This is a genomic window from Paraburkholderia sp. BR10141 (assembly GCF_056155635.1).
This window is the reverse complement of the sequence record NZ_JBMIQH010000031.1, coordinates 57,672-103,557: the sequence shown is the minus strand read 5'-3', so window position 1 is coordinate 103,557 and position 45,886 is coordinate 57,672. Positions and strand designations below refer to the sequence as shown.

Annotated in this window: 45 protein-coding genes (1 of these 45 running past the window's edge); 34 read left to right on the top strand and 11 right to left on the bottom strand. The window is 65.2% G+C overall.

Annotated elements, in window-relative coordinates; all coding sequences use genetic code 11:
* Nucleotides 1-326: 326 nt before the first annotated feature.
* Entirely contained in the window at nucleotides 327-905 is a 579-nt protein-coding gene (locus tag ACOJB8_RS31975; protein WP_069265519.1) for a phasin family protein, read from the bottom strand.
* 714 nt (nucleotides 906-1,619) lie between these two features.
* Here ACOJB8_RS31975 and pbpG point away from each other — a divergent pair.
* Nucleotides 1,620-2,804 (top strand): D-alanyl-D-alanine endopeptidase, encoded by a 1,185-nt coding sequence (gene pbpG, locus ACOJB8_RS31970; RefSeq protein ID WP_069265520.1) that lies wholly within the window; start codon nucleotides 1,620-1,622, stop codon nucleotides 2,802-2,804.
* A gap of 163 nt (nucleotides 2,805-2,967) precedes the next feature.
* On the opposite strand, the gene ACOJB8_RS31965 is transcribed toward pbpG, so the two are convergent.
* Nucleotides 2,968-3,768, bottom strand: coding sequence for an IclR family transcriptional regulator (locus tag ACOJB8_RS31965; RefSeq protein ID WP_028210073.1), 801 nt, complete (start codon nucleotides 3,766-3,768; stop codon nucleotides 2,968-2,970).
* A gap of 190 nt (nucleotides 3,769-3,958) precedes the next feature.
* Between ACOJB8_RS31965 and ACOJB8_RS31960 the strand changes: the two genes are divergently transcribed.
* The 12 genes from ACOJB8_RS31960 to iscX all read left to right on the top strand — a co-directional run bounded on the left by ACOJB8_RS31960 (nucleotide 3,959) and on the right by iscX (nucleotide 13,524).
* A complete protein-coding gene (locus tag ACOJB8_RS31960) occupies nucleotides 3,959-4,681 on the top strand; it encodes a (Fe-S)-binding protein (RefSeq protein ID WP_368617684.1) in 723 nt (240 codons plus the stop codon).
* A gap of 102 nt (nucleotides 4,682-4,783) precedes the next feature.
* On the top strand, nucleotides 4,784-6,220 hold the full coding sequence (locus tag ACOJB8_RS31955) for a lactate utilization protein B (RefSeq protein ID WP_475016142.1): 1,437 nt from the start codon (nucleotides 4,784-4,786) through the stop codon (nucleotides 6,218-6,220).
* A 159-nt stretch (nucleotides 6,221-6,379) separates the two neighbouring features.
* Nucleotides 6,380-6,610: a hypothetical protein gene (locus ACOJB8_RS31950; RefSeq protein WP_069265523.1), complete on the top strand. Its 231-nt coding sequence runs from the start codon at nucleotides 6,380-6,382 to the stop codon at nucleotides 6,608-6,610.
* A 107-nt stretch (nucleotides 6,611-6,717) separates the two neighbouring features.
* The gene (locus ACOJB8_RS31945) at nucleotides 6,718-7,200 is read left to right on the top strand and encodes a low molecular weight protein-tyrosine-phosphatase (protein ID WP_069265524.1); all 483 of its coding nucleotides are present in this window, start codon (nucleotides 6,718-6,720) and stop codon (nucleotides 7,198-7,200) included.
* A 155-nt stretch (nucleotides 7,201-7,355) separates the two neighbouring features.
* A complete protein-coding gene (iscR, locus tag ACOJB8_RS31940; RefSeq protein ID WP_069265525.1) occupies nucleotides 7,356-7,889 on the top strand; it encodes a Fe-S cluster assembly transcriptional regulator IscR in 534 nt (177 codons plus the stop codon).
* Between the two features lie 78 nt (nucleotides 7,890-7,967).
* Nucleotides 7,968-9,191, top strand: coding sequence for an IscS subfamily cysteine desulfurase (locus tag ACOJB8_RS31935; protein ID WP_069265526.1), 1,224 nt, complete (start codon nucleotides 7,968-7,970; stop codon nucleotides 9,189-9,191).
* Nucleotides 9,192-9,300: 109 nt separating this feature from the next.
* Nucleotides 9,301-9,705 carry a Fe-S cluster assembly scaffold IscU gene (iscU, locus tag ACOJB8_RS31930; protein ID WP_028216879.1) on the top strand — a complete coding sequence of 135 codons (405 nt, stop codon included), beginning with the start codon at nucleotides 9,301-9,303 and terminating at the stop codon, nucleotides 9,703-9,705.
* A gap of 150 nt (nucleotides 9,706-9,855) precedes the next feature.
* Nucleotides 9,856-10,179: an iron-sulfur cluster assembly protein IscA gene (gene iscA, locus ACOJB8_RS31925; RefSeq protein WP_028210067.1), complete on the top strand. Its 324-nt coding sequence runs from the start codon at nucleotides 9,856-9,858 to the stop codon at nucleotides 10,177-10,179.
* Between the two features lie 106 nt (nucleotides 10,180-10,285).
* Entirely contained in the window at nucleotides 10,286-10,834 is a 549-nt protein-coding gene (hscB, locus tag ACOJB8_RS31920) for a Fe-S protein assembly co-chaperone HscB (RefSeq protein WP_342945891.1), read from the top strand.
* 64 nt (nucleotides 10,835-10,898) lie between these two features.
* Nucleotides 10,899-12,770 carry a Fe-S protein assembly chaperone HscA gene (gene hscA / locus ACOJB8_RS31915; RefSeq protein WP_475016139.1) on the top strand — a complete coding sequence of 624 codons (1,872 nt, stop codon included), beginning with the start codon at nucleotides 10,899-10,901 and terminating at the stop codon, nucleotides 12,768-12,770.
* Nucleotides 12,771-12,954: 184 nt separating this feature from the next.
* A complete protein-coding gene (gene fdx / locus ACOJB8_RS31910) occupies nucleotides 12,955-13,296 on the top strand; it encodes an ISC system 2Fe-2S type ferredoxin (protein ID WP_069265529.1) in 342 nt (113 codons plus the stop codon).
* A 30-nt stretch (nucleotides 13,297-13,326) separates the two neighbouring features.
* Entirely contained in the window at nucleotides 13,327-13,524 is a 198-nt protein-coding gene (gene iscX, locus ACOJB8_RS31905; protein WP_028204168.1) for a Fe-S cluster assembly protein IscX, read from the top strand.
* Nucleotides 13,525-13,614: 90 nt separating this feature from the next.
* On the opposite strand, the gene ACOJB8_RS31900 is transcribed toward iscX, so the two are convergent.
* From ACOJB8_RS31900 to ACOJB8_RS31880, 5 genes are all read right to left on the bottom strand, one after another.
* A complete protein-coding gene (locus tag ACOJB8_RS31900; protein ID WP_475016137.1) occupies nucleotides 13,615-14,355 on the bottom strand; it encodes a glycine zipper 2TM domain-containing protein in 741 nt (246 codons plus the stop codon).
* A 305-nt stretch (nucleotides 14,356-14,660) separates the two neighbouring features.
* Entirely contained in the window at nucleotides 14,661-16,196 is a 1,536-nt protein-coding gene (gene lysS / locus ACOJB8_RS31895) for a lysine--tRNA ligase (protein ID WP_069265728.1), read from the bottom strand.
* Between the two features lie 211 nt (nucleotides 16,197-16,407).
* A protein-coding gene (gene prfB / locus ACOJB8_RS31890) for a peptide chain release factor 2 (RefSeq protein WP_133181445.1) occupies nucleotides 16,408-17,512 on the bottom strand; the annotation gives its coding sequence in 2 pieces (ribosomal slippage) (nucleotides 16,408-17,430 and nucleotides 17,432-17,512; 1,104 coding nt in all).
* 119 nt (nucleotides 17,513-17,631) lie between these two features.
* On the bottom strand, nucleotides 17,632-19,338 hold the full coding sequence (recJ, locus tag ACOJB8_RS31885; RefSeq protein WP_475016135.1) for a single-stranded-DNA-specific exonuclease RecJ: 1,707 nt from the start codon (nucleotides 19,336-19,338) through the stop codon (nucleotides 17,632-17,634).
* 33 nt (nucleotides 19,339-19,371) lie between these two features.
* Nucleotides 19,372-20,499: a regulator gene (locus ACOJB8_RS31880; RefSeq protein WP_368610261.1), complete on the bottom strand. Its 1,128-nt coding sequence runs from the start codon at nucleotides 20,497-20,499 to the stop codon at nucleotides 19,372-19,374.
* Nucleotides 20,500-20,818: 319 nt separating this feature from the next.
* Here ACOJB8_RS31880 and ACOJB8_RS31875 point away from each other — a divergent pair, with 319 nt between their 5' ends.
* The 9 genes from ACOJB8_RS31875 (at nucleotide 20,819) to ftsB (ending at nucleotide 31,931) form a co-directional block, all read left to right on the top strand.
* Nucleotides 20,819-22,072, top strand: a complete 1,254-nt coding sequence (locus ACOJB8_RS31875; RefSeq protein ID WP_069265533.1) for a lipoprotein-releasing ABC transporter permease subunit — start codon at nucleotides 20,819-20,821, stop codon at nucleotides 22,070-22,072.
* Nucleotides 22,065-22,796, top strand: coding sequence for a lipoprotein-releasing ABC transporter ATP-binding protein LolD (gene lolD / locus ACOJB8_RS31870; protein WP_069265534.1), 732 nt, complete (start codon nucleotides 22,065-22,067; stop codon nucleotides 22,794-22,796). The genes ACOJB8_RS31875 and lolD overlap by 8 nt, the downstream gene beginning before the upstream one ends.
* Before the next feature lie 21 nt (nucleotides 22,797-22,817).
* Nucleotides 22,818-23,606 carry a TatD family hydrolase gene (locus ACOJB8_RS31865; RefSeq protein ID WP_475016133.1) on the top strand — a complete coding sequence of 263 codons (789 nt, stop codon included), beginning with the start codon at nucleotides 22,818-22,820 and terminating at the stop codon, nucleotides 23,604-23,606.
* Nucleotides 23,607-23,696: 90 nt separating this feature from the next.
* Entirely contained in the window at nucleotides 23,697-26,315 is a 2,619-nt protein-coding gene (locus tag ACOJB8_RS31860) for a ComEC/Rec2 family competence protein (RefSeq protein WP_475016131.1), read from the top strand.
* 71 nt (nucleotides 26,316-26,386) lie between these two features.
* The gene (locus tag ACOJB8_RS31855; RefSeq protein ID WP_069265537.1) at nucleotides 26,387-27,190 is read left to right on the top strand and encodes an alpha/beta fold hydrolase; all 804 of its coding nucleotides are present in this window, start codon (nucleotides 26,387-26,389) and stop codon (nucleotides 27,188-27,190) included.
* Nucleotides 27,191-27,329: 139 nt separating this feature from the next.
* A complete protein-coding gene (locus tag ACOJB8_RS31850) occupies nucleotides 27,330-28,991 on the top strand; it encodes a CTP synthase (RefSeq protein ID WP_069265538.1) in 1,662 nt (553 codons plus the stop codon).
* Nucleotides 28,988-29,842, top strand: coding sequence for a 3-deoxy-8-phosphooctulonate synthase (kdsA, locus tag ACOJB8_RS31845; protein WP_069265539.1), 855 nt, complete (start codon nucleotides 28,988-28,990; stop codon nucleotides 29,840-29,842). Before ACOJB8_RS31850 ends, kdsA begins: the two co-directional genes overlap by 4 nt.
* Before the next feature lie 281 nt (nucleotides 29,843-30,123).
* Nucleotides 30,124-31,407 (top strand): phosphopyruvate hydratase, encoded by a 1,284-nt coding sequence (gene eno / locus ACOJB8_RS31840; RefSeq protein WP_028216897.1) that lies wholly within the window; start codon nucleotides 30,124-30,126, stop codon nucleotides 31,405-31,407.
* Between the two features lie 101 nt (nucleotides 31,408-31,508).
* The gene (gene ftsB / locus ACOJB8_RS31835; protein ID WP_110383976.1) at nucleotides 31,509-31,931 is read left to right on the top strand and encodes a cell division protein FtsB; all 423 of its coding nucleotides are present in this window, start codon (nucleotides 31,509-31,511) and stop codon (nucleotides 31,929-31,931) included.
* Between the two features lie 96 nt (nucleotides 31,932-32,027).
* Here the strand turns inward: ftsB and ACOJB8_RS31830 are convergent, their stop codons facing one another.
* The 3 genes from ACOJB8_RS31830 to ACOJB8_RS31820 form a co-directional block, all read right to left on the bottom strand.
* Nucleotides 32,028-32,387 (bottom strand): hypothetical protein, encoded by a 360-nt coding sequence (locus ACOJB8_RS31830; protein ID WP_368605065.1) that lies wholly within the window; start codon nucleotides 32,385-32,387, stop codon nucleotides 32,028-32,030.
* A gap of 196 nt (nucleotides 32,388-32,583) precedes the next feature.
* Nucleotides 32,584-33,546, bottom strand: coding sequence for an Hsp33 family molecular chaperone HslO (hslO, locus tag ACOJB8_RS31825; RefSeq protein ID WP_069265731.1), 963 nt, complete (start codon nucleotides 33,544-33,546; stop codon nucleotides 32,584-32,586).
* 66 nt (nucleotides 33,547-33,612) lie between these two features.
* Nucleotides 33,613-34,137, bottom strand: a complete 525-nt coding sequence (locus ACOJB8_RS31820; protein WP_069265541.1) for a gamma carbonic anhydrase family protein — start codon at nucleotides 34,135-34,137, stop codon at nucleotides 33,613-33,615.
* A 188-nt stretch (nucleotides 34,138-34,325) separates the two neighbouring features.
* On the opposite strand from ACOJB8_RS31820, the gene ACOJB8_RS31815 reads away from it, so the two are divergent.
* From ACOJB8_RS31815 to ACOJB8_RS31770, 10 genes are all read left to right on the top strand, one after another.
* Nucleotides 34,326-35,246: a ferritin-like domain-containing protein gene (locus tag ACOJB8_RS31815; protein ID WP_342945882.1), complete on the top strand. Its 921-nt coding sequence runs from the start codon at nucleotides 34,326-34,328 to the stop codon at nucleotides 35,244-35,246.
* Nucleotides 35,247-35,308: 62 nt separating this feature from the next.
* Complete coding sequence (locus ACOJB8_RS31810) at nucleotides 35,309-36,208, top strand: alpha/beta fold hydrolase (protein ID WP_342945881.1); 900 nt, start codon at nucleotides 35,309-35,311, stop codon at nucleotides 36,206-36,208.
* A gap of 103 nt (nucleotides 36,209-36,311) precedes the next feature.
* Nucleotides 36,312-37,142, top strand: a complete 831-nt coding sequence (locus ACOJB8_RS31805; RefSeq protein WP_342945880.1) for a 3',5'-nucleoside bisphosphate phosphatase — start codon at nucleotides 36,312-36,314, stop codon at nucleotides 37,140-37,142.
* A gap of 178 nt (nucleotides 37,143-37,320) precedes the next feature.
* Entirely contained in the window at nucleotides 37,321-37,959 is a 639-nt protein-coding gene (locus ACOJB8_RS31800) for an L-threonylcarbamoyladenylate synthase (RefSeq protein ID WP_254315176.1), read from the top strand.
* A 71-nt stretch (nucleotides 37,960-38,030) separates the two neighbouring features.
* Nucleotides 38,031-38,696, top strand: a complete 666-nt coding sequence (locus tag ACOJB8_RS31795; protein ID WP_069265545.1) for a site-2 protease family protein — start codon at nucleotides 38,031-38,033, stop codon at nucleotides 38,694-38,696.
* Between the two features lie 4 nt (nucleotides 38,697-38,700).
* Nucleotides 38,701-39,903, top strand: coding sequence for a tryptophan--tRNA ligase (locus ACOJB8_RS31790; RefSeq protein ID WP_069265546.1), 1,203 nt, complete (start codon nucleotides 38,701-38,703; stop codon nucleotides 39,901-39,903).
* 8 nt (nucleotides 39,904-39,911) lie between these two features.
* Nucleotides 39,912-40,544, top strand: a complete 633-nt coding sequence (locus tag ACOJB8_RS31785; RefSeq protein WP_368728405.1) for a class I SAM-dependent methyltransferase — start codon at nucleotides 39,912-39,914, stop codon at nucleotides 40,542-40,544.
* A 44-nt stretch (nucleotides 40,545-40,588) separates the two neighbouring features.
* On the top strand, nucleotides 40,589-41,494 hold the full coding sequence (gene dapA / locus ACOJB8_RS31780) for a 4-hydroxy-tetrahydrodipicolinate synthase (protein WP_368728406.1): 906 nt from the start codon (nucleotides 40,589-40,591) through the stop codon (nucleotides 41,492-41,494).
* 136 nt (nucleotides 41,495-41,630) lie between these two features.
* Nucleotides 41,631-42,770, top strand: coding sequence for an outer membrane protein assembly factor BamC (gene bamC / locus ACOJB8_RS31775; RefSeq protein ID WP_475016127.1), 1,140 nt, complete (start codon nucleotides 41,631-41,633; stop codon nucleotides 42,768-42,770).
* Between the two features lie 11 nt (nucleotides 42,771-42,781).
* The gene (locus ACOJB8_RS31770) at nucleotides 42,782-43,558 is read left to right on the top strand and encodes an MBL fold metallo-hydrolase (RefSeq protein WP_069265549.1); all 777 of its coding nucleotides are present in this window, start codon (nucleotides 42,782-42,784) and stop codon (nucleotides 43,556-43,558) included.
* 121 nt (nucleotides 43,559-43,679) lie between these two features.
* On the opposite strand, the gene ACOJB8_RS31765 is transcribed toward ACOJB8_RS31770, so the two are convergent.
* Nucleotides 43,680-44,378, bottom strand: a complete 699-nt coding sequence (locus ACOJB8_RS31765; RefSeq protein WP_475016125.1) for a Bax inhibitor-1/YccA family protein — start codon at nucleotides 44,376-44,378, stop codon at nucleotides 43,680-43,682.
* A 303-nt stretch (nucleotides 44,379-44,681) separates the two neighbouring features.
* Between ACOJB8_RS31765 and ndk the strand changes: the two genes are divergently transcribed.
* Together ndk and rlmN are read left to right on the top strand one after the other, a co-directional pair.
* Nucleotides 44,682-45,107, top strand: coding sequence for a nucleoside-diphosphate kinase (ndk, locus tag ACOJB8_RS31760; protein ID WP_069265550.1), 426 nt, complete (start codon nucleotides 44,682-44,684; stop codon nucleotides 45,105-45,107).
* A gap of 147 nt (nucleotides 45,108-45,254) precedes the next feature.
* Nucleotides 45,255-45,886, top strand: the 5' portion of a protein-coding gene (gene rlmN, locus ACOJB8_RS31755; protein ID WP_069265734.1) for a dual-specificity RNA methyltransferase RlmN. 532 nt of this gene lie beyond the right edge of the window; only the first 632 of its 1,164 coding nucleotides appear in the window; it begins with the start codon at nucleotides 45,255-45,257; its stop codon lies off the right edge, out of view.

Genomic DNA, 45,886 nt, shown 5'->3' with positions numbered 1-45,886 from the left:
TTCACCCGCACCCGACGCTGGGCGAGTCGATCGGCATGGCCGCCGAGCTGTACGAAGGCGTTTGTACCGACCTGCCGCCGCAGAAGAAGAAGTAAGTTCGTGCCGCGCCGCTCGTTGCGGCGCGCATGAAGAAACGGCGCACTCCGTGAGGGGTGCGCCGTTTGCTTTTGGGTCCTGCGGTATGTGCTACGAGAGGCGCCGGAGCGTAAAAAAGATTCCCGGTCGGCGACCGGGTAAGTGACATGCCGGGCGGCATGCCGGAGCGTTCAGGCCCGGCGCCCGGTGCGCCGCTGCTTCAGCGCACGCACCGGATCAAGCTACGACCTTCAGACCGTCTTCTTGGCCGAGGCCGAAGCGGCAGCCGAGCGCGACGCCTGGGCCGCAGCCTTGCTCGCAGCAGCGGTGGCGGCGTTGAAGTTGCTTTCCGCCATTTCCACGGCTTGCTTCGTCGCCTTGTGGACCGTTTCGTAGGTCGTGTTGGCGGCGTTGATGGCCGACTTGATCACGGCGACTGCGGTTTCCGAGCCGGCCGGCGCATTCTTCGCGACGTTGTCGACGAGCGATTGAACCTTGCGGTTCTGCTCTTCGTAGTGGGCTTCGGCGACCTTCGCGAACTCAGCCTGGGTGGCCGAGGCGATTTCATACACATGACGGCCGTACGACAGCAGCTTTTCGGTCAGCGGCTGGGCATAGCTCGTTTGCAGGGCCAGGAATTCCTGCGCGTCCTTCACCGACAGTGCGCGCTGGGCCTGTTCCTGCGATTCCGCCAGATTCGAGCGGACGGCCTGAAGATTCAATTCGACGAGCTTTTCCACGCCTTCGAATGCCTTGCCGGTGAGGCCGAACAGCGTTTCGAGGTTGGCTTTCTGGGCAGCGGCGAATTGCTCAGGGGTCAGCAGACTCATGTTTACGCTCCTGTATGTCGGCGGCCTTCGTGGGTCGCCTGAAGTAAGTGGCACGGCGCTGGTGCTCTGTCACTCGCTTTGTGCGTCGCAACATTGATTCGATTTTAGGATGCCCCAGAAGAAAGTCAAGGCTTTTTGGTGCGTCGCACAATGTCGATAATTTATTATTAAACAATCACTTATGCCCGACGCATGGCGCAACCGCGACAACGCGCCAATGCCCCGTTGCGCGGGGTTCGCCGCGAGTTGGAGGAGGCTGCGCGAAGGGTGGGGCAAGCGCGCAAAGGCGGGTTCTGGCAAGATGCGGCATGGATCGCGTGAGAGCGCCTATAGGATTTCACCTGGGTGCGTCCACCGAATTCCTGGATGGAACGTTAATGATCCATTGCGGTCGAACGCGCGTCGCGCGGCACGGCGGCACTGGTAGTCAGACAAATCTCACCTGTTTTTTCCTCAGTTCAAGTTCCTACGACGAACGCCGTTAACGCAGCAAGCGCATTTTGCGTGTGCCGCAAACGTTTTCAGCAAGCGGCGTCGCGGCGAGAGGAGTGGCTTGGCAATTGTCTGACTCCATCGAATGCGGGAAGTGCATTGGCCTGCTCAATCGAAGGTCATACTTCGGTTTAATGAGCGCCTATAAGTGCTTCAATTTGCGAATTTTTCGTGGTTTTACTACACTTGGCGAACGATCCCGCCGCTCCATCAAGAACACCAATGAAATCCGACAAGCTCCTGTCGTTCTCACTGATGCCGTCGTCGGTTATCAGCACCGCATTGTCGGTTGCTGTATCCGTCGCGATCGGTGCGACGCTCGTGGCGCCTGAGGGCGCCTTTGCTGCGTCGCAAGACGCTGCACCGGCCAAAACGGCCAAGGTGAATAAAGCCAGCAAGAAGGTTGCGAAGGCCGAGCCGGAAACGGCCAGGGCCAGCAAGAAGGCGGGCGCAACCCGTACCGTCGCCGCCAAGGAAGACGATGCGCGTCCGGTGGCCAGGAAACGCCGCGTCACTTATACGATGAACGGTCGCCACCACTCGGCGGTGCGCCGTGTCGCGTTCGAACCGCGCCAGCCGAGCGTCGGTCAGGCGTTCGGTTTGCACGATTCGCCCGACTCGCTGATGCTGCGCTCGGGCGTGGGGTACGTGGTCGACCAGAACACCCTCGAGCCGCTGTTCGACAAGAACTCGCACGCCGTCGTGCCGATCGCCTCGATCTCGAAGCTCATGACCGCGATGGTCGTGCTCGACTCGAAGGCGTCGCTCTCGGAACCGATCGAAGTCACGGACGAAGACCGCGACTACGAGAAGAACACGGGCTCGCGTCTTTCGGTGGGCTCGGTGCTCTCGCGCGAGGACATGCTGCATATCGCGCTGATGGCGTCGGAAAACCGCGCGGCAGCGGCTCTCTCGCGCTATTACCCGGGCGGTCGTCCGGCATTCATCGCGGCAATGAACGCGAAGGCGAAGCAACTCGGCATGACCGATACGCACTTCGAGAATTCGACGGGGCTTACGAGCCGCAACGTCTCGACCGCGCGTGACCTCGTGAAGATGGTGAACGCGGCGTACCAGTACCCGATGATTCGCCAGTTCTCGACCGATCGCAGCTACGACGTGTTCACGGGCAAGCGCAATCTTGCCTACAACAGCACGAATGCGCTGGTGCGCAATGCATCGTGGGACATCGGCCTGCAGAAGACGGGCTTCATCAACGAAGCGGGTGAGTGCCTCGTCATGCAGACGACGATTCACAACCGTCCGGTGATCATGGTCCTGCTCGATTCGAGCGGCAAGTACTCGCGCTTCGCGGATGCAACGCGCGTGCGCACGTGGCTCGACAATGGCGGCGCCGACCAGCAGCCGCGCATTACGAGCGCCGACGCAGGCGGCGCTGGGACCTAGATCTCAGGTTTTTCGGAATTACCCGACAAACGCCCCGCAACTGCGGGGCGTTTTGCTTTCTGGTGCGTGCCGTTCGTCCGATGTCGATACGTGAGGCACGCGGCAAGCCAAAAAAAAGCGGAGGGCACGCCTCCGCTCTTCCCGATTCTGCTGCGCCCTGCCTTCAGGCGGGCTGCGCGTTGCCTTCAGCAGGCTCCGGGTGATAGCCGAGCGACTCTGAAATCGTCAGCGCCGTCTTGCTCAACTGGCCGAGCCACGAATCCTGCAGGCGATCCGCGGGCGCCGAGAGCGAAAGACCTGCCACCAGCTTGCCGGTGTCGTCGTAGATGCCGGCAGCGATGCAGCGCACGCCCAGTTCGAGCTCTTCGTTATCACGTGCGCAGAATTGCTGGCGTACGTGAGCGAGTTCGCGCTCGAGGCGTCCGAGGTCGGTAATGCTGTTGCGCGTGTGGCCCGACAGGCCGGTGCGTGTGGCGTACGCGCGCACGCGGTTCGCTTCGTCGGCGGCAAGAAAGAGCTTGCCGACCGAAGTGAGGTGCAGCGGAGCCCGGCCGCCAATGGCGCGTACCACCTGCATGCCTGAACGCTCCGAATAGGCGCGTTCGATATAGACGATCTCGTCGCCCTGACGCACGGAGAGGTTGACGGTCTGGCCCGTGAGACGGTGCAGTTCGCGCATCGGCGTAAGCGCCGCGTCGCGTACCGAAAGCCGCGCTTTCACGAGGTTGCCGAGTTCGAGCAACCGCATGCCGAGCCGGTAAGTGCCGGGATCGGAGCGGTCGACGAGACGGCAACTCACCATATCGTTCAGGATGCGGTGCGCAGTCGAAGGATGCAGTTCGGTGCGCTGCGCAAGCTCCTTCAGGCTGACAGGGTCGCTGTGCGCGGCCAGCGCGTCCAGCAGGCGCATCATGCGCTCGATCACCTGAATCGAGGTCTTCGGATCTGGATGGGTGTCGCTCATGAGTTCAGATTCGTTTGACGCGTGAGGCGGAAAATGCATTGTATCTCGTATTGTGAAAAAAGTAAGCGCCAGGACCAAGGCTCGCGCTGCACTGCGGCATCGCGGGCGGCCGGCGAGGGCGATGCCGACCGGCGTTGGTCCCGGCGGCGAAACAGCGGATAATCGGGGACGGTTTTCACGAGGAGTCCCCATGCGAGTCGGCTTGTTCGTCACCTGCCTCATCGACACGATGCGTCCGGAAATTGGTTTTTCGACGCTCAAATTGCTCGAAGAGGCGGGCTATGAAGTGGTCGTGCCGTCCGCACAAACCTGCTGCGGCCAGCCGGCCTACAACTCCGGCGAGCGCGCCATTGCGCGCGATCTCGCGGAAAAGACGCTGCGCGAATTCGAGCAGTTCGACTATCTCGTCGTCCCTTCGGGTTCGTGCGGCGGGATGATCCGCGTGCACTACGGCGATCTGTTTCGCGACGACCCGGAATTGATGGCGCGCTATGGCAAGTTGCGCGAGCGCGTCTACGAACTCACGGATTTCCTCGTGAACGTCGCAAAGATCACGCTGCCGCAAGGGGAGTTCAGCGGGCCGGTGACGTATCACGACTCGTGTTCGGGGCTGCGTGAACTTGGGGTCAAGGCGCAGCCGCGCGCGCTGCTCGCCCAGCGCGGCATCGAAGTGCGCGAGATGAAGGACTGCGAGCACTGCTGCGGCTTCGGCGGCACCTTTGCGGTGAAGTACGGGGACATCTCTACAGCCATTGCAGACGAGAAATGCGCGAACGTTCAGGCGAGCGGCACCGGCGCGGTGGTGCTCGGCGATCTCGGCTGCATGTTGAATATCGAGGGGCGTTTGCGCCGCACCGGCGACACCGCCACGCGCGTGCTGCACATTGCGCAAGTACTGGCCGGCGACGTGTGATGCGCCGCCGGCTGCCTCCGCTCGTTTCGCACGGCATGTGCATCTAGACGCAAAACTCAGCCCCAGACCTCGCCGAACATCGCTCAACCTCGCCCTCACGCCATGCAAGTCCAATCGATGCAGTTCAAGGCGCGCGCCGGTCAGAAGCTGGCCGATCAGCGTCTGCAGCACAACCTCAAGAAGCTCTCGACCAAGTTCGTCTCGGCGCGCGCCGAGGCGATCACCGCGATCGATTTCCCCGCCACGCGCGCGGCACTCAAGGCGCGGCGCAACCGTGCACTCGAAAATCTCGACGTCTGGCTCGAGCAGTTCGAGACCGAGGCGACGCGGCGCGGCGTGACCGTCCTGTACGCGGAAACGGCGCAAGATGCGGCGCAGCTGGTCGCGGACATCGCGCGGCGCCACGACGTGCGCAAGGTCATCAAGACCAAGTCGATGGTCTCGGAGGAGATGCGGCTCAATACGGTGCTCGCGGAGATGGGTGTGCAGTCCATCGAGACCGATCTGGGCGAGTACATCCTGCAGATCAACGACAACGAGCCGCCGAGCCACATCATTGCGCCCGTCGTCCACAAGGACAAGGACGAGATCGCCGATCTCTTCGCGAAGACGCACGACAAGCCGCGCCTGACCGAAATCCCCGACATGACCCGCGAGGCGCGCGAAGTCCTGCGCCCGCATTTTCTCTCGGCGGATATGGGCGTGACGGGCGGCAACTTCGTCATCGCGGAAACCGGCTCGGTCGTGCTGGTCACCAACGAGGGCAACGAGGGCATGTGCACCGTGATGCCGCGCGTGCATGTGGCGGTGACGGGCATCGAGAAGGTGCTGCCTACGCTCGAAGACCTCGCCACCGCGATGCGTCTGTTGCCGCGTTCGGCAACGGGGCAGGCCACGTCGAACTACTTCTCGGTTCTCACGGGCCCGCGTGGACCCGAGGACCAGGACGGCCCCGAGCACATGTACGTCGTGCTCGTGGACGGCGGCCGCACCGGCCTGATCGGCGGCGAATTTCAGGAGATGCTGCGCTGCATCCGTTGCGGGGCGTGTATGAACCACTGCCCGGTCTATCAGAAGGTGGGCGGCCACGCGTATGGCTGGGTCTACCCGGGTCCGATGGGCTCTGTGCTCACGCCAGGCTACGTCGGCATCGAAAAGACACTCGATCTGCCGCAGGCCGCTACGCTGTGTGGCGAATGCAATAGCGTCTGCCCGGTGGGCATCCCGCTTTCGGACCTGCTGCGCAAACTGCGCGAGAAGCAGACGGAGCGGCATCTGCGTCCGTGGCGCGAGCGCGCGGCGCTGGCAGCCTGGGGCTGGCTCGCGCTACACCCAACCGCGTACGCGCTGCTCACCAAACTCGGGGTGCGGATACTCGAGCGCATGGGCGGGCAGACAAGGCTCATTCGAAAGCTGCCATTCGCGCGCGGCTGGACCAACGGGCGCGACATGCCCGCACCGGTCGGGCGCACGTTTCGCGAGTTGTATGCGGCACGGCACACGCATCTGGACACGACAAAGCGCCCCGAACAGGCCTGACACTCCCAGATCGGTCAAGTCCAGGTTGCCGACTATTTAAGCTGGCGCAACAGTGTGTTCGTCCGGACCGGGTTTTTCCTGATTGCAACTCTCTATATCATCTCGACTGGCGATAGTGCGTCCGCACCTGTCGCTTCACAGTCGATAGAGAGTCGCATCATGAGAAAGAAAATAACGGTGTACTGGCCGCTGGCGCTGATCGTGCCGCTCGCGGTGATCGCATGGATCCATGCATGGAAGACCGCCGAGCAGCAAATGCCGCTCGCCGCCGATCAGGTTACGGCAGAACTCGCGCGCGCCGTGTCTTATGGTCTCGTGGGCAGCGAAGGCAAGACGCCGGTGAAGGCGATGAACGGCATCGCAACGCTGCCGCGCTCGAACGCGATCTGAGGATCGCGCTGGCGCCAACGCGCCGCGCAGCGCGTACCTCGTGCGCTTTGTATAATTTGAGATTCGCCGTCGCGCGCTGAACGCCTCTCGCTGCCCAGCCCCCACGAATGAAAAAGGTTTCCGTCTGCTTCGTTTGTCTTGGCAATATCTGCCGCTCGCCCACGGCCGAGGCCGTGATGCTGCGTCTCGTCGACGAGGCGGGGCTGGCCGGGCGCGTCGAGATCGATTCGGCAGGCACGGGTGACTGGCATATCGGCGAGGCGCCGGACGAGCGCGCCCAGCGCGCGGGCGGTCTGCGCGGCTACGCGCTCGCGGCGTTGCGCGCCAGGCAGATCGCCGCCGACGATTTTCGCCGTTTCGACCTGATCGTGGCGATGGACGACGCCAACGTCACCGCGCTTCAGGGCGTCTGCCCGGCGAGCGAGCGCGACAAGATCCGCCTGCTGATGGAATTCGCGCCGCAGGCGGAAACGCGCGTGGTGGTCGATCCCTATTTCGGCGGGGACGCGGGCTTCGAAATGGTGCTCGATCAATGCGAGGCCGCCTGCGCGGGCCTGCTCGCCGCCTTGCGTCCGCAACTGGCGGATTGAGATGAGCGGCGCGAATCCGCCGAACGTGGAAATCGCGCCATTTTTTGCGATTCGCTGCGCACCTAATAACCCAGATCGCGACGTTGATACTTGACTAAACTAGTCATGTATTTATACTTGACGAAAATTGTCGAGAATTGCGGTTCCCATACATCATGAGACTCACCACCAAAGGCCGTTTCGCCGTCACGGCGATGATTGACCTGGCACTGCGCCAGGAGCAGGGCCCGGTGACGCTTGCGGGTATCAGCCAGCGGCAGCACATCTCGCTGTCGTACCTCGAACAGCTGTTCGGCAAGCTGCGCCGTCATGAAATCGTCGAATCGGTCCGTGGGCCGGGCGGCGGGTACAACCTCGCGCGCCGCGCGGAGGACGTCACGGTCGCGGACATCATCATCGCCGTGGACGAGCCGCTCGACGCCACCCAGTGCGGCGGCAAGGGCGCCTGCGAGGGCACCAAGCAGCACGACGGCCACTGCATGACGCACGAACTCTGGTCGACGCTGAACCAGAAAATGGTCGAGTACCTCGATTCGGTGTCGCTCAAGGATCTGGTGGACAAGCAGCGCGCCCGCGAAGGCGCCGCGCCCGCCGTCCTGCGCGATCGCCGCACCGAGGCGCCGGCGGTGGAGCCGGTCAGGGCGATGCCGCTGGGTCCGAACTCGATCTTCAACATGGCTGGCTCGTAAGTCCTTCGAGCGCCGCCAGAAAGCCGCAGTTGGCAATACACAGTACAGCGCAGCACACAAGATTCCCCGGAGCGATAGATGAATAACGACATTCCCCACCTGCCCATTTACATGGACTACAGCGCGACGACCCCCGTCGACCCGCGCGTGGTGGACAAGATGATTCCGTATCTGCGCGAGCAGTTCGGCAATCCGGCGTCGCGCAGCCACGCCTATGGCTGGGATGCGGAGCGCGCCGTCGAAGAGGCGCGCGAGCAGGTCGCCGCGCTCGTCAACGCCGACCCGCGCGAAATCATCTGGACCTCCGGCGCGACCGAATCGGACAACCTCGCGATCAAGGGTGCCGCGCACTTCTACAAGAGCAAGGGTAAGCACATCATCACGGTGAAGACCGAGCACAAGGCCGTGCTCGACACCTGCCGCGAACTCGAGCGCGAAGGCTACGAAGTCACGTATCTGGACGTCAAGGACGACGGCCTGATCGACCTCGAAGCGTTCAAGGCCGCACTGCGCCCCGACACGATCCTCGTTTCCGTCATGCACGTGAACAACGAGATCGGCGTGATCCAGGACATCGCGACGATCGGCGAAATCTGCCGCGAAAAGGGCATCATTTTCCACGTCGACGCTGCGCAATCGACGGGCAAGGCGCCCATCGACCTGCAAAAGCTCAAGGTCGACCTGATGTCGTTCTCGGCGCACAAGACCTACGGCCCGAAGGGCATCGGCGCGCTGTACGTGCGCCGCAAGCCGCGCGTGCGCATCGAAGCGCAGATGCACGGCGGCGGCCATGAGCGCGGCATGCGCTCGGGCACGCTGGCCACGCACCAGATCGTCGGCATGGGCGAAGCGTTCCGCATCGCGCGTGAAGAGATGGCCACGGAAAACGAGCGCGTGCGCATGCTGCGCGACAAGCTCCTGCGCGGCCTGAAGGAAATCGAAGAAACCTACGTGAACGGCGACATGGAACAGCGTGTCCCGCACAACCTGAACATCAGCTTCAACTTCGTCGAAGGCGAGTCGCTGATCATGGCGGTGAAGGACGTGGCGGTGTCGTCGGGTTCGGCGTGCACGTCCGCATCGCTCGAGCCGTCGTACGTGCTGCGCGCGCTCGGCCGCAACGACGAACTGGCGCACAGCTCGATCCGCTTCACGGTGGGCCGCTTCACGACGGAGCAGGACGTGGATTACGTGATCAACCTGCTGAAGACGAAGATCGCCAAGCTGCGCGAGCTTTCGCCGCTGTGGGAAATGCATCAGGACGGCATCGATCTGTCGACCATCCAGTGGGCAGCGCACTGAGCCAGGCGGCGAAGTCAGCAGCGAACAACGACCCGGCCGCAGCGCAAGAGCAGTCAACTATCAGTCAACTGCGTGCAGCGCGGCAAACTCGAATTGAAGGAGTGTGATCATGGCATATAGCGACAAGGTTCTGGACCACTACGAAAACCCGCGTAACGTCGGCTCGTTCGCCAAGGACGACGACGCAGTGGGCACCGGTATGGTCGGCGCGCCGGCGTGCGGCGACGTGATGAAGCTGCAGATCCGCGTGGGCGCGGACGGCGTGATCGAAGACGCGAAGTTCAAGACCTACGGCTGCGGCTCGGCGATCGCGTCGAGTTCGCTCGTGACCGAGTGGGTGAAGGGCAAGACGCTCGACCAGGCGCTCGACATCAAGAACACGCAGATCGCCGAAGAACTGGCGCTGCCGCCGGTGAAGATCCACTGCTCGATTCTCGCGGAAGACGCGATCAAGGCAGCGGTTGCCGACTATCGCCAGCGTCACACGACCGAAGCGAAGGCCGACGCGGCGTAAAGCGCAGCGCTGCGGCGTAGTAGATGCAGGACGGCGCCGGACCGGAAAGTTCGGTGCTCTGGACTAACGATTCTGGATGCAGCACGGTTGCGTCGCGACGCGAGGGAAGGCAAAAGCCCAACTGGCGGCGCGAGGCGCGGCGAAGATGCTATGGCAATTACGTTGACTGAAAAAGCGGCACAGCACGTGCAAAAGTACCTGACCCGTCGCGGCAAGGGCGTGGGCCTGCGTCTTGGCGTGCGCACCACGGGCTGCTCGGGCCTCGCGTACAAGCTCGAGTACGTCGACGAACTCGCGCCCGAGGACAACGTCTTCGAGAGCCACGGCGTGAAGGTCATCGTCGACCCGAAGAGTCTCGCCTATATCGACGGCACGCAGCTCGACTTCGTGCGTGAAGGCCTGAACGAGGGCTTCCGGTTCAACAACCCGAACGTGAAGGACGAGTGCGGCTGCGGCGAGTCCTTCCGCGTTTGAGCCCGCGTCGAGCGGTGAAAAGGCGGCCTGTGCCGCCTTTTTGATTTTGACGGCCCGCTGGTTGGCCCTCTCAGCCCTTCACAGCTCCACAAGAACGTTCCAGCCGATGAACACGCCTTCCACGCCTTCCCGGTCGCTCTCCGACAGCCACTTCGTGCTGTTCGGCCTGCCCGAGCAGTTCGCGATCGATGCGAACGCGCTCGACCATGCCTACCGCACGGTGCAGGCGCAGGTGCATCCCGACCGCTTCGCCGCGGCCGGCGAAGCGCAAAAGCGCATCGCCATGCAATGGGCCACACGTACGAACGAGGCGTATCAGACGCTGCGCGATCCGCTCAAGCGCGCGAAGTATCTGCTGCATCTGCGCGGCATCGACGTTGGCGCGGAGAACAACACGGCGATGGAGCCTGCGTTCCTCATGCAGCAGATGGAGTGGCGCGAGGCGATCGAAGACGCGGTCGGCGCGAAGAACATCGATGCGCTCGACGCACTCGCGGGCGAGCTGCGCGACGACGAACGCGTGCGCTTCACGAAGCTCGCGGCGCTGCTCGACAGCGGCTCGAATCAGCCCGCAGCCGAGGCCGTGCGCCAGCTCATGTTCATCGAGCGCGTGGCGGGCGAAATCGACTCGCAGATCGAGCGGCTCGAAGGCTGAAACCGGGCGCGCAAACGCATATCGGGCGCCTGGCGCCCATCAGGTTAAAAAGCAGATCACACAGATGGCCTTACTGCAAATCTCCGAACCCGGCATGGCGCCGGCGCCGCATCAGCGGCGACTCGCCGTCGGCATCGACCTCGGCACGACGAACTCGCTGGTCGCCGCGGTGCGCAGCGGCGTGCCCGACGTGCTGCCCGACGAAGACGGGCACGTGCTGCTGCCCTCCGTCGTGCGCTATCTCGCGAACGGCGGCCGCCGCATCGGCCGCACGGCGAAGGCGCAAGCCGCGACCGACCCGCGTAACACGATCGTGTCGGTCAAGCGCTTCATGGGCCGCGGCAAGTCCGAGGTCGAAGGCGCGGCCAACGCGCCGTACGACTTCGTCGACGCGCCGGGCATGGTGCAAATCCAGACGATCGACGGCGTGAAGAGCCCCGTCGAAGTCTCGGCGGAAATTCTCGCGACGCTGCGCCAGCGCGCCGAAGACACGCTCGGCGACGAACTCGTCGGCGCCGTCATCACGGTGCCGGCGTATTTCGACGAAGCGCAGCGCCAGGCGACCAAGGACGCCGCGCGTCTCGCCGGCCTGAACGTGCTGCGTCTGCTCAACGAGCCGACCGCGGCGGCGATCGCGTACGGGCTCGACAACGGCGCCGAAGGCCTCTACGCGGTCTACGACCTCGGCGGCGGCACCTTCGACCTGTCGATCCTCAAGCTCACGAAGGGCGTGTTCGAAGTGCTGGCGGCCGGCGGCGATTCGGCGCTCGGCGGCGACGATTTCGACCATGCGCTCTTTGTCTGGGCGCTGGAGCAGTCCGGTATCGAGCGTGCGACGCTCGCGCCCGAAGACGTGCGTCTGTTGCTCGACCGCGTGCGCGATGCGAAGGAAGCGCTCTCGTCCGCGCCCGGCGCGCGCATCGAGGCAACCCTGTCGAGCGGCCGGCAGATCGCGCTGACGATCGATGAGCCGCGCTTCGAAGCGCTCACGCAAGCGCTCGTGCAGCGCACGCTCACGCCGACGAAGAAGGCGCTGCGCGACGCGAAGGTGGCCGCGAAGGACGTGAAGGGCGTGGTGCTGGTCGGCGGCGCGACGCGCATGCCCGTGATTCGCCGCGCCGTGGAGCAGCACTTCGGCCAGGCGCCGCTCACGAATCTGGACCCCGATCAGGTCGTCGCGCTGGGCGCGGCGATCCAGGCCGACCTGCTGGCGGGCAACCGCGGCGGCGAAGACGACTGGCTGCTGCTCGACGTCATTCCGCTGTCGCTCGGCGTGGAGACGATGGGTGGCCTCGTCGAGAAGATCATCCCGCGCAATTCGACCATTCCGGTCGCGCGTGCGCAGGACTTCACGACCTTCAAGGACGGCCAGACGGCCATGGCGATTCACGTCGTGCAGGGCGAGCGCGAGCTCGTCGCCGACTGCCGCTCGCTCGCCCGTTTCGAGCTGCGCGGCATTCCGCCGATGGCGGCGGGCGCGGCGCGCATTCGCGTGACTTACCAGGTGGATGCGGACGGTCTCTTGTCCGTGTTCGCGCGCGAGCAGATCTCTGGCGTGGAAGCCTCGGTGGTGGTGAAGCCGTCGTACGGCCTTGCCGACGACGACGTGGCCCGCATGCTCGAAGACAGCTTCAAGACCGCCGAAGTCGACATGCGCGCCCGCGCGCTGCGCGAGGCACAGGTCGAGGCGCAACGCATCATCGAAGCGACGAACGCCGCTTTGGGCGCCGATGGCGAATTGCTCGACGACGCCGAGCGCGCGCAAGTCGATGCGCTGATCGCCGCGCTCGCACAAGTGGCGCAGGGCGAGGACGCGGGCGCGATCGAAGCCGCCACCAAGGCGCTGTCCGAAGGCACCGACGAGTTTGCCGCGCGCCGGATGGACAAGGGCATCAAGCGCGCGCTGGCGGGCAAGAAGCTCGACGAGATCGGCTAAAAGCTCGGCCAGGAGCGGGCCTACAGCCTCAACAGCTTAAAGGCGAATGCGTCGTTAGCAAACGGCGCACGCGTGCGTGCTTTCCCGATGTGGCTGAGCGCGCACCGACAGTAGAATGGGCACATGCCGCCGTCGGAGGCGGGGCATGCGCCCGATATGAAAGTTATTGGATACGGAAATCACAATGCCTCAAATCGTGGTGCTGCCCCATGTCGAACTGTGCCCTGAGGGCGCGGTCATCGACGCCAAACCGGGTGAGAGCGTGTGCGACGCGCTGCTCGAACACGGTATCGAAATCGAGCACGCATGCGAAAAGTCGTGCGCCTGCACGACCTGCCACGTGATCGTGCGCGAAGGTTTCGATGCGCTCGTGCCTTCCGAGGAAGACGAAGACGATCTCCTCGACAAGGCGTGGGGCCTCGAGCCGACGTCGCGGCTGTCGTGTCAGGCCATCGTGCCGGAGAACGACGACCTGGTGGTCGAGATTCCGCGTTACTCGATCAACCACGCGAAAGAAAACCACTGAGCCACTGAACACCAGGAGGAGCGCGCAGCCATGAAATGGACCGATACGCAGGACATCGCGATGGCCTTGACGGACACCCATCCCGAAGTGGATCCGCAGTACGTGCGCTTCACCGATCTGCATCGCTGGATCACCCAGCTCGACGGTTTCGACGACGACCCCGAGCGCTCGAACGAGAAGATTCTCGAAGCGATCCAGGCAGCGTGGATCGAAGACGCGGACTACTGACTTCCGGCATGCCCGGTGATCAGACGAGAAAAAGGCGATTTGCCAGCACGGCAAATCGCCTTTTTTATTGCTCGTTCAGCGTCAGGGCAATCAGCCCGCGACCAACGTGCCGTTCTCCACACGCACGCGCTCGCCTTGCTGGAACGGCGGCGCTTCGTGATACGTGAAGTAGCGCATCTTGCCGTTCTCCATGCGCACGCGCACCGAATAACTGGTCGTGCTGCGCAGGTGTTTTTCGACCGAGTTGCCGGCGAAGCCGCCACCCAGTGCGCCGAGCAGCGTCATGGCCGTACGGCCGTTACCCGAGCCGAACTGGTTGCCGACCACGCCACCGGCTACTGCGCCGCCGACTGCGCCGATACCGGTGCCGTGGCCTTCATGCTTGACCTCGGAAATCGCGACGACCGTGCCACACGTCGAACAAGCGGGGTGGGCCGGCGGCGCTTCCTGTGCGTATTGCTGCTGCACAGGTTGCGCCGGCTGGGCGGGCTGCTGACCATACTGCTGCTGCGCCGGGGCGACGGGCACGGCCGCCTGCTGTTCAGGCTGTGCCGGCGCCTCTTGCGGCTCGGCGGGCGCATTCTGCCCGTTCTGCGCATACTGCGAGGCCTGCGCCGGCTTCGTCGAGTCGAGCACCTGCGGCTGTGAAGCCGTCATGGCCGTCTGACCCGTCTGAACCTGGGCGCTCTGTTCGGCGGTGCTGGAAGCTTTCGGGAAAACGCCGGTGATGGCCGCTGTGGCCGCAAGGCTCGCGACGATGACGGCTGCCGCCGCGGTTGCGATCAGCGGATGGAGGCGGCGTTTCGGTGTGGTCGGATCGGTTGTGTTCATGACAGGCTCCGTCTTTGGCAGAGTTGGCTCTCTTGTGAGACCCAGTTTGAGCCAATCCAGGTCTGTGAGCGTTTCATTTTGTAACCCCGCGCGATGGGTCCGGGCCGACGCCGAGGGCGTGGGCGTCGGGCAGCGTTGCACAGCGCGGTTTTCCACGAGGGCGCAATCGACGTACCCATCCCGGCCGCTGCGCTCGCCGGCAGATTTTACCGATGGTTACAAACGCATGCGCTGAAAGGCCCCAAAGAAACGGGGCGCATACGGTGTCAACCGCATGCGCCCCGTCATGTCAGGCAGGGGTCTGCTTAGTCTTCGCGGCGCAGGTGCGGGAAGAGGATCACGTCGCGGATGCTTGCGCTGTCCGTGAGCAGCATGATCAGACGGTCGATGCCGATGCCGCAGCCGCCCGTCGGAGGCATGCCGTATTCGAGCGCGCGGATGTAATCGGCGTCATAGAACATCGCTTCTTCGTCGCCGGCGTCCTTTTGCTCGACCTGCTTCTTGAAGCGCGCGGCCTGGTCTTCCGGATCGTTCAGCTCCGAGAAGCCGTTGGCGATCTCGCGGCCCGTGATGAACAGTTCGAAGCGCTCGGTGATGCCCGGCAGCGTGTCCGAGGCGCGCGCGAGCGGCGAGACTTCGACGGGGTAGTCGATGATGTAGGTCGGTTCCCACAGCTGCGACTCGGCCGTCTCTTCGAAGAGCGCCAGTTGCAGCGAGCCCACGCCTGCGTTCAGGAAGGCCGGCTGGTTCGCGTCCACGCCGAACTTCTTGAGTTCCGTGCGCAGGAAGACGGCGTCGGCAAGCTGCTCGTTCGTGTATTGCGGCGCGTACTTCTGGATCGCCTGCACGATCGTCAAGCGATGGAACGGCTTCGAGAGGTCGAGTTCACGGCCCTGATACGTCAGCACGGCGGTGCCGCTCGCGTCGATGGCGGCCTGGCGGATCAGCTGCTCGGTGAAGTCCATGAGCCATGCGTAGTCGGTGTACGCAGCGTAGAACTCCATCATCGTGAATTCCGGATTGTGACGCGGCGAAACGCCTTCGTTACGGAAGTTCCGGTTGATCTCGAACACGCGTTCGAAGCCGCCCACGATCAGGCGCTTCAGATACAGCTCGGGCGCGATGCGCATGAACATCTGCATGTCGAGCGCGTTGTGGTGCGTGACGAACGGCTTGGCGGCCGCGCCGCCCGGGATCGGGTGCAGCATCGGCGTTTCGACTTCCATGAAGCCCGAGTCGGCCATGAAGCGGCGCACCGAGGAAATCGCCTTGGTGCGCGCCTGGAAGGTCTGACGCGCTTCCGGCGTGACGATCAGGTCGACATAGCGCTGGCGGTAGCGCATTTCCTGGTCGGCGAGGCCGTGGAACTTGTCGGGCAGCGGGCGCAGCGCCTTCGAGAGCAGACGCAATTCCGTGCAGCGCACCGAAAGCTCGCCCTTGTTGGTGCGGAACAGCACGCCCTTGGCCGCGACGATGTCACCGAGGTCCCACTTCTTGAACGCGTCGTAGGTGGCCTCGCCCACGTCGGCGGGCGTGATGAAGAACTGGATCTGGCCCGAGCCGTCGCGTACCGTGGCAAAGCTCGCCTTGCCCATCACGCGCTTGAGCATCATGCGGCCGGCGATCGCCACTTCGAGCGGATTGGCCTCGAGCGCGTCCTTGTCGGTGTCGGCGTAATCGCGCGCCAGGTCGGCGGCGTGATGGGTCGGGCGGAAGTCGTTCGGATAGGCGACGCCTGCCTCGCGCAGCGCGCGCAGTTTCTCGCGGCGCTCGGCGATGATCTGGTTGTCGTCGAGTTCGGGCGCGGCGCTGGGCGCGTTCTGCTGGGTCGGTTCGGTCATGATGGCTCGGAGTTCTTTGATTCGCAGGTGTTTCGGCGAGTTTTCGGGGCTGCGGCCCCGGCATGGTCCTTCGCGGGACACGGCGCGCATCGCACGCAGATAAGCGGACTTCGGTTCCTGCTGCGCGTCGCGCGCCTCGCGCTCGAAGCGGGCGGCGCAGCAGGAGAGGGCGGCATGCGGTTAACTGCTGCGCCCGTGGCGTGCGGCAAGCTTACACGCCCTGTTTCAGGCTCGCGCTAATGAAGGCGTCGAGATCGCCGTCGAGCACGGCCTTGGTGTTGCTGATTTCGACGTTGGTGCGCAGGTCCTTGATGCGGCTGTTGTCGAGCACGTAGGAGCGGATCTGGTGGCCCCAACCCACGTCCGACTTGCCCGCTTCGAGCTTGTCCTGTTCCGACTGGCGCTTGCGCATCTCGGCTTCGTACAGGCGCGACTTCAGCATGGCCATGGCTTCGGCGCGGTTGCGGTGCTGCGAGCGGTCGTTCTGGCACTGCACGACGATGCCCGACGGGACGTGCGTGATACGCACGGCGGAGTCGGTCTTGTTGATGTGCTGACCGCCCGCGCCCGAAGCGCGGTACGTGTCGATGCGCAGATCGGCCGGATTGACTTCGATCTCGAACGAGTCGTCGATCTCCGGATACACGAACACCGACGAGAACGACGTATGACGCCCGCCCGACGAGTCGAACGGCGACTTGCGCACGAGGCGGTGAATGCCGGTTTCGGTGCGCAGGAAGCCGTAGGCGTATTCGCCTTCGACCTTGATCGTCGCGCTCTTGATGCCGGCCACGTCGCCTTCGGACTCTTCGAGCACTTCGGTCTTGAAGCCCTTGCGTTCGCAGTAGCGCACGTACTGGCGCAGCAGCATGGACGCCCAGTCGCAGGCCTCGGTGCCGCCGGCGCCGGCCTGGATGTCGATGAACGCGTTGTTCGGGTCGGCCGGATTCGCGAACATGCGGCGGAATTCGACGTCGGCTACGCGCGCTTCGATCGCGTGAGCGTCGGACTCGATGGAGACGAGCGTGTCTTCATCGCCTTCTTCGCGGGCCATCTCGAAGAGATCCTGCGTGTCGCGCGTGTCGTTCTCGATGCCGTCGAGCACGTGCACCACGCCCTCGAGCAGCTTCTTTTCCTTGCCGAGACCCTGGGCGTGTTTGGAGTCGTTCCAGACGTTGGGGTCTTCGAGTTCGCTGTTGACTTCGACGAGCCGTCGGGCTTTTACGTCGTAGTCAAAGATACCCCCGTAGCTCGCCCGCGCGCGTGCGCAGGTCCGCCAAAAGGGCTTCGATCGCGTTGAGACGTTCCGCTTCCATTTGTATCGTGATCCGGCGTGTAAAACATTGAATTATAGCCGATTGGACCCGGATCAAGGGCGGCGCGGGCGCTTCCGGCGGCCCGCGCTTTTCCGTGCAACGTGCAGTTCAAGGCGCGCTTAGAGCGCAGCGTGCTCCACCACGAGCTGCACGCGCGACACGCCATTCCAGGTGTCGCGCACGAGCCGATAGGCGACCGTGGTGTGCTGCGGCAGCGATTCGGTGTGGTTGAACCAGATCGCGTTAAAGCGCTGGCGCCCGCGCAGCAGTTGCAGTTTGAGGTGCTTGTCCTTCACGAGCGCCTGCGAGGCCACCTCGAATTCCCCCGAAAACACGGGCGCCGGGAAGCCCTGGCCCCACACGGCGGCATCGAGCATCTCGACGAAATCGGGCGTGAAGTAGGCGTCTTCGAGATCGCCGTCGGTTTCGACGGTGCGCGCGAGCGCCTCTTCGGTGAGCCACTCGCGGCCCACGCGCTCGAAGGCGGCGGCAAAGCGCGGCACGTCGGCAGCGGCGATCGTCATGCCCGCGGCCATGGCGTGGCCGCCGAACTTCTGGATCAGTCCGGGCTCGCGCTTGCTGATCAGATCGACCGCGTCGCGCAGATGGAAACCGGGGATCGAACGGCCCGAACCCTTCACGAGCTCGCCGTCGTCGTCGGCAGGCGCGAAAGTGAACGAGGGGCGGTGAAAGCGCTCCTTGAGCCGTCCCGCGACGATGCCGATCACACCCTGGTGCCAGCTTTCGTTGAACAGCGTGAGCGTGGCCTTGCCTTGCGGATCGATGTCGGCGAGATCGGCGAGCGCCTGCTGCTGCATGCCGGCTTCGATCTCGCGGCGTTCGCGGTTCATGCCGTCGAGCTGCTGCGCAAGCTCCCAGGCGCGGCCCACGTCGTCGGTGGTCAGGCACTCGATGCCGAGCGACATGTCCGAGAGCCGGCCGGCCGCATTTAGGCGCGGCCCGAGCGCGAAGCCGAAGTCGAAGCCCGACGCGGTTTTCGCGTCGCGGCCCGCCGCGCGAAAGAGCGCGGCGATCCCCGGCTGCATGCGGCCGTTGCGCACGCGCTGCAAGCCTTGCGCGACGAGCACGCGGTTATTGCAGTCGAGCTTCACGACGTCGGCGACGGTGCCGAGCGCGACGAGATCGAGCAGGCCGTCGAGACGCGGCTCGGGCTTGCCGTCGCTGAACGCGCCGCGCCTGCGCAGCTCCGCACGCAGCGCGAGCAGCGTGTAGAACATCACGCCCACGCCCGCGATGCACTTGCTCGGAAACTCGCAGCCCGGCTGGTTCGGATTGACGATGGCGCGCGCGTCGGGGAGCGTCTCGCCGGGCAAGTGGTGGTCGGTGACGAGCACCTCGATGCCGAGTTCGTTCGCGGCTTCGACGCCTTCCACGCTGGCGATGCCGTTGTCCACCGTGATCAGGACGTCGGGTGGACCGCCCTTGCGTTGCGCGGCGAGTGCGACGATCTCGGGCGTGAGGCCGTAGCCATACTCGAAGCGGTTCGGCACCAGATAGTCGATCTGCGCGCCGAACATGCGCAGGCCGCGCACGGCCACGGCGCAGGCCGTCGCGCCGTCGCAATCGTAGTCGGCGACCACGAGCATGCGGCACTCGGCTTCGAGCGCGTCGGCGAGCAGTTCGGCGGCCTCGTCGAGGCCCTTCATGCCGGTGGGCGGAATGAGGCGCGCGAGGCCGGTTTCGATCTCGTCGGGCTGGCAAACGCCGCGCGAGGCGTAGAGGCGCGCGAGCACCGGATGCAGGCCGTGGCGCACGAGCGCTTCGGTGTCGGCGGGCGAGCAGGCACGGGTGACGATTCGGGTCATGCGTGAGCGCGGAAAAAAGAAGTCATTCGGGAATCATTCGATAAAAAGCGACGCGAACAGGCGGCGTCGCCAGAACTTGCGCAAATCGCCGCGCGTGATGGACAGCGTGACCGAGCCCGTGTCGCCGCATAGCGTGAGATCGAGCGCGGCGAGCGCGCCCGTTTGCAGCGCCGTGAGCGCCGGCGCGAACCAGTCGCGCTCAAGTTGAGCGAACGCGGCGTTCCAGCGGCCCCAGTCCTGCTGGATGAAGGCCGCCGAGAACGGATCGAGCTCGACGAGCGTCGCGCCCGTGCCCGAACCGTTGTTGAGCGCGGCTGCGAGCGCGGCAAAGTTCGCGGGTGCGGCATCGACTTGCGCCTTCGCGGCGAGCGCCAGGCCGCGCGTGGCGGCCGCATCGGAGCGCACGCGCGCATAGGGGCTCGTGACGGTGCGCAGCGCGCCCTGGGCGTGGAACCAGATCGAATTGACGGCGGGCAGACCGCGCGCTTCGCGTGCCTCGTTCACGGGATGCTCGAACCACGCCATCTGCACTTCGTTCTGCACCTTCATCCAGGCGCGCGAACGCTGGCCCGAATGGGCCTCGTGCGGCAGCCAGATCTCGATGTTGCGGCCGCTCGCGCGCAAGGGCGACGCGCCCGCGAGCGTGCCGAACGCTTCCGACGAGAGATACCAGCGCTGCGGCGTCGGCGCCTCGATGCGCACGCCCAGTTCTTCGATCAGCGGGCGGGCGACAGTGTAGAGCGTGGCGGCGTCGGCGTCGGCGAGTTCGAGCGAGGCGGGGTCGATCAGCACCAGATGATCGTGCGCGATGCGCACGTGCACGGGCTGCACGCACGCCCACGTGGCGTCGCCGGGCGTGCCGCCATCGGCGAGCAGCATGTAAGGCGCAAGCGGCGCTTCGTCGTCGGCGGCCGGCGCGGAGTTTGCGCGGTTCGCGCTCGCCGGACCGAGAGCGCCGAACTGGCGCGCGACCCAGCGCTCGTGCGGCAGCGTACGCTGGAAGTCCTCGCCGATCACCTGCTCGCCGAGTGTCGCGCGCGCAACCAGTTTCGCGAGCGCCGGGTATTCGAGGCCCGCGAGCGCGGTGGAGGCGGCCGCGGCGGACGGCAAGGCAAAGGGGACGAGGAAATGGAGTCGGTCGGCGGGCATGATGGTGCGCATTGTACTTCGGCGCTCCGTGCGCCGGGCGGCCCTCGGGCGTGCCGCAACGGCATCGCCTGGACCCGTTATGCTGGTGCTGCGGCACTTGTGGGCGAATTGCGGCTCGAAGCAGAGGGCAGGCAAACGCCTCACGGGGGCTGCGGTTCTCACGCCGGAAAGTTCACGGGGAACTCCGTCGAATATCCGTGACCCGCCGCCAGTGTGGCAAACTTCGCGGTTGATCGCCGCCCGACCCGGCACGATATTCTCCGGCCGTCCGGCGCACTGGCCCCAGGGTCAATACGGCGCCGGAGCGCAACGAAGACGCAAAAGGATTCGCTTGAAACTTCCCTACGAATGGCAGATAGGCTGGCGCTACACCCGCGCCGGCAAACGCACGACCGGCAACGGGTTCATCTCGTTCATCGCACTCATATCGATGTCGGGCATCGCGCTCGGCGTCGCGGCACTGATCGTCGTGCTTTCGGTGATGAACGGCTTCCAGCGCGACGTGCGCGACCGCATGCTTTCCGTGCTTGCGCACATCGAGATTTTTTCGCCGACGGGCACGATGCCCGACTGGCAGCTCACCGCGAAAGAAGCGAAGACCAATCCTGAAGTCATTGGCGCGGCGCCTTACGTGGACGCCCAGGCGCTGCTCACGCGCGGCGACAGCGTGAACGGCGTTGCGCTGCGCGGCATCGAACCTTCCGAGGAGCCGCAGGTTTCGGACATCGGCCGGGAAATGAAGGCGGGCAGCCTGAACGACCTCACGCCCGGCAGCTTCGGCATCGTGCTCGGCGCCGATCTCGCTGTGAACCTGGGCGTGACGGTGGGCGACAAGGTCACGCTGGTCGCGCCCGAGGGTTCGATCACGCCGGCCGGCATGCTGCCGCGCTTGAAGCAGTTCACGGTGATGGGCGTATTCGAGTCGGGCCATTACGAGTACGACAGCACGCTCGCACTCACCAACATCCGCGACGCCGAAGTGCTTTATCGCTTAGGCGCGCCAAGCGGCGTGCGGCTGCGCTTGAAGGACATGCAGCGCGCGCCGGCGGTGGCGCGCCAGCTCGTGCATACGCTCTCGGGCGACCTCTATATCCGCGACTGGACGCAGCAGAACAAGACCTGGTTCTCGGCCGTGCAGATCGAAAAACGCATGATGTTCATCATTCTCACGCTCATCATCGCGGTCGCGGCGTTCAACCTCGTTTCGTCTCTCGTCATGACCGTCACCAACAAGCAGGCCGATATCGCGATCCTGCGCACGCTCGGCGCGCAGCCGGGCTCGATCATGAAGATCTTCGTCGTGCAGGGCGTGACGATCGGCTTCGTGGGCACGGCCATCGGCATTGCGCTCGGCTGCCTGATCGCGTGGAGCATTCCATGGAGCGTGCCGGCGATCGAGCATCTGCTCGGCATTCAGTTCCTGCCGCCTTCGGTTTATTTCATCAGCGAGCTGCCTTCCGAACTCGTGGCTTCCGACGTGATCCGCATCGGCGTGATCGCCTTCGTGCTGTCCGCGCTCGCCACGCTCTATCCGAGCTGGCGCGCGGCCAAGGTTCGTCCCGCGGAGGCGCTGCGCTATGAATGACCGTCAATCGCTGATCGCCGCGGCTGGCGATTATCCGTACGTGCTCGAAGCGCACGGCGTCTCGAAGGTGTTTGGCCAGGGCCAGCTTGCAGTGCAGGTGCTGCACGACACCGATCTGAAAGTGAAGCGCGGCGAGAAGCTCGCTGTGGTGGGCGCGTCGGGCTCGGGCAAGAGCACGCTGCTGCACGTGCTCGGCGGACTCGACGAGCCGGGCGCGGGCAAGGTCTCGGTGCTCGGCAAGCCGTTCACCGAGCTGTCAGAGCGCGAGCGCAACGAACTGCGCAATCGGGCGCTGGGCTTCGTCTATCAGTTCCACCATCTGCTGCCGGAGTTTTCGGCGCTCGACAACGTGGCGATGCCGTTGCGTATTCGCCGCATGACGCAGGAAGACGCGCGTGCCGAGGCGATGCAGATCCTCGATCGCGTGGGCCTCTCGCATCGCGCGCGCAACCGGCCGGGCGAACTGTCGGGCGGCGAGCGCCAGCGCGTGGCCATTGCGCGTGCGCTCGTGACGAAGCCCGCATGCGTGCTCGCCGACGAGCCCACGGGCAACCTCGACGGCGCGACAGCGGATAACGTCTTCAATCTGATGCTCGAACTCTCCGACCAGTTCGATACGAGTTTCGTGATCGTCACGCATGATCCCGACCTCGCGGCGCGCTGCGACCGCATCGTGCGCCTGCGCGACGGCATGCTGCACGAGGAACCGGTCGTACCGGTCTGAGCCTTCCCGCGAGCGAGCGCCATGTGGATCGACACGCACTGCCATCTCGATGCCGCCGAGTTCGACGCGGACCGCGACGCGGTCGCGTCGGCGGCGCGCGCGGCGGGTGTGTCGCGCATCGTGATCCCGGCGGTGGCGCGCGAGAACTTCGACGTGGTGCGCGCGCTCGCGCACCGCACCGAGGGCGCCGTCTACGCGCTCGGCATTCATCCGCTCTATACGCCGCAGGCGCGTGACGAAGACCTTGAAGTGCTGCGCCGCGAGATCGAGGCGAGTCTCGATGATCCGTGCTTCGTCGGCATCGGCGAGATCGGGCTCGATTACTTCGTGCCGGGCCTCGACGACGCCCGGCAACAGCACTTCTACGATGCCCAGTTGCGCCTTGCACGCGAGTTCGGCTTGCCGGCGATCTGCCATGTGCGCAAGTCGCAGGATCAGGTGCTCAAGGGGCTGCGCCGCAACGGCGTGAAAAGCGGTATCGCGCATGCGTTCAACGGCAGCTTCCAGCAGGCGCGTGCGTTCATCGATCAAGGGATGCATTTGGGCTTCGGCGGCAATGTGACGTTCGAGCGCGCGCTGCAGATCCGCAGACTCGCGCAGCAACTGCCGCTCGAGGCCATCGTCATGGAAACCGATGCGCCGGACATCTCGCCCGCCTGGCTTTATCGCGCGCGCAACACGCCTGACCAGGTGCCGCGCATCGGCGCCGTGCTCGCAGGCTTGCGGGGCTTGAGTCCCGACGAACTCGCACTTGGCACGACGGCTAACGCGGCGGCTGCGCTGCCGCGGCTCGCGCTTTCGTCTGCATAATCGTTTCCAGGGTGGCGTGCACAGGGTGCATTTTGCGCGGCGCGACTGACACGGTTTGTGCATTCAGCCCCCTCGTTGCGAGGAGGCGGGATGCGGGCGATGTGGTGCGGGTTTGCGCTGGGCGTGATTGTCTTGCAGCGACAGGCGGCGTTGCCGGGGTGGGGGGCGTGGGTCGCGCTGGTTCTGGCAACAGTGCTCGGGGCCACGTGGGCGGCATGGGCGTTGGGCGGCGTGGCACCGGCGGACGAATCTCATGTCGGCCTGTCTTGCGGGCGACGCTGGCGCATGGCCAGCGGCTGGGCGGCGGTGTGGTTTGCGGCCGCATGCGCGGGCTTTGGCTATGCGGCGTGGCGTGCAGAAACACGGCTTGCCGAGGCGCTTCCCGCTGCCTGGCAGGCGCGCAACATCGCCATCAGCGGCTATATCTCCAGCTTGCCTTCCTACGGAGCGAACGGCGCAAGCTTCCTCTTTCGTGTCGAATCCTGGGAAACGCACAAGGCTGCCACGGCGCTGCCGCATTTGATTCAACTATCGTGGGTGGCGCGCGAGGCGCCGCTGCCGCCGCTCGTGCCCGGCGCACGCTGGCGCCTTGCCGTGCGGCTCAAACGCCCGCACGGCAACGGCAACTTCCGCCTGCGCGACACGCAGGCCGCGCTGCTCGCGCGCGGCGTGCGCGCCACCGGGTACGTGAGCGATCCCGGGCATGCCGTGCGTCTGCCCGTTGACGCCACCGGCGTAGGCGTGCGCATCGAGCGGGCGCGCGCCGCGCTGCGTGCGCGCATCGACGCAGTGCTCGGCGACGCACCGCATCGCGGCATCGTCATCGCGCTCGCCACCGGCGCACAGGACGCGATCAGCGACGCGGACAGGCGGCTCATGCGCAATACGGGCACGAGCCACCTGGTGGCGATCTCCGGGCTGCATCTCGCGTTCGTCGCGGGGCTCGCCGGGTGGGTCGCGGGCGCACTGTGGCGGCGCGCGCGCTGGCGCGGCGTCGATGCGCCACTCATCGTGCCGGCGCAAAAGGTGGCGGTTGCGGGCGCGTTGCTCGCGGCGGGCGTCTATGCGGCGCTCGCTGGCTTCAATGTGCCGGTGCAGCGAGCGCTCTGGATGCTGGTGGTCGTCGCGCTCGCGCTGTTCGCCGGGCGCGAGCTCGCGCGCTCGCATGTGTTGGCGTGGGCGCTCGGGCTCGTGCTGTTGCGCGATCCGTGGGCGGTGACCGCAGCGGGATTCTGGCTTTCGTTCTGCGCGGTCGGAGCGATCCTCTTCGCGGCGAGTGGCGTGCCGCGCTTGCACAGGGACGCGCCGCAGAATGCTGCCGCGGACGCCGCCGATCCGCTGCATGACCGAACCGATCCATTCGCAGGGCCTGCTGCGCGCGAAGGCGCGGTTCGACGTCTTGCCGCCATGGCGCTTCCGCCTGATGACTGGCGTGGGGCGATGCGACGTCTTGCGTCACGCCTTGGCGATAGCGCTCGCGTGCAGTGGGCCGTGACCCTGGCGCTCGCGCCCCTCACTGCGTACTGGTTCGCGCAAATACCGCTCATCGGCCCACTGGCCAATGCCTTTGCGATTCCCTGGGTGAGCATGCTCGTCGCGCCGCTCGTGATCGCGAGCGCCGCGATGCCCGCGCCGGTCGACGCCCTCGCGCTGCGCGCGGCGCATACCTGCCTCGACTGGCTGGTTGTGGCGCTGAGCGCGCTGGAGGGCCTGCCGTGGGCGGTTTTGCGGCTGCCGCAACCCGGAGCGTGGCCGCTCGCGTGCGCTGCAGTGGGCGTCGTCTGGTGGCTTGCGCCACGCGGTTGGCCAATGCGCTGGATCGCGCCGTTCACATGGCTGCCGTTACTGGTGCCTGCGCCCACGGGGCCGCCGCCGGGCGCTTTCCGGCTCACGGCGCTCGACATCGGCCAAGGCACCTCGGTGCTGGTCGAGACGGCCCGGCATCGCCTGCTGTTCGACGCGGGCCCGGGCCCCGAGTCGACGCAGGCGGGCGAGCGCATTGTCGTGCCGTATCTGCAGGCGCATGGCATAGGGCGCCTCGATGCGCTGATGATCAGCCACGACGACTCCGATCATTCGGGCGGCGCGCAAGCCGTGTTCGACGGTGTCGACGTCGAGGCATTCGTGGCGGGCATCCTGCCCGCGCATCCGCTGTGGGCGAGCGCACGCACAAGGGGCGCGCAGACCGTGCGGTGCGCCGCCGGCCAGCGCTGGCGGTGGGACGGCGTCGACTTCGAGGTGCTCTGGCCCGACCCCGGGCCGCTCGCGGGCAAACCCAATGCGCATTGCTGCGTCCTGCGGGTGACGACGGCGGCAAGCGTTGCGCCCGAGGCACAAGACGGTCCGGTCTCTGCGCTGATCGCCGCCGACATCGAAGCGGGCGTCGAGCGCACGCTGGTCGCGCGCGACCCCGAGCGGCTGCGCGCCCAGGTGCTGGTCGTGCCGCATCACGGCAGCCGCTCCTCGTCGACTGAACCGTTCCTCGATTCTGTCTGGCCGCTCGTCGCGATATTTCAGGTAGGCTATCTGAACCGCTTTCATCACCCGCATCCGGGCGTCTACGCGCGCTACGCGGCCCGCGACATCGTGCTCGCGCGCAGCGACGCGGACGGCGCCGCGCGCGTCGAGGCGCGGCCCGGCGCACTTGCCGTCGAGCGCTTTCGCGACACGCAGCGGCGCTACTGGATGGACCCGCCGACGCAGGACTGACGCGCCGATAGCAGGGTGAACGAAAGCGCGAATGACGAGAGAGATCAACAAAATAGAGAGACACGCCGCCTTTGAAAAACGTCATCCATTTCTCGCACGCGAACGGCTTTCCGGCCTCGACGTATCGCACGTTCTTCGCCGAACTGGGCGACAACTACGAGTTGCGCTACATCGAGCGCATCGGGCACGACGCGCGCTTTCCCGTCACCCGCGACTGGCCGCATCTCGTCGAGCAACTGCTCGACGACATCGGCCGCACCTACGAGGAGCCCGTGTGGCTCGTCGGCCATTCGCTCGGCGGCTATCTCTCGCTGATGGCCGCGCTGAAAAAGCCGCAATGGGTCAAGGGCGTCGTGATGCTCGATTCGCCGGTGATCGCGGGCTGGCGCAGCAGCATGTTGCGGGTCTCGCAGTGGACCGGGCTCGACGAGCGCCTGTCGCCTGCCGTCGCCACGCGCACGCGCCGCACGAACTGGGCGAGCCGCGACGAGGCCTGGCGGCATTTCCATTCGAAGGCGGCATTCGCGCGCTGGGACGAGCGCGTGCTTTCCGACTATGTCGACTTCGGCATTCCTCAGACCTCGGTCGACGGCGGTCGCACGCTCGCCTTCGACCGCCAGACCGAGTACATGATTTACCGCACGCTGCCTCACACCTTAGGCCCGAGGCTCGTGCACGGCTCGCCCGTGCCGGTGAGCTTCGTCGCGGGCACGCAGTCGCGTGAAGTGCGCCAGGTCGGGCTTGCGGCAACACGGCGCATCGCCGGCGAGCGCTTCGAGTGGATCGAGGGCAGTCATCTGTATCCGATGGAGCGTCCGATCGAGACCGCGCGCGCGGTACAGCGCATGCTTTACGCCATGGAAAACGGAGCCTGAGCGGCCGGTTTTCAGCGCGGTTGCTCGCAGGGCAGGGTAGAGCGTGGGGCTACGTGTCGCGCATCGTTTCCGCTCGCTCAAAATTCAGGGTTAGCCCTTGCTTTCAGGTATAATCCGTTTTTCCCGCGAGCATCCAGCGATGACCAAATATGTTTTCGTCACCGGCGGCGTAGTTTCCTCCCTTGGCAAGGGTATTGCCGCCGCCTCCCTCGCCGCGATCCTCGAATCGCGCGGTCTGAAAGTCACCCTCCTCAAGCTCGATCCCTACATCAACGTCGACCCCGGCACGATGAGCCCGTTTCAGCACGGCGAAGTGTTCGTGACGGAAGACGGAGCGGAAACCGACCTCGACCTTGGCCACTATGAGCGCTTCATTACCACGAAGATGCGCAAGGCCAACAACTTCACCACGGGCCAGATCTACGAATCGGTGATCCGCAAGGAACGCCGCGGCGACTATCTGGGCAAGACCGTGCAGGTCATTCCGCACATCACGAACGAAATCCAGGCATTCATCGAACGCGGCGCCGCATCGGCGACGTGCGGCGAGCCGGATGTCGCGATCGTCGAAGTGGGCGGCACGGTGGGCGACATCGAGTCGCTGCCGTTCCTCGAGGCCGCGCGCCAGATGAGCCTGCGCCTTGGCCGCAATAGCGCGTGCTTCGTGCACCTCACGCTGGTGCCGTTCATCGCCACGGCGGGTGAGCTCAAGACCAAGCCCACGCAGCACAGCGTGCAGAAGCTGCGCGAAATCGGTATCTATCCGAACGTGCTGCTGTGCCGCGCCGACCGCCGCATTCCGGACGACGAGCGCTCGAAGATCTCGATGTTCTCGAACGTACCCGAAGACGCCGTGATCTCGGTGTGGGACGCCGACAGCATCTACAAGATCCCGCAGATGCTGCACGACCAGGGCCTCGACTCGATCGTCTGCGACGAACTGAAGCTCTCCGCCAAGCCCGCCGATCTGTCGATCTGGGCGGAAATGGTCGAAAAGCTCGAGCATCCGAAGCACGAAGTCACGATCGGCATGGTCGGCAAGTACGTCGACCTGACCGAGTCGTACAAGTCGCTCATCGAAGCGCTGCGCCACGCGTCGATCAAGACCTCGGCGAAGGTGAACATCGAGTACATCGACTCCGAGCAGATCGACGAAGAAGGTGTCGAGAGCCTCAAGCATCTCGATGCGATCCTCGTGCCGGGCGGCTTCGGCCGTCGCGGCACCGAAGGCAAGATCAAGGCCATCCAGTACGCCCGCGAAGCGAAGGTGCCGTACCTCGGCATCTGCCTCGGCATGCAGCTCGCCGTCATCGAATTCGCGCGCGACGTGGTGGGCCTGAAGCACGCGAACAGCACGGAATTCGATCCGGACACGCCCGACCGCGTCGTCGCGCTCATCACCGAATGGGCCGATCGCGAAGGCAAGGTCGAGAAGCGCACCGAAGACTCGGACCTCGGCGGCACGATGCGCCTCGGTTCGCAGCGTTGCCCGATCAAGCCCGGCACGCTCGCGGCAGAAATCTACGGCAAGGACGTGAACGAGCGTCACCGTCACCGTTATGAAGTCAATAACGGCTACGTGCCCAAGCTCGAAGCCGGCGGCCTTATCATCAGCGCCCGTACGCCGACTGAAGACCTGCCGGAAATGATGGAACTGCCGCGCGACATGCACCCGTGGTTCGTCGGCGTCCAGTTCCACCCGGAATTCACGTCCACGCCGCGTGACGGCCATCCGCTCTTCAAGGCGTATGTCGAAGCGGCAGTCGCGCACCACGAGGCGCGCGCCGAGGAGAAAGCATGAATCTGTGCGGTTTCGAGGTAGGCCTCGACAAGCCGTTCTTCCTGATCGCAGGCACCTGTGTCGTCGAGTCCGAACAGATGACGATCGACACGGCAGGGCGCCTGAAGGAAATCACGTCGAAGCTCGGCATTCCGTTCATCTACAAGTCGTCTTACGACAAGGCCAATCGTTCGAGCGGCAAGTCGTTTCGCGGCCTCGGGATGGACGAGGGCCTGCGCATCCTTTCCGAAGTGAAGCGTCAGCTCGGCTTGCCGGTGCTGACCGATGTGCACACCGAAGAAGAGATCGGACCCGTGGCTTCGGTCGTGGACGTGCTGCAAACGCCCGCGTTCCTGTGCCGCCAGACCGACTTCATCCACGCGTGTGCGCGCTCGGGCAAGCCTGTGAACATCAAGAAAGGCCAGTTCCTCGCGCCGCACGACATGAAGAACGTGATCGACAAGGCTCGCGAAGCCGCGCGTGAGGCGGGTCTTTCCGAAGACCGCTTCTTCGCCTGCGAACGCGGTGTTTCGTTCGGTTACAACAACCTCGTCTCGGACATGCGCTCGCTCGCTATCATGCGCGAGACGGGTGCGCCGGTCGTGATGGACGTGACCCACTCGGTGCAGCTGCCGGGCGGGCAGGGCACGAGCTCGGGTGGGCAGCGCGAATTCGTGCCGGTGCTCGCTCGCGCGGCCGTGGCCACGGGCGTGGCGGGTCTCTTCATGGAGACGCACCCGAACCCCGCGCAGGCGAAGTCCGACGGCCCGAACGCCGTGCCGCTGAACCGCATGGCCGACCTGCTCGAAACCCTCGTGACGCTCGACCAGGCGGTCAAGCGCACGCCGTTCCTCGAGAACGACTTCAGCTGAGCTGGAAATTACGTAGTACGGCGCGCGCCGCTTCGATTGCATGAGCGGCGCGATGGAGGAGCAGCGCGGCGCACCGCACCGCGCTCGATGTACAAGGCAGCGTGGCAGCGCATCGGTCACGGGAACGTGAGCGTCGCGCTGCGGCAAGTTGAACCTGGCGAGCGCGCAGCCTGTCCCATGTGACGGTGTGCCCCCGAACGAGCATAGAAACTGTGCCTCGCGGGGCGATGCAGCAGGCGGCGCAGCTCGCGCAAGAATTACTGTCATTTCCTGAGGAAACCATGAGTGCAATCGTAGATATCATCGGTCGCGAGATTCTGGATTCGCGCGGCAATCCCACCGTCGAATGCGACGTGCTGCTCGAATCGGGCACGATGGGCCGCGCGGCAGTGCCGTCGGGCGCATCCACGGGCTCGCGCGAAGCGATCGAACTGCGCGACGGCGAAGCCGGCCGCTACAACGGCAAGGGCGTGCTGAAGGCCGTCGAGCACATCAACACCGAAATCTCCGAGGCGATCATGGGCCTCGACGCGTCGGAACAAGCCTTCCTCGACAAGACCCTGCTCGAGCTCGACGGCACCGACAACAAGTCGCGCCTCGGCGCGAACGCCATGCTGGCCGTGTCGATGGCCGTCGCGAAGGCCGCCGCTGAGGAAGCCGGCCTGCCGCTGTACCGCTACTTCGGCGGCTCGGGCGCAATGCAACTGCCGGTCCCGATGATGAATATCGTCAACGGCGGCGCGCACGCGAACAACAGCCTCGACATCCAGGAATTCATGATCGTGCCGGTGAGCCAGCCGACCTTCCGCGAAGCGCTGCGTTGCGGCGCGGAAGTGTTCCACGCGCTCAAGAAGATCCTCTCGGATCGCGGCATGAGCACGGCAGTGGGCGACGAAGGCGGCTTCGCACCGAACTTCGGCAGCAACGACGAGTGCCTTTCGACCATCCTGCAAGCCATCGAGAAGGCCGGCTACCGCGCCGGTGAAGACGTCCTGCTCGCGCTCGACTGCGCAGCGAGCGAGTTCTACCACGACGGCAAGTACCAGCTCGCGGGCGAAGGCCTGCAACTGTCGTCGGCCGAATTCGCCGACTACCTCGCGACGCTCGCCGACAAGTTCCCGATCGTCTCGATCGAAGACGGCATGCACGAGTCCGACTGGGCCGGCTGGAAGCTCCTGACCGACAAGCTCGGCAAGAAGGTCCAACTCGTGGGCGACGACCTGTTCGTGACCAACACGCGCATCCTGAAGGAAGGCATCGAGAAGGGCATCGCCAACTCGATCCTCATCAAGATCAACCAGATCGGCACGCTGACGGAAACCTTCGCGGCAATCGAAATGGCCAAGCGCGCGGGTTACACGGCCGTCATCTCGCACCGTTCGGGCGAAACCGAAGACTCGACGATCGCCGACATCGCCGTGGGCCTGAACGCGGGTCAGATCAAGACCGGTTCGCTCTCGCGCAGCGACCGCATCTCGAAGTACAACCAGCTGCTGCGCATCGAGGAAGATCTCGGTGATATCGCCAGCTACCCGGGCAAGTCGGCGTTCTATAACCTCCGCTAAGCGGACCCAGCGCCGGCAGCAGCCTTGCTGTCACCCTTCGTCATCTCTCTCCGCCGCCCTGCGTATAGCGCAGGGCGGCGTGTATTTATCCGGCACCTTTCATGCGGCTTGTCACTGTCGTTCTGATCATCCTGCTCGTGCTGATCCAGTATCCGCTCTGGTGGGGCCATGGTGGTTGGCTGCGTGTCCACGAACTGCAGCAGCAACTCGCGCAGCAGCAAAAGCAGAACGACGACGAGAAACTGCGCAACGAACGCATTGCGGGCGAAGTGCAGGATCTGCAGAACGGCACGGCTGCCGTCGAGGAGCGTGCTCGCTATGAGATGGGCATGGTGAAGGACAGCGAGGTGTTCGTGCAGTTCGTCTCGCCGAACCAGACGCCGCCGGTTACGCCGAGCGGTTCGTCGAACACCTCGACGCGCGGCGAGATGTCGGCGGCGCCGGTGAGGGTGGTGCCGAACCCCGTTTCGCGTGTGCCCGAGAAGAAGCACGGGCATGGGAAGGAAGCGAAGAAGGCGGGTTGAGCGGTTCGCTTGCGATGAGCAGATAAGACAAGCAAAAGGCGCGGCATTGAGCCGCGCCTTTTTTCGTTCTGAGCGTTGACGTCGCGAAGCCCGCGATTACCAGCCCCAGCCCGGATAGCCGTAGCCAATCCCCGTACCCCAGCCGTGCCCCCAACCGCCGCTGTAATAGCTGCCGTAGACGGTGACCGGCGGCGCATACGCCCGCGACCAGGCTTGTGCGGCAGCTTCCGCGGCCATGGCGTTGTCCTGTTCAGCGAGCGCCTGACGGTCGATCGCGTCGTAGCGCGCTTTCTCGTCGGGCGTGAGCACGGGCGCGGCGGCCGGGATGCCCGACTGCGCCGGGGGCAGCCGGCTGTAGATCGGCGACGGGCCCGGCGGGTCCATCATGCAGCCGCTCGTCGACGCAACGGCCGCGCCGAGCGTCGTGAGTACGAGCAACGCGCTCACGCGCGGCATGCGCTCGCGTAACGGAGATACGATGGGACGTACGAAGCGTTTGTTCTTGATCATGCTTCTCTCCATCTGTCGGACGCCTAAGTAACTTGAGATGAGGGCAGGTCCGCATTTCGATCCGGGCCCCGCGCCTGTCTATGTGCCGCTACGCAGGGCGGCGACGCAACACGCGTTGCGCCGCGGTTTGCTCACGCTTGCCTCAGTGACGACGCTCCGCAGCGGGGCTCACGCTTTCTGAGAGGCCGGTCACGGCAAAAAGTTGCGCGACATCCACAGGGTCGAACTCATAGCGCTGATTGCAGTAGTCGCAATGAATCTCGACATGACCGCGTTCCTCGATCACGCCGTCGACTTCCTCGCGGCCCAGCATCTTGAGCATCGCGCCCACTTTCTCGCGCGAGCACGAACACTGGAAGCGCGGCGCCAGCGGCTCGAAGTGACGCACGTTCTCCTGCCAGAAGAGGCGGCGGAACAATGTCTCGCCGTCTTCCTTGAGCATTTCGTCGCGCGTGAGCGTGCCGCCGAGCGTGCAGACGCGCTCCCACGTATCGAGGTCGTGCTCGCCCTGGTGCGGCACGATCCCGCCGTCGCCCGGCAGCTTCTGGAGCAGCATGCCGACTGCACGGTCGTCGTTGGCGGCGAGCCAAAGGCGCGAGTCGAGCTGTTCCGAGTGATGCATGTAATGCTCGAGCACGGCGGCAATCGACTTGAGCGGGCCGTCTTCGCCATTCAGCGGCACGATGCCCTGGTAGGGCTGCTGGCCCGGCTGCTTTTTCGCGGGGTCGAGCGTGATCACGCAGCGGCCCTGGCCGTCCGGATTCACGAGGTCGGCGAACGTGAGTTCTTCGCCGAGCGGCAGGGCATTTTCGCCCGTGAAGTCTTCGCCGAGGCGCGCGGTCGCGCGCATCGTCAGATCCGAGCCGCACTGTACGACCAGCATCTTCACGGGGCCGTCGCCGAAGATCTGCATGATCAGCGTGCCGTCGAACTTGAGATTCGCCGAGAGCAGCGCGCACGCTGCCATCATCTCGCCGAGCACGGTGCGCACGGGCGTCGGATACTGGCGGCGCTTGAGCACTTCCTGCCACGTGTTGTTCAGCGAGACGATCTCGCCGCGTACCGGCGCGGCGCTGAACATGAATTTTTGCAACTGGTCGTTCACAATCTTTTCCTTCGTTTCAATCGGGGCGGCGCGGCCCGCGCCGCACACGGCAAGAGCGTGTCGCTCTCAGCCGATGCGCACGAGCTGCGCCTTGAAATATTCGCGGCGCTGCGCGTAGACATCCGCGTTGCGCTTGAGGCCGGCAATGTCGGCCTCGGTCAGCTCACGCACGACTTTGGCCGGCGCGCCGAGAATCAGCGAGTTGTCGGGGAACACCTTGCCTTCGGTGACCACCGCACCCGCGCCAACCAGACAGTTGCGGCCGATCACCGCGCCATTCAAGACCACGGCCTGAATGCCGATCAGTGCGCCCTCTTTCACGGTACAGCCGTGCAGCATGGCCTGATGGCCCACGGTCACGTTCGCTTCGAGCGTGAGCGGGTAGCCGGGGTCCGTGTGGAGCACCGCGCCTTCCTGAACGTTGCTGCGCGCGCCGACGGTGATCGGCTCGTTGTCGCCGCGCAGCGTCGCGCCGAACCAGACGCTCGCGTCTTCGGCCAGTTCGACCTTGCCGATGACGGTCGCGTTGTCCGCGACGAACACGCTTTCGTGAATGGTCGGTGCAGCTTCGCCAAGCTTGTAGATGGCCACGGTGTTGAGTCTCCTATGTCTTTCGGGGCTGCTGCCGGTCTGCGGGCGACGCGCAACGGGTGCGGACGACGCCAGGCAGGTGAATCGCGTATTGTAAACGGTTGCGTGCGCGGTCCGCTCGGGGTGCTTTTCGGGCGCCCGCGCCCGCGTCTTGTATTTCCGCTTTTCGGTCCCTGTTTCTTCTGCCGATGAATTCCGCTTTTTCCGCCGTCAGCGCAAGTGCTGATCTCCCAGGACCAACCGATGCCGAGCCCGACTGCTGGCGCCTCGCCGCGCTCGCCGCGCTGCGCGAATGCGACCCGGTCGCCAAGGCCGATGCGGTGCGCGCGCTGCATGCGCAGAGTCAGGCGCAGGCCGCTGCGCCTCGGTGGGAGCCGCAGCGCGTCATCCCGACGCCGGACGGCTTGCCTGGCCGCCCGGCCGAGCCGCCGCTCGTCGAGCCGCGCGAACTGCAGCGCCGCAGCATGAGCACGCCACAGGGCCGCGTCGTGCTGCTGCACGCGCTGGCCCACATCGAATTCAACGCGATCAATCTCGCGCTCGACGCGGTCTGGCGCTTCCCCGCCATGCCCGACGCGTTCTACGCCGACTGGCTCAGGGTCGCGGCGGAAGAGGCGTATCACTTCTCGCTGCTGCGTGCGCGGCTCGCCGACTATGGCCACGCATACGGCGACTTCCCCGCGCACAACGGCCTGTGGGAGATGTGCGAGCGCACCAGCGCCGACGTGCTCGCGCGCATGGCGCTCGTGCCGCGTGTGCTGGAGGCGCGCGGGCTCGACGCCTCGCCGCCCATCCGCGCGCGCCTGAAGCAGGCTGGCGACGACGAATCGGCCGCGATCCTCGACATCATCCTGCGCGACGAAGTGGGACACGTGCGCATCGGCAACCATTGGTTCCGCCACCTTTGCGAGGCACGCGCGCTCGACCCGCACGCGGCATGGCTCGCGCTCGCGCAGCAGTACCACGCGCCGCGCATGCGCGGTCCGTTCAACTTCGAGGCGCGCCGCTCGGCGGGTTTCGACGAAGCCGAACTGGACACGCTGGCGGCCCAGGACGCCGCGGAACAGTCCGTCTCGAAGCAGTCAGCGGGGCGTCACTCGAACGAATGACGTACCGCGAACGCCCGGCGGCTATATAATCGAACGACCATTCTTTTTTTGCGGCAACGCAGATGAATCAATCCCGGTCCGAATTCGTCAACGTCAATGGCATCCGGCTGCACGTGCGCCGCTGGGGCGCCGAGAGCGCGCCCGTGCTGTTCATGCTGCACGGCTGGATGGACGTGGCGGCGTCGTTCCAGTTCGTCGTCGATGCGCTCGATGCACGCGGCGGTGACTGGCAGGTCATCGCTCCCGACCTGCGCGGCTTCGGCCTCTCCGACTGGCCCGTCGCGCAAGGGCAGGGCAGTCACTACTGGTTCCCCGACTACCTCGCCGATCTCGACGCGCTGCTCGCCCATTACGCGCCCGAGGGGCAGGCGGATCTCGTGGGCCACAGTCTCGGCGCGAACATCGTGTGTCTCTATGCGGGCGTGCGGCCCGAGCGTGTGCGCCGCGTGGTCGACCTGGAGGGTTTCGGCATGCCGGCGCCGTCACCGAGACAGGCGCCGGGCCGCATGCGCGAGTGGCTCGACGAAGTGCGCACGCCGCCGCAACTGCGCACGTACGCGTCGCTCGACGAGGTGGCCGCGCGGCTCGTGAAGACCAATCCGCGTCTGATCGCACCGCGTGCGCGCTTTCTCGCGGAACACTGGTCGAAGCCGGACGGCGAGGGCGGTTATGTGCTGCTCGGCGATCCGGCGCACAAGATGCGCGGTCCGCTGCTGTACCAGCTCGACGAGGTGATGGCGATCTGGTCGCAGGTGAGCGCAAGGGTGCTGCACGTCGAAGCGGCCAGTTCCGAAACGCTTGTGCGGCTCGCGGGGGCGGTGCCCATCGGCGAATTCAAGAAGCGCTTCGAGGCATTTCCCGACTGGCGCGAGCGTATCGTCGACGGGGCGGGGCACATGGTGCATCACGACCAGCCGGAAGAGGTCGCGCGCCTGATCGAGGCGTTCTGCGCGGGAGCGTAAAGCACATCGCGCGCTTATTCGGGCAGCCCGCCAGGCGCGAGGCGCCGCCCGACGACTTCACTGCGTTGCAGTAAAATGGACGTTCATCCTTTTCCCGCATCCAATGAACGCCGATCTCCACTGTCACTCCACTGTCTCCGACGGGCAACTGGCCCCAGCCGCCGTCGCGCAGCTGGCGAAAGCGGGTGGCGTGGGCTTGTGGGCGCTCACCGATCACGACGTGCTCGGCGGCCAGCGCGAAGCGCGCGAAGCGGCCGAGGCGCTCGGCATGCGCTATCTGAGCGGCGTCGAGATTTCGGTCACCTGGGCGTCGCGCACGGTGCACGTCGTCGGCTTGCATGTGGATCCGGAGTGCGCCGCGCTCGTCGACGGCCTCGCGCGCACGCGTGACGGCCGCGCGGCACGCGCCGAAGCCATTGGCGAGCGGCTCGGCGAACTCGGCATTCCCGACGCGTACGAAGGCGCGTTCCAGTACGTCTCGAATCCCGACCTGGTCTCGCGGACTCACTTCGCGCGATTTCTCGTCGAAAGCGGCCGGGCGCAGAACACCCAGGACGCGTTTTCGCGCTGGCTCGGCGAAGGCAAGCCCGGTTACATCGCGCACCGCTGGGCCAGGCTCGCCGACGCCGTAGCGTGGATCAAGGCGGCGGGCGGCGAGGCGATCATCGCGCATCCGGGCCGCTACGCTTACACCCAACTCGAATTCGACACGCTCTTCGGCGAATTCATCGATCTGGGCGGCAAGGCCATCGAAGTCGTTACCGGCAGCCATACGCCCGACCAGTACGCCGAGTACGCGGCCGTTGCGAGGCGCTTTGGCTTCGAGGCGTCGCGCGGCTCGGACTTCCATGCGCCCGGGCCCGACGCGATCAAGCCGGGCACGCTGCCGCCTTTACCTTCCGGTCTCAAGCCTGTCTGGGAGCGATGGCTGTAGGCCGCGCACGGCGCGCGGCCCACTGACTCCGCCCATTTGCCGCAAGGCGTTTCGCGCCGGTCAATCCCGCCTTGTCGTCGCTTTGTGGTACTACGTGCAGTCGTCCGCCGTTTTCGCGCACCGTCCCGCTGTTTTCATCGCCCGCTGTTTTCATTGCATTCGTCAGCTGATTACTGCCATGTCCCAGTTCTTTCGGCTTCACCCGGAAAACCCGCAGCCGCGTCTCGTCAAGCAGGCGGTGGAGATCATCCGTGACGGCGGTGTGATCGCATTGCCGACCGATTCGAGCTACGCGCTCGCCGCCCGCATCGACGACAAGCACGCCGCCGAGCGCCTGCGCCGCATCCGCGGGCTCGACGAAAAGGCGCTGCTCTCGCTGATGGTGCGGGACCTGTCCGAACTCGCGAACTTCGCCATGGTCGACAACCGCCAATACCGGCTCATCAAGTCGGTGACGCCGGGGCCGTATGTGTTCGTGCTGGTGGCGACGAAGGAAGTGCCCCGGCGCCTTTCGCATCCGTCGCGCAAGACGATCGGCCTGCGCGTGCCCGGTCATCCGATTCCGCTCGCGATCCTCGAAGAACTGGGCGAGCCGCTGCTTGCCACCACGCTGATCCTGCCGCCCGACACCGAACCGCTCAACGACCCCGAGGAGATTCGGGAGCGTCTCGAGAAACAGCTCGATCTCGTGATCGACGGCGGGGCGTGCCCGTGCGAGCCCTCCACCGTGATCGATCTCACGGGCGAGGAACCGGTGCTCGTGCGCCCGGGCCGGGGTTCGCTGGCGCCGTTCGGCATCGAAGAAGAAGAGGCGTGATGAGACAGGCGCGGATGAGCGCGGCATGACCGTGGCCTGAGCGCATTGACGCATTGATACAATAGCCCGCCATGGAAGCCAATCTGATTCAGACGATCGTCGTCTACGCCTTGCCCGTGATCTTCGCGATCACGCTGCACGAGGCCGCGCACGGTTACGTCGCGCGCATGCTCGGCGACAACACCGCGTATGTGCTCGGCCGCGTTTCGTTCAACCCGATGCGCCACATCGACCCGATCGGCACGATCGCCATGCCGCTCGTGCTCTATTTCCTGACCAACGGCGCGTTCGTATTCGGTTACGCGAAGCCGGTCCCGATCGCCTTCAGCAATCTGCGCAATCCGCGCTGGGGCACGCTGTGGGTCGCGGCGGCCGGGCCGCTGTGCAACTTCGTGCAGGCCATCGTATGGGGCGTGTTCGGCGTGGGACTCGCGGTGCTCGGCGTGAACGAGCCGTTCTTCACGCGCATGGCCGCCGCCGGCGTGGGCGTGAATCTCGTGCTCGGCGTGCTGAACCTCTTTCCGCTGCCGCCGCTCGACGGCGGCCGCGTGCTCGGGGCGCTCCTGCCCACGCGCGCGAGCATTGCGCTCGCCCGTATCGAGCCCTATGGTTTCATCATCGTGATGGGGTTGCTCGTGAGTGGCATCTTCACGCGATTCTGGCTGCGCCCGCTCGTAAGTCTAGGTTACGACGCGGTCACGGCCATCCTTACCCCTCTTGTGTCGCTCTTTTCATAACATCATGTTCCCAGACCGTATCTTTTCCGGCATGCGGCCCACCGGGTCGCTGCACCTCGGCCACTATCACGGCGTGCTGAAAAACTGGGTGCGCCTGCAGTCCGAGTATCCGTGCTTCTTCTGCGTGGTCGACTGGCATGCGCTCACCACGCACTATGAGACGCCGGATGTCATCGAGAAGAACGTCTGGGACGTGCTGATCGACTGGCTCGCCTCGGGCATCGACCCGAACCAGGCCACGCTTTTCATCCAGAGCCGTGTGCCCGAGCACGCCGAGCTCTCGCTGCTGCTCGGCATGAGCACGCCGCTGTCGTGGCTCGAACGCGTGCCGACCTACAAGGAACAGATCGAGAAGCTGCGCGACAAAGACCTCGGTACTTATGGCTTCCTCGGCTACCCGGTGCTGATGGCGGCCGACATCCTGCTGTACCGCGCGTCGCTCGTGCCGGTGGGCGAGGACCAGGTGCCGCACGTCGAGATGGCGCGAGAAATGGCGCGCCGCTTCAACTACATGTACGGCCGCGAACCGGGCTTCGAAGAGAAGGCCAACGATGCGGCGAAGAAGCTGGGCGGCAAGCGCTCGAAGCTCTACCACGAGCTGCGCAACGCCTATCAGCAGGAAGGCAATGAAGAGGCGCTCGAACAGGCCCGCGCGATGCTCTCGGAGTCGCAAAGCCTCTCGATGAGCGATCGCGAGCGTCTTTTTGGCTACCTCGAAGGCTCGCGCAAGATCATCCTGCCGGAGCCGCAGGTGCTGCTCACGGAAGCCTCGCGCATGCCGGGTCTCGACGGCCAGAAGATGTCGAAGTCGTACGGCAACACCATTGGCCTGCGCGAAGACGCCGAGTCGATCACGAAGAAGGTCCGCACCATGCCGACCGACCCCGCGCGCGTGCGCCGCACCGATCCGGGCGATCCGGACAAGTGCCCGGTGTGGCAGCTCCACCAGGTCTACACGGACGAGCAGACGCACGACTGGGTGCAGAAGGGCTGCCGTTCGGCCGGCATCGGTTGTCTGGAGTGCAAGCAGCCCGTGATCGAGGGCATCCTGCGCGAGCAGCAGCCCATGCTCGAGCGAGCGCAGAAGTACATGGACGATCCGTCGCTGCTGCGTGCAATCGTCGCGGACGGCTGCGACAAGGCGCGCAAGTTTGCCAACGAGACGATGCGCGACGTGCGTGAGGCCATGGGCCTCTCGTACAGCTGATCGAGCCGATGACGTCGACGCCTGCCGCCGGTGCGCCGGCCCACGGGCTCTCCGAGCCCTCGCGCTGGGTGCGCCGCTGGGCGCACCTCATCGCGCCCGGTGGCACGGTGCTCGACGTCGCCTCCGGCGCCGGGCGGCACACGCGCTGGCTGGCTGGTCAGGGCCACCCGGTGACGGCGCTCGATCGCGACGCCGCCGCGCTTGCCACGTTGCAGGACGTAGCCGGCGTCGCGACGCTAGAGTGCGACCTCGAAGGCGCGCCATGGCCGCTCGCGCCGGACGCCCGCTTTGCCGCCGTGGTCGTCACGAACTACCTGCATCGCCCGCTCATGCCCCGTCTCATCGAGGCACTGGCGCCGGGCGGCATCCTGATCTACGAAACCTTCGCTCAGGGCAACGCGACGGTGGGAAAGCCATCGAACCCCGCTTTCCTGCTCGCTCCCGGCGAGTTATTGGCCGTCTGTACGCCTGCGCTGCGGGTAGTCGCCTATCAGGACGGATTTCTTTCGCAGCCGCGTGAAGCGTATGTTCAGCGCATCTGCGCGGTACGGGAAAAAACGACCTCAGTGTCCCCCGAAAGCGCTGGTAATGTACCTGAGAACCAGGGCCTACCCGTAACGCGTTACGATCTGACCGGCTAATCCGCTACAATCGCGGTTTAACCGACTCATTTTTCTGGCGTTTCATGGCTAACGGCACTCAGGACGGCATTACGCTGCAAGGCAGCATTCCCGCGATCGTCACCCCCATGCACGAGGATGGCAGTCTCGACCTGCCGGCATTCCGCAAACTGATCGACTGGCATGTGGAAGAGGGGACGGATGCCCTCGTGGTCGTCGGTACGAGCGGGGAGTCCGCCACGCTGGACGTCGAAGAACACATCCTGATGATCAAGACGGCGGTCGAGCACGCCGCCGGCCGGATGCCGATCATCGCGGGCGCCGGCGGCAATTCCACCGCCGAGGCCGTCGAACTCACGAAGCACGCGAAGGAAGTGGGCGCACAGGCGTCGCTCCAGGTCGTGCCCTATTACAACAAGCCGACCCAGGAAGGCATGTACCGCCACTTCGCGAAAATCGCGGGGGACGTGGACCTGCCGGTCATCCTCTACAACGTGCCGGGCCGTACGGTCGCGGACATGGCGAGCGAAACCATCCTGCGTCTGGCCGAAGTGCCGGGCATCATCGCGGTGAAGGAAGCGACGGGTAACATCGACCGCGCCGCGCACCTCATCAAGCATGCGCCGAAAGGCTTCAAGATCTTCAGCGGCGACGATCCCACGGCGATCGCGCTGATGCTGCTTGGCGGCCACGGCAATATTTCGGTGACCGCGAACGTTGCGCCGCGCCAGATGAGCGACCTGTGCAAGGCTGCGCTCGCCGGCGACGCGAAAACGGCGCGTGAGATCCATATGAAGTTGTTGTCGCTTCACAAGAACCTGTTCATCGAATCGAATCCGATTCCGGTGAAGTGGGCGCTGCAGGAACTCGGCCGCATCGAAGGCGGCATCCGACTGCCGCTCACGCCGCTCGACGCGCGCTACCACGACGTGGTGCGTGCCGCGCTGCGCGAAGCCGGTCTGGCTGGCTGATCCGGTCAGCCAGCCGCCGATTTATCAACCGACGCCGCCACGGCCCAGCCGCCCAATCACTGAAAGACCTCGGACCGACCTCGGACCCACCGTCTCGCAGAGCAAGGCTTAGCGTTCCCGTATCACGAAGGCCCACATGAAACGTTCCGCTTTTTCCCTCCACGCAACCCGCATGGCGGTGCTGGCGCTTGCCCTCGGCTCGCTCGCAGGCTGCGAGTCGCTGAACGACATGTTCGCGTCCGATCGCGTCAACTACAAGGACACGCCGACCGCGCCGCCGCTGAATGTGCCGCAGGATCTGTCGTCGGCGCCAAACGACCAGAAGTACGTCGCGCCGCCGCCCACGATCACGCTGGGCGGCTCAGCTCAGCGCACGGTCATGCCGGCCGGCAACGCCACGCTCGGCGTGCCGGATGCGCAGGACCCGTTCGGTATGCACGTGGAGCGCGACGGCGACCGCCGCTGGCTCGTGGTGGACGGCCGCTCGCCTGACGACGTCTGGCCGCAGCTGCAGGAATTCTGGACGGAAAATGGCTTCACGCTGACGACCGATTCGCCGTCCACGGGCATCATGACGACCGACTGGGCCGAGAACCGCGCCAACATTCCGGACGACTGGTTCCGCCGTACGATCGGCCGCGTGATCGACTTCGCGTACTCGTCGGGCACGCGCGACCGCTTCCGCGTGCTGGTTTCGCGTGGCCCGGACGGTCAAACGGACATTTCCGTCACGCATAACGCGATGGAAGAAGTGCTGACGGGGCAGGACAAGACGGGGTCGAAATGGGTCGAGCGTCCGCGCGACCCGGCGCTCGAAGCCGCTTTCCTCGCCAAGATCATGCAGAAGTTCGGCCTGACCGACGCGCAGTCCAAGCAACTGCTGACCGACGCGCGCCCGTCGACGGCTGGCGTCAAGATCGCCGCCGGTCCTGACGGCACGACGCTCGATCTGCCCGAAGCGTTCGACACCGCATGGCTGCGCGTGGGCCTCGCGCTCGACCGCACGAACTTCACGGTCGACAACCGCGACCGCGAGAAGGGCCTCTACTACGTGCGCTACGCCGATTCGATGCAGGAGCTCAAGGGCGACGGCCTGCTCGGCAAGCTTTTCTACAACCCGAAGAAGGTCACGAAGGATCAGGGGCCGGAATACCGCGTGGCCGTACGCTCGTCGGGTAATTCGACCCAGGTCGCCGTGGTCGATCAGACCGGCCGTATCGACACCTCGTCGGACGCCCAGCGTATCGTCTCCGCGCTCCACGCGCAGCTGAACTGACGTGCGCTGAGATGCGATTTGCGAGCCTCGGCAGCGGCAGCGAGGGCAACGCACTGGTCGTAGAAGCAGGCAGCGGCACGACGCCCACGCGCGTGCTGCTCGACTGCGGATTCTCAGCGAAAGAAGTCGAACGGCGCCTCGCCCGCGCGGGCCTCGCCGCCGACTCGCTTACCGCGATTCTCATCACCCACGAACACAGCGATCACATCGGCAGCGCGCTCACGCTGGCGCGCCGCTGGTCGATTCCGCTCTACATGAGTTGGGGCACGGCGCAGGCCGTGGGCGCCGACGACGCCGCAGGCATCGAACTCAACGTGTTGTGGGGCGACGAGACGGTCGAGATCGGCGAACTCGGCGTGTTGCCCTACACGGTGCCGCACGACGCGCGCGAGCCGCTGCAGTTCGTGTTCAGCGACGGCGCGAGCCGGCTTGGCGTGCTGACCGACGTCGGCGAGTCGACCTCGCATATCGGCAATGTGCTGAGCGGTTGTGACGCACTGGTGCTCGAATGCAACCACGACCTCGAAATGCTCGCGACGAGCCGCTATCCGGCTTCGCTCAAGGCGCGTATCGGTGGGTCGCATGGTCACCTGAACAACGAGGCGGCTGGCGGCATCCTCGCGGGGCTCGACCGCGCGAAGCTGCGCCATTTGATCGCTGCGCACCTGAGCCAGCAAAACAACACACCGGAGCTTGCGCGTGCGGCGATGGCCGCGGTTCTGGGAAATGCCGCGACTCAAATCGGGGTCGCTTCGCAAGCCGAGGGTTTCGACTGGATCGCGCTCTGAATTCCGCGCCCGAGAGGCAGCCAGAACGCATAGACGAAAAAAAGCCCATGACGAAACTCATGGGCTTTTGCTTTCTGCGGCCGGAATCTTTCGATCCGGCCGCGTCGGAGCTAGTTGCGCTTTAGTTACGGTTGCCGCCGAAGATGCCGAGGATGGCGAGCAGGTTCGTGAACACGTTGTAGAGGTCCAGATAGATCGCGAGCGTGGCCGAGATGTAGTTCGTCTCGCCGCCGTTCACGACGCGCTGTACGTCGAACAGCATATAGGCGGAGAAGATCGCGATGGCGAGCACCGAAACCGTGAGCATCAGCGCGGGCAGTTGCAGGAACATGTTCGCGACGCCGGCCAGCAGGATCACGATCACGCCCATGAAGAGCCACTTGCCGAGGCCCGAGAAGTCGCGCTTGCTCACCGTGGCGATGGTGGCCATGGCGGTGAAAATGATGCCGGTGCCGCCGAACGCGAGCATGATGAGCTGCGGGCCGTTCGAAAAGCCGAGGACGAACGACAGCAGGCGCGAGAGCATCAGGCCCATGAAGAACGTGAAGCCGAGCAGCACGAACACGCCCACCGAGCTGTTCTTGGTGCGCTCGATGGCGAACATGAAGCCGAAGGCGATCGCGAAGAACGCGAGCAGGCTCATGGTCGGGCTGGTAGCCGCGAAAAGCGAGAAGCCGGTCGCGACGCCCACCCACGCCCCGAGCACCGTCGGCACCATCGACAGCGCGAGCAGCCAGTAGGTGTTGCGCAGTACGCGGTTGCGGGTCTCCGCCGAGGTGACGCTGCCGCCGCGGCCGAAGTTATAGGGATACTCGTTCATGCTTTCTCCTTGCGTGAGACGCGTGGGTGAGGGCGCGCAGATGCGCGGTCCGCTCCCCCATAAGATAAGTGCGCCGACCCAGAGTTTCAACGGGTTGCCACACAGTTTCCGTTATCTTTGCACAGCGTATGCCGCCAATCTTAAGCCTTTCTGAATGGTACGGCAGCGCAGTGAATGTGACCGGCTTGCGCTCATTTGCCCCGGTTTGCCGGGGTATGAGGGTTCAATCGCAATCATACATGGGAACATGCTACAATTGCGGATTCATTTGAATCTGTAACCTCTTAATTTTCTGGAGTTTTTATGGCGATCGAACGCACCCTGTCGATTATCAAGCCGGACGCAGTGGCGAAGAACGTGATCGGCCAGATCTACAGCCGCTTCGAAAACGCTGGCCTGAAGATCATTGCCTCCCGCATGGTTCACCTCTCGCGCGCCGACGCTGAGAAGTTCTATGCTGTTCACGCAGCGCGCCCGTTCTTCAAGGACCTCGTCGATTTCATGATCTCGGGTCCGGTCGTGATCCAGGTTCTGGAAGGCGAAAACGCTATCCTGAAGCACCGCGATCTGATGGGCGCAACCGATCCGAAGAAGGCTGAGAAGGGCACGATCCGCGCCGACTTCGCCGACAGCATCGACGCGAACGCCGTGCACGGCTCGGACGCCGCTGAAACGGCAGCCGTGGAAATCGCGTTCTTCTTCCCGCAAGTCAACGTCTACTCGCGCTAAGCACGGCGCGAGCTGACTGCAGTAGTAGCATAGGGTCGCGAACGGCGATGACGCTCACCGTCCAGTTCCCGATGCCGCGCAAATGCGCAGGCAGCCGGGCAGCGCGGGCGGTGAGCGCGCTCTCGCACTGAAATGGCAGGATTCGACATGACGAGCAGTTCCACCGTCAACCTTCTCGATCTCGACGCCCAAGGGCTCGTCGCCTATTGCGAGAGCCTGGGCGAGAAGCCGTTTCGCGCCAAACAGCTTCAGCGCTGGATCCATCAGTACAACGCCGCCGACTTCGACGGCATGACGGATCTGGCCAAATCGCTGCGCGAGAAGCTCAAAGGGCGCGCCATCATCGGCATGCCCGGCATCATCAGCGACAACGTTTCCTCCGACGGCACGCGCAAGTGGCTCGTGGACGTCGGCAACGGCAACGCGGTCGAAACCGTGTTCATCCCCGAAGACAACCGCGGCACGCTGTGCGTGTCCTCGCAGGCGGGATGCGCGGTCAATTGCCGGTTTTGCTCCACCGGCAAGCAAGGTTTTTCACGCAATCTCACCACCGCCGAGATCATCGGCCAGTTGCGCATGGCGGAATTCGCCCTGCGCGCCTCGCTTCTGGGCGAGGCTGGAGGCCGGGCGACCGGCGGTGACGGCAAGGGCGAGCGCGTCATCACGAACGTCGTGATGATGGGTATGGGCGAGCCGCTCCTGAACTACGACGCGGTCGTGCCCGCCATGCGCCTGATGCTCGACGACAACGCCTACGGCCTGTCGCGCCGGCGCGTCAC

Excerpts from the sequence above, each read along its gene's own strand:
- ACOJB8_RS31975 (WP_069265519.1), bottom strand. The coding sequence starts at position 905 with ATGAGTCTGCTGACCCCTGAGCAATTCGCCGCTGCCCAGAAAGCCAAC.
- pbpG (WP_069265520.1), top strand. The coding sequence starts at position 1,620 with ATGAAATCCGACAAGCTCCTGTCGTTCTCACTGATGCCGTCGTCGGTT.
- ACOJB8_RS31965 (WP_028210073.1), bottom strand. The coding sequence starts at position 3,768 with ATGAGCGACACCCATCCAGATCCGAAGACCTCGATTCAGGTGATCGAG.
- ACOJB8_RS31960 (WP_368617684.1), top strand. The coding sequence starts at position 3,959 with ATGCGAGTCGGCTTGTTCGTCACCTGCCTCATCGACACGATGCGTCCG.
- ACOJB8_RS31955 (WP_475016142.1), top strand. The coding sequence starts at position 4,784 with ATGCAAGTCCAATCGATGCAGTTCAAGGCGCGCGCCGGTCAGAAGCTG.
- ACOJB8_RS31950 (WP_069265523.1), top strand. The coding sequence starts at position 6,380 with ATGAGAAAGAAAATAACGGTGTACTGGCCGCTGGCGCTGATCGTGCCG.
- ACOJB8_RS31945 (WP_069265524.1), top strand. The coding sequence starts at position 6,718 with ATGAAAAAGGTTTCCGTCTGCTTCGTTTGTCTTGGCAATATCTGCCGC.
- iscR (WP_069265525.1), top strand. The coding sequence starts at position 7,356 with ATGAGACTCACCACCAAAGGCCGTTTCGCCGTCACGGCGATGATTGAC.
- ACOJB8_RS31935 (WP_069265526.1), top strand. The coding sequence starts at position 7,968 with ATGAATAACGACATTCCCCACCTGCCCATTTACATGGACTACAGCGCG.
- iscU (WP_028216879.1), top strand. The coding sequence starts at position 9,301 with ATGGCATATAGCGACAAGGTTCTGGACCACTACGAAAACCCGCGTAAC.
- iscA (WP_028210067.1), top strand. The coding sequence starts at position 9,856 with ATGGCAATTACGTTGACTGAAAAAGCGGCACAGCACGTGCAAAAGTAC.
- hscB (WP_342945891.1), top strand. The coding sequence starts at position 10,286 with ATGAACACGCCTTCCACGCCTTCCCGGTCGCTCTCCGACAGCCACTTC.
- hscA (WP_475016139.1), top strand. The coding sequence starts at position 10,899 with ATGGCCTTACTGCAAATCTCCGAACCCGGCATGGCGCCGGCGCCGCAT.
- fdx (WP_069265529.1), top strand. The coding sequence starts at position 12,955 with ATGCCTCAAATCGTGGTGCTGCCCCATGTCGAACTGTGCCCTGAGGGC.
- iscX (WP_028204168.1), top strand. The coding sequence starts at position 13,327 with ATGAAATGGACCGATACGCAGGACATCGCGATGGCCTTGACGGACACC.
- ACOJB8_RS31900 (WP_475016137.1), bottom strand. The coding sequence starts at position 14,355 with ATGAACACAACCGATCCGACCACACCGAAACGCCGCCTCCATCCGCTG.
- lysS (WP_069265728.1), bottom strand. The coding sequence starts at position 16,196 with ATGACCGAACCGACCCAGCAGAACGCGCCCAGCGCCGCGCCCGAACTC.
- recJ (WP_475016135.1), bottom strand. The coding sequence starts at position 19,338 with ATGACCCGAATCGTCACCCGTGCCTGCTCGCCCGCCGACACCGAAGCG.
- ACOJB8_RS31880 (WP_368610261.1), bottom strand. The coding sequence starts at position 20,499 with ATGCGCACCATCATGCCCGCCGACCGACTCCATTTCCTCGTCCCCTTT.
- lolD (WP_069265534.1), top strand. The coding sequence starts at position 22,065 with ATGAATGACCGTCAATCGCTGATCGCCGCGGCTGGCGATTATCCGTAC.
- ACOJB8_RS31865 (WP_475016133.1), top strand. The coding sequence starts at position 22,818 with ATGTGGATCGACACGCACTGCCATCTCGATGCCGCCGAGTTCGACGCG.
- ACOJB8_RS31860 (WP_475016131.1), top strand. The coding sequence starts at position 23,697 with ATGCGGGCGATGTGGTGCGGGTTTGCGCTGGGCGTGATTGTCTTGCAG.
- ACOJB8_RS31850 (WP_069265538.1), top strand. The coding sequence starts at position 27,330 with ATGACCAAATATGTTTTCGTCACCGGCGGCGTAGTTTCCTCCCTTGGC.
- kdsA (WP_069265539.1), top strand. The coding sequence starts at position 28,988 with ATGAATCTGTGCGGTTTCGAGGTAGGCCTCGACAAGCCGTTCTTCCTG.
- eno (WP_028216897.1), top strand. The coding sequence starts at position 30,124 with ATGAGTGCAATCGTAGATATCATCGGTCGCGAGATTCTGGATTCGCGC.
- ftsB (WP_110383976.1), top strand. The coding sequence starts at position 31,509 with ATGCGGCTTGTCACTGTCGTTCTGATCATCCTGCTCGTGCTGATCCAG.
- ACOJB8_RS31830 (WP_368605065.1), bottom strand. The coding sequence starts at position 32,387 with ATGCCGCGCGTGAGCGCGTTGCTCGTACTCACGACGCTCGGCGCGGCC.
- ACOJB8_RS31815 (WP_342945882.1), top strand. The coding sequence starts at position 34,326 with ATGAATTCCGCTTTTTCCGCCGTCAGCGCAAGTGCTGATCTCCCAGGA.
- ACOJB8_RS31810 (WP_342945881.1), top strand. The coding sequence starts at position 35,309 with ATGAATCAATCCCGGTCCGAATTCGTCAACGTCAATGGCATCCGGCTG.
- ACOJB8_RS31805 (WP_342945880.1), top strand. The coding sequence starts at position 36,312 with ATGAACGCCGATCTCCACTGTCACTCCACTGTCTCCGACGGGCAACTG.
- ACOJB8_RS31800 (WP_254315176.1), top strand. The coding sequence starts at position 37,321 with ATGTCCCAGTTCTTTCGGCTTCACCCGGAAAACCCGCAGCCGCGTCTC.
- ACOJB8_RS31795 (WP_069265545.1), top strand. The coding sequence starts at position 38,031 with ATGGAAGCCAATCTGATTCAGACGATCGTCGTCTACGCCTTGCCCGTG.
- ACOJB8_RS31790 (WP_069265546.1), top strand. The coding sequence starts at position 38,701 with ATGTTCCCAGACCGTATCTTTTCCGGCATGCGGCCCACCGGGTCGCTG.
- ACOJB8_RS31785 (WP_368728405.1), top strand. The coding sequence starts at position 39,912 with ATGACGTCGACGCCTGCCGCCGGTGCGCCGGCCCACGGGCTCTCCGAG.
- dapA (WP_368728406.1), top strand. The coding sequence starts at position 40,589 with ATGGCTAACGGCACTCAGGACGGCATTACGCTGCAAGGCAGCATTCCC.
- bamC (WP_475016127.1), top strand. The coding sequence starts at position 41,631 with ATGAAACGTTCCGCTTTTTCCCTCCACGCAACCCGCATGGCGGTGCTG.
- ACOJB8_RS31770 (WP_069265549.1), top strand. The coding sequence starts at position 42,782 with ATGCGATTTGCGAGCCTCGGCAGCGGCAGCGAGGGCAACGCACTGGTC.
- ACOJB8_RS31765 (WP_475016125.1), bottom strand. The coding sequence starts at position 44,378 with ATGAACGAGTATCCCTATAACTTCGGCCGCGGCGGCAGCGTCACCTCG.
- ndk (WP_069265550.1), top strand. The coding sequence starts at position 44,682 with ATGGCGATCGAACGCACCCTGTCGATTATCAAGCCGGACGCAGTGGCG.